Consider the following 55866-nt stretch of genomic DNA (forward strand, 5'->3'; position numbering starts at 1 on the left):
GCTCCACCCATTTGGCGGCGGTGTTGTAGCCCACGCCCATCTGGCGTTGCAGCCACGAGACCGAGACCTTCTGGTTTTCGAACACGAGGTGGCAGACCTGCCGGTACTTGCGTTCGTCAGGCGCGTCCGACGCGGTGGCGTCGAGGTCGTCGAAGCCGAAGCTGCCTTCTTCGGGTTCCTCGGTGACGGCATCGATGTAGTCGGGCTTGCCCTGGGTGCGCCAGTAGATGGCGACCTGTTCCACTTCCTCGTCTGAAACGAACGGGCCGTGGACGCGCTTGATCGGGTCGGAGCTGGGTTTGTAGAGCATGTCGCCCTTGCCCAGCAGCTGTTCGGCGCCCTGCTCGCCCAGGATTGTGCGGCTGTCGATACGGCTGGTGACGGCGAAGGAGACGCGGGTCGGCAGGTTGGCCTTGATGACGCCGGTGATGACGTCGACCGACGGGCGCTGCGTCGCCATGATAAGGTGGATGCCCGCCGCGCGGCTCTTTTGCGAGAGGCGCTGGATCAGCACTTCGATTTCCTTGCCGACGGTGACCATGAGGTCAGCCAGCTCGTCGACGATGAGGACGATCTGGGGCAGCGTTTCATAGTCGAGCTGACGGTCTTCGTAGAGTTCCTCGCCGGTATCGGGGTCGAAGCCGATCTGGATGCGGCGGCCCAGCGGCTTGCCCTTGGCGGCGGCGGTGCGCACCTTTTCGTTGAAGCTGGCGAGGTTGCGCACGGAGATTTCGCTCATCATCCGGTAGCGGCGCTCCATCTCCTCGACCGCCCATTTGAGCGCGCGGATGGCCTTGGGCGGCTCGGTGACGACGGGGGAGAGCAAGTGCGGGATATCGTCGTAGCTCTTGAGTTCCAGCACCTTGGGATCGACCAGGATCAGGCGGCACTGCGCCGGGGTGAGGCGGTAGAGCAGCGAGAGCAGGATCGCGTTGAGACCCACCGATTTACCCGAACCCGTCGTACCCGCGACCAGCAGGTGAGGCATGGTGGCAAGGTCTGCGACCACCGGTTCGCCGGCGATGTCCTTGCCCAGGATGATCGGCAGCATGCCCTTGTGGTTGGCGAAGGCCTCGGACGCGACCATCTCCTTGAACGAGACCATCTGGCGGTCCGCGTTCGGCAGTTCGATGCCCATGACGGTGCGGCCCGGGATCGAGGATACGCGGGCCGAGATCGCCGACATGTTACGGGCGATGTCGTCGGCCAGGCCGATCACGCGGCTGGCCTTGATGCCCGGTGCCGGTTCCAGTTCGTACATGGTGACGACCGGACCCGTGCGCACGGCGGTGATCTCACCCTTGACGTTGAAGTCGTCGAGCACGGTTTCTAGCAGGCGCGCGTTGCGCTCCAGACTGAGCTTGTCGATCTTGGGCTGCGAATTGGGCTGCGGGTCTTCCAGCAGATCCAGACTGGGCAGCGTGTACTTGTCGAACATGTCCTTCTGGCGGTCGCCGAAGCCGATCTGCGCGGGCGTGGCGGAAACCTTGGGATCGGCGATCTCGGGCGGTTTGCGAGGCTTGTCGGCGGCAGGCGGGGCGATGCCGGTATTGCCGGCGGCAGCTTCGGCCACGCGCGGGGCGGTCTCGGCGCGGGCCGTTTCCTTCTTTTCCTTGCCGGCCTTGAAGGGCATTTCCTCGGGCACGGACAGGCCGCGCGGCAGGCGCCCGATGCGGCCCGGAAGCGTCAGCAGGCGCACCCAGTCGAGCGCGAAGACGCGGCCCGCCAGCATCACGCCCACGCCCAGGCACACCAGCGCGAGGGCGAGCTTGATCCAGTTCTGTACGGGTTCGGGCGAAAGTCCGGCAATCGCGGTGACCGCCTTGGCGCCCAGCAGCCCCGAAATCCCGCCCATCGAGGCAGGCAGGGTGCCGCCCGGCTTGGTGAACCAGAGCGACAGCACGGTCGCGATCAGCAGCATCGCCAGCGTCAGGACGCCGAAGGGCATCCACCAGCGCTGGTCGCTATGCTCGATCTCGCCGTCGTCCTCTTCGACCAGGAGCCACAGCTTGCGGGCGAAGACGTAAAGCAGGGGGACCAGCAGCGCGGAGACCGGGCCGAACAGGAACAGCGCGCGCTCCGCCGTCCAGGCTCCGGTCGGGCCCATCCAGTTCTGCACATCGCCGCCGGCGGCGGTGGAGGTAGACGGGTCGGTCTGCTGGTAGCTTACCAGCGCCAGCGCCAGAAACACCATCGCCGCAAACAGCGCGATCGAACCGGACAGCTCTCCGGCGCGGCGCAGCGAGCGCTTGAGAACGGCGCGCCAATCCGGCTTGGCGATACGCCGACCGGGCGCGATGGGCCGAGTAGCCATGTAAAATTCCCTTGGGTTCGAGCCCGGTTTATGCGGCGGACGGGGAGTCCGCGTCAAGAATGGATGGGGAACGCGGCTGTGGGTGGTTGCGGGAAGACGTTCAGCGGCCCGAGGCGGACAGCCCGTCGATCGCAGCCCAGCGCTCCAGCTGGAAAGCCCGCGCCCGCCGCGCCGTCACGCCGCCCAGCGCAATTACCGGCACCGTCGAACGCGAAGCGAGCAGGCGAAAGCGGACCGGGCCGAGCGTCTGTCCGCCGGGATGCGAGGCCGTGGCGAACAACGGCGAGATCAGAACCGCATCGGCCCTTGCACGGTGGGCCTTCGCCAGTTCGCGCAAGTTGTGCACGGTAACCAGTCGCGGCACGCCGGGGCCTTGCGCAAGGCGGTCCGCCGCGCCGTAGACGCCGTGCGCTTTCCATGCCCGCGCCTGTCGGGCCTCTCCCGCGAGCACCATGACATGCCCGAATCGACGCGCCGTGCGGGCGAGCGCGTTGAACCGTGCGCGTCGTTCCTGCGGCGGCAGGTGATAGTGCCGGAACACCAGTCCCGACCCGCGGGGCAGACGCGCCAGCACGGCTTCGATCCGGTCATCGTTGCGGGCATCGCTGACGAGCCACAAGGCAGGAAGGGACGGCTGGCGGTTCGGCACAGGGACGCTATAGCAGCGCGCCATGGATCAGCTAGAAGACATCCGCGCCCGCATCGCCCAATCCGCGCACATTGCGGGACGCCAGCCCGGCGCCGTAGAACTCGTCGCCATTTCCAAGACCCACGCCGCCGAAGCGATCGAGCCGCTGCTCGCCGCCGGCCAGCGCGTGTTCGGCGAAAACCGCGTACAGGAAGCACAGGAAAAGTGGCTGCCCTTGCGCGAAGCCTATCCCGATGTGAAGCTGCACCTCGTCGGCCAGCTTCAGTCGAACAAGGCCGAGGATGCCGTCGCCCTGTTCGACTGCATCCACTCGGTGGACCGCCCCTCGCTGGTAACGGCGCTGGGCAAGGCGATGGAAAAGGCGGGACGGCAGGTGCCCTGCTTCCTTCAGGTCAACATCGGCGCGGAAGAACAGAAAGGCGGCTGCGCGATCGCCGACGTGCCCGCACTGCTGGCGTCCGCGCGTGAAGCCGGGCTTCCCGTCGTCGGCCTGATGTGCGTGCCGCCGTTCGATATCGAGGCCGCGCCGTTCTTTGCCCTGCTGGCGAGGATTGCCGCCGATAACGGGCTGGACCAGCTTTCCATGGGGATGAGCGAGGACTTCGAAACCGCCGTCCTGCTCGGCGCTACGCATGTGCGGGTGGGCAGCGCCCTGTTCGGGTCGCGGCAGAAGAAGTAGAGGGAAAAGAGCAGGAGCCATTGCCCCTGCATCCCGGACTTCCTCTTATCCTCTACCTGTGGCTGCCGAGCATGTTCGCATGGGTTATCGCCACTGCCAGCGCGTCGGATGCGTCTTCGCCCGCCAGCTTCACGCCGGGCAGCAGCACCTTGAGCATTGCCTGGATCTGTTTCTTGTCCGCGCCGCCGGTGCCGACCAACGCCTTCTTGATGACCTTGGTCGAGTATTCCGCCACCGGCATTCCCGCGCGGGCAAGGCTCAGCATCGCGACGCCGCGCGCCTGTCCCAGCTTGAGGGTCGACTGCGGGTTCACGTTGACGAAAACCTCCTCCACCGCGCCCGTATCGGGCCGGTGGTGGAGGATCACATCGGTCAGCCCGGCGTCGAGTTCGACCAGACGCTCGGCCATGCCGGCCTTGGCGTCCGTGCGGATCTGGCCGTTGGCGACGTGGGACAGGCGGCTGCCGCTTTTGGCGACGATGCCCCAGCCGGTGCAGGTCAGGCCGGGGTCGATGCCGATGATGATCATGCGGCGACGCTTGAGGCGGGGCTGGCGCGGGGCCTCGGGGGCTTCGACAAGCTCAGCCTGAGCGGGTTCGAGGGCCTGCGCCGCTTCCGCTCACCCTGAGCCTGTCGAAGGGTCGGGCTGAACCTGGCCCCGCCCGCCGGGATCAACCCAGCGTTTCCATCACTTCGTCGGAGATTTCGTAGTTGCCCCACACGCTCTGGACGTCGTCGTCTTCTTCCAAGGTGTCGACCAGCTTCATCAGCGTGCCCACGGTGTCGGCGTCGACGTCGACGGTGAGGGTGGGCTTCCACGCCAGCTTCACGCCTTCGGCTTCGCCAAGGACCTTTTCCAGTTCGCGGGCGACTTCGTGCAGCGAATCGACCGAGACCCAGATCTGGTGGCCGCCGGGATTCTCGTCGCCGTCGCCCATGTCGCTCTGCACGTCGTCGGCGCCGGCTTCGATCGCGGCTTCGAGGACCTTGTCCTCATCGCCCACCTTGCTGGGATATTCGATCAGGCCGAGGCGTTCGAAGCCGTGCGAGACCGCGCCGGTCGCGCCGAGGTTGCCGCCATTCTTGGCGAAAGCGGTGCGCACGTTGGTGGCGGTGCGGTTGCGGTTGTCGGTCAGGGCCTCGACGATGATGGCGATGCCGTTGGGGCCGTAGCCTTCGTAGCGCACTTCTTCGTAGTTTTCGGCGTCGCCCTTGCTCGCCTTGTCGATGGCGCGCTGGATGTTGTCCTTGGGCATAGACTGCACCTTGGCGGCGTTGACCGCTGCGCGCAGGCGCGGGTTCATGTCCGGATCGGGCAGGCCCATCTTGGCCGCGACGGTGATTTCGCGGCTCAGCTTGCTGAACTGCGCCGAGCGCTTCTTATCCTGCGCACCCTTGCGGTGCATGATGTTCTTGAATTTGGAATGGCCTGCCATGGGTCCGCTCGCTGTCTGCCCGCCGCCTGAGGGTCCGGTGAGGACGCGGCGGGTCTCGATGAATAAGGTGGCGCGGCCCTTACAACACGCCGGGGGGCAAGGGCAACCGCGCAGGCCCCCTCTCACTCGTAACGCGCTATAGCACTACGGCCGTGCCCGAACAGCTGACCATCAGCATCGAGCCTTTCGAGCCGATCACTTCGTAATCGATGTCCACGCCCACCACCGCGTTGCCGCCCAGCCTTGCGGCCTCGGCCTCCATTTCGCCCAGTGCCTCGCGGCGGGCGCGCTGGAGGACCTGCTCGTACTTGCCCGAGCGGCCGCCGACGAGATCGGTGACGGCCGCGAAAATGTCGCGAAACAGGTTGGCCCCCACGATGACTTCGCCGGTGACGATGCCAAGATAGTCGCGGACCGGGCGGCCTTCGACGGTGGGGGTGGTGGTGACGATCACGAATGCTCTCCCTCGATGAAAGGCGCGATGCTTGCACCCGCGCCCGGGTTCTCGCAAGACAACGAATTGGCCCAACGACTTGGTAAGGGAATAGGGGCTAGCAAGGCCTATGGCGACACAGATCGAGACCCGTATTCCCGCCCCGCACATCCTGCGCGAACTGGCCGGTTTTCTGAAACAGCCGGCGGTGCTGGTGCCCTGGGGGCTGCGCCGGGGCGAATCCTGGCCTGCGCTGTGCCTGTTGGCGGCAGTGCATGTGAGCGTGTTGCTGCTGGTGCTGCTGCCGCTGCTGGGCATGTGGCAAAAGGCGTTCGATCTGCCGCTGCCCGACGCCTTCGGCAAGCTGCCGGGCGGCTGGCTGCTGCCGATCACGATCCTGATCGCCCCGCTGCTGGAGGAGATTATATTTCGCGGCTGGCAGACCGGCCGGCCCCGCGCGCTGTGGCTGCTGGGGTGCTTTGCGGTGTTCGTCGTCCTGACGATGACGGCGAAGGCGATCGAGCCGCTGGTCCTGGCGGGGCTGTTGCTGGCTGCCGTGCTGGCGGCGGCAGGCGGTTGGTGGTGGCTGCGGCGCCGGGGGACTCCGGCTGTTTATGCGGCGGCCTATCCGGGTGTGTTCTGGGTGGTGGCGCTGGTGTTCGCGGGCGTTCACCTGATGAACTACCCGGCGACGTCCGCAGCATCGCTGCCGATGGTCCTGCCCCAGCTCTGGGCGGGGGTGCTGCTGGGCTTCACCCGTCAGCGTATCGGCCTTCCCGCCGCGATTCTCCAGCACGCCATCGCCAATGCCGCAAGCATGGCACTGGTGATGGCGGGGAGTTGATCGTCACCGCTTCGCTGGTCATTGCAGGCGAAGCGGGATCGCATCAGTCGATGCCGAGCGCCGACTTGTAGGTGTCGAGCAGCATGTCCTGTTCGCGGCGATCGTCGGGCTTCATCTTACGGATGCGGACGATCTGGCGCATGATCTTGACGTCGTAGCCGACCGCCTTGGCCTCGTTGTAGACGTCGCGGATGTCGTCCGAGATGCCCTTCTTTTCCTCTTCGAGGCGCTCGACGCGCTCGATCAGCAGGCGCAGGCGATCGTCGGTGGTTTCGGCCATTGGGGTACGTGCTCCGGTAAAAGCGTGAATCGGTTGGCGCGCTGATAGCGAGGCGAAGGGATTCGGGCAAAGCACCGGCCTGTGGAAATCATGTGGAGGGACAAACCATCTGGAGGAAGCGGCGCCTTCGCGATTTTCCTGCACTGCAGCGGCTTGCTAACATCGCGGCCGCCCTTTCCACCGTCGGTCCCCCTCGCTTGCACCTGACTTGCCCACGCCCGACGGCGGCGCTATTTCGGGCCTGCGCCGACCACGTTCGCGCCTCCAGCGGAGCTTCAAGACCGGGACGGCCCGGCATTCACCCTTGTTGGAAAAATGCCCGCGCCATGTCCTGGATATTTCTTTTCATCGCCGGCCTGCTCGAAGTGGTATGGGCTTCCGCGATGAAGCAGTCGGAGGGTTTTTCCCGGCCCTGGCCTACTGTGGTGACGATCGTAGCGATGATCGCCAGCTTCGCCCTGCTGGCCAGCGCGATGCGTGCACTGCCGCTGGGCACCGCCTATGCGGTGTGGACCGGGATTGGCGCACTTGGCGCCTTCGCCGTCGGCATTTTCTTCCTGGGCGAGGCGGCCAGCCCGCTGCGGCTGCTCGCCGCCGGGCTGATCCTCTCGGGCATCGTGCTCATGAAAGTCGCGACGCCCTGACCGCTATTCAGTGCGCGCTCAATGTGACGGGGCGTTCTTCTTCATGCTCTCGTCCATGCGCGCCAGCTGCTCGGGCGTAGCCTCGGTCTGGTGTTTCGCCTTCCATTCACCGGCGGGCATGCCGTGGATGACAGTGCGTGCCTCGGCCTTGTCGCCTTCGAAGCCGGCATCCACGATCCAGTCGGCCAGACAATTGCGGCAAAAACCCGCCAGCCCCATCAGGTCGATGTTCTGTGCATCGTGACGCTGCTGCAGATGGCGCACCAGCCGGCGGAAGGCCGCCGCAGCCACGGCGTCGTCCAACGCATCTATACGGTCACTATCGTTCATAATCCGCCAATCGTCCTTGGTTTGTAATGACGCCTTTGCCATATGAACCCCCGTTCCTGAAAGAGGCAGACAGAACCTTGGCTCATACTCCCCCCGTCGCTCCCTACCGCCGCTCCCCGCACCACCGGGGCATCAAGCGCCAGCGCAAGGTGAAGATCCTGGCGACACTCGGCCCCGCCAGCCGCGACAAGGAGACCATCGCCAAGCTGCTCAAGGCCGGCGCCGACGCCTTCCGCGTCAACATGAGCCACGGCGACCACGACACTCACCGCGAAACCATCGCCAACATCCGCGCGGTGGAAAAGGACCTTGAGCGCCCCGTTGCCATCCTGTGCGACCTGCAGGGCCCCAAGCTGCGCGTGGGCACGTTCGAGGGCGGCAAGGCCTTCATCCGCCACAGCGCCCACTTCACGCTCGACCGCGATCCCACGCCGGGTAACGACGAACGCGTCTGCCTGCCGCACCCCGAACTGTTCGGCATCCTCCAGAAGGGCCAGCGCCTGCTGATCGACGACGGCAAGCTGCGCCTGATGGTCATCCGCGCCGAACCCGACGCGATCCTGTGCAGCGCCGAAGTCGGCGGGCCGATCTCGGACCGCAAGGGCGTGAACATCCCCGACGCTCTGATCCCGATTCCCGCGCTGACCGAAAAGGACCGCCGCGACCTCGCTTTCGCAGTGGAGCAGAAGGCGGACTGGATCGGCCTGTCCTTTGTCCAGCGTCCCGAAGACGTCGCCGAAGCCCGCCGTCTGTCGGGCGGCTACGCGGCGATCATGTCGAAGATCGAAAAGCCGGCGGCGGTCGAAAGCCTCGATGAGATCATCGAGCTGTCGGACGGCATCATGGTGGCGCGCGGCGACCTCGGCGTCGAACTGCTGCCCGAGGAAGTGCCGCCGATCCAGAAGCACATCATCGAAAAGACCCGCGCTCAGGGCAAGCCGGTGGTCGTGGCAACGCAGATGCTGGAATCGATGATCACCAGTCCCTCGCCGACCCGCGCCGAAGTCTCCGACGTCGCCAACGCAGTCTACGACGGCGCCGACGCGGTGATGCTCTCGGCCGAGACAGCGGCAGGCCAGTGGCCGGTAGAGGCGGTCACGATCATGGACCGCATCGCCGTCCGCGTCGAAAGCGATCCGACCTACCGGGCGCGCATCCACATCGCCCAGACCCCGCCCGACGCCACCAGCGCCGATGCCCTGTCCGAATCCTGCGCCCAGATCGCCGATACCCTGACCATCGAAGGCATCATCGTCTTCACCGGCTCGGGCGGTTCGGCCCGCCGCGTGGCGCGTGAACGCCCGGCAGCGGCGATGCTGGTCCTGACCCCGGCGCAGAAGACGGCGCGGCGACTGGCGATGCTCTGGGGCACGCACTGCGTCATCACCCGCGACATCGGCAGCTTCGAAGAGATGATCGCCAAGGGCAAGCGCATGGCCCTGCGCCACGGCTTCGGCGCTGCGGGATCACGGCTGGTAACGCTGGCCGGCGTGCCGTTCGGGGTGCCGGGATCGACGAACCTGCTGCACATCGTGACCTTGACCGGGAACGAGCTGGATACGCCGAAGTAAGCTCGATGAAATGAGGGGAGGTTCTGGGGCCATCGCCGCAGGTCCTCCCCTTTCACCGTAAAAACCCCGAACCAGCGCTAAATCCTCGAGTAGCCCTTCGATGATAGCTGGGAACAGCGCTGCAATCGATTTCAAGCCGTGGGGGCTTAGGCGAGCGCAGCGCGGGGTCGAGAAAAGCCATGGGTCGTTACATGCAGGATGCATTTGTGGGGCGCGGGGAAGGCCGGTGGAGCTGGCTTACCGAGATGGAATTCGCCGAGAGGGCGCAGGTCCTCAAGATGCTGGCGCGCGAACTGGGGCAGGATACTGCCCCGGCTCTAGCTGAACTCGCGCAGCATGGGCTGGACGCCGCGTTGACGGTTCTTGCCGTGGCGGTGGGCGCCAGCGTCAGCGATGGGTACCTGCGCCAGCGCGCCTTGTGGCGCGCCGGGCAGTCGCTTTCCTGATTCGAGTTTCGGCTTAATCCAGGTTGGGGCGCAGCCAGCGTTCGGCGGTCGGCAGGTCTACGTCACGGCGGACCGCATAGTCTTCCAACTGGTCGCGGCCGATGCGGGCCACGCCGAAGTACTGGCTTTCCGGGTGGGCGAAGTAGAAGCCTGAAACCGCTGCGGTGGGCAGCATTGCCTGGCTTTCGGTCAGGACGATTCCGGCGTTGTCAGAAGCCTTGAGCAGGTCGAACAGGATCGGTTTCAGCGAGTGGTCGGGGCAGGCCGGATAGCCGGGCGCGGGGCGGATGCCGCGATATTCCTCGCGGATCAGAGCCTCGTTGGTGAACTGCTCGTCGGCGGCATAGCCCCACAGTTTCGTGCGTACATGCGCGTGGAGGCGCTCGGCGAAGGCTTCGGCGAAGCGGTCTGCGAGCGCTTTCAGCAGGATGTCCGAGTAGTCGTCGTGCGCTGCCTGGAAGCGGGCGAGGTGCGGTTCGATGCCGTGGATGCCCACCGCGAAACCGCCCAGCCAGTCACCGGCCGGGTCGATGAAGTCGGAGAGGCAGAAGTTCGCCCGCCCGCGTGACTTCTTCACCTGCTGGCGCAGCATGGGGAGGCGGGTGCCGTCATCGAGAAGCACGTCATCGCCGTCGGCGTGCACTGGCCAGAAGGCGCAGACGCCCTTGGCGGTCAGCCACTTTTCATCGATGATCTTCTTCAGCATCGCCTGCGCATCGGCGAACAGGCTGGTCGCGCTTTCACCGACCACTTCGTCGGTGAGGATCGCGGGATAGTTGCCGGCCAGTTCCCAGGCGCGGAAGAACGGGGTCCAGTCGAACGTCTCGGCGAGGTCGGCGAGATCCCATTCCTCGAAGACATGCAGGCCCGGCTCCACCGGCGCGGCGGCCTTGAGCGCGAAGTCGGCGGGGAAGGCGTTGGCGCGCGCATCTGCCAGCGAGAGCAGGTCACTCTGGCCCTTGTTGGCGCGCGCGATGCGCACCTTCTCGTAGTCGATCGAGACCGAGGAGACGAAGCCCTCCGCCTGTGTGTCGGACAGCAGCTGCGAGGCCACGCCGACCGCGCGGCTTGCATCCAGCACATGAATCACCGGACCCTTGTAGGCCGGGTCGATGCGCAGCGCGGTGTGGACCTTGGAGGTGGTGGCGCCGCCGATCAGCAGCGGGATGGTCATCTCCGAACGCTGCATTTCCTCGGCCACGGTCACCATCTCGTCGAGCGAGGGGGTGATGAGGCCCGACAGGCCGATGATGTCGGCATCATGCTCGGCCGCCTGTTCGAGGATCTTCGACCACGGCACCATGACGCCCAGATCGATCACTTCGTAGCCATTGCACTGCAGGACCACGCCGACGATGTTCTTGCCAATATCGTGGACGTCACCCTTGACGGTGGCCATGATGATCCGGCCCTTGGCCTTGGCGCCGGGTTCCTTGCTCGCTTCGATGAAGGGGATCAGGTGGGCGACCGCCTTCTTCATCACGCGCGCCGATTTCACCACCTGCGGCAGGAACATCTTGCCGCTGCCGAACAGGTCGCCGACCACGTTCATGCCGCCCATCAGCGGGCCTTCGATAACCTCGATCGGGCGGCCGCCGGCAAGATCGATCGCGGCGCGGCATTCCTCGGTATCCTCGACGACATAGGCGTCGATGCCGCGCACTAGTGCGTGCTCCAGACGCTTCACCACGTCCCAGCTGCGCCATTCCTCGGCGGCCTTTTCAGCGACGACGTCCTTGCCCTTGTAGCTTTCTGCCAGGTCGATCAGGCGCTCGGTGGCGGTCCTGCCATCCGCGCCCACGCCAGGGGTGCGCATCATGATGACGTCTTCGCAGGCCTCGCGCAGCGCTGGGTCGATCTGGTCGTAGACGTCGAGCTGGCCGGCGTTGACGATCGCCATGTCCAGTCCGGCGGGGATCGCATGGTACAGGAAGACCGAGTGCATCGCGCGGCGCACCGTCTCGTTGCCGCGGAAGCTGAACGAGAGGTTGGAAAGGCCGCCCGAGAAGTGGACATGCGGGCAAGTCGCGCGGATTTCGGCCACCGCCTCGATGAAGTCCAGACCGTAGCGGTCATGCTCCTCGATGCCGGTGGCGACGGCGAAGACGTTGGGATCGAAGATGATGTCTTCGGGCGGAAAGCCGATGCCGGTGAGCAGCTTGTAGGCGCGCTGGCAGATCTCGATCTTGCGGGCCTTGGTGTCGGCCTGTCCGGTCTCGTCGAAGGCCATGACGACCACGGCGGCGCCGTAATCCATGCACTTTCGCGCGGAATGCAGGAACGGCTCCTCGCCTTCCTTCATCGAGATCGAATTGACGATCGGTTTGCCCGAGACGCATTTCAGGCCCGCCTCGATCACGTCCCACTTCGAGCTGTCGATCATCACCGGCACGCGGGCGATGTCCGGCTCGGCGGCGATCAGGTTGAGGTAGGTGGTCATCGCCTCGATCGCGTCGAGCAGGCCCTCGTCCATGTTGATGTCGATCACCTGCGCGCCGTTTTCGACCTGCTGGCGCGCCACTTCTACGGCGGCGGGATAGTCGCCGGCCATGACCAGCTTCTTGAATTTCGCCGAGCCGGTGACGTTGGTGCGTTCGCCGATATTGACGAAGCGGGCGCCGGTGGAGGCGGGTTTGGAAGTGGTCGAAGTCATGGTTCTTCTCGTTGGATCAGAGGGCGGCTGCGGCGAGAGGCCGCGCCAGCACATAGTCGTCGTAAGTCTTGCCGCCCACGTCGAAACGGCGGCTGCCGATCGTCTCGAAGCCGTGTTTGCGGTAGAAGGCCAGCGCGCGGCTGTTGTCGTCCTTGACGCCCAGCAGCAGGCGTCTGGCGCCCGCTGCGTGGGCCATCACCGCCTGCATCAGCGCGCTGGCCATGTAGGACCCCTGAAAGCGCGAGAGCAGGTAGATGCGCTTCAGTTCAAGGTCGCCCGGCTGGGCCAGTTCCAGTTCGGGCGCGCAGGACAAGGCATAGCCTACCGGCGCGCCGCCCGGCTCGATCTCGGCCAGCCACGCCTTCGCGCCCTTGGCGAGATAGGTGTGGTAAGTTTCCGCCGAGTGCTGATCGCGGCAATGCACGACGAGTCCGCCGCCGTCGATCAGCCCCGCGAAGCTCTCGAGAAACGTTGCAGCGCCCACCAGTGCGAGGGCGTCGGCGTCGTCCGGCCCGGCGGGACGGATGCGCCAGATGGGAATGTCGGTCACGCGCGTGCCTGCCTCAGGATGCCATGACGAACGGTTCGAGGCCGGCAAGGCGCGTCACCGGCTCCAGCGTGGGGATCTGGCGCGGGGCCATGCCGCCGACCTTGCGCGCGATCGCGGCGATGTGCGCCGGGGTGGAGCCGCAGCAGCCGCCCAGCACATTGACCTGGCCCGCGACGGCCCACTCGCCCACGAAACCGGCTGTAGTGTCGGGCATCTCGTCGTACTCGCCCAGTTCGTTGGGCAGGCCGGCGTTGGGATAGATCATGATGAGCGTGTCGGCGTGTTCCGACAAAGTCTTGACGTGCGGGCGCAGCTGGGTGGCGCCGAACGAGCAGTTCAGCCCGATGGTCAGCGGCTTTGCATGGCGGATCGCGGCCCAGAACGCCTCGACCGTGTGGCCGGACAGGTTGCGGCCCGAAAGGTCGGTCAGCGTCATCGACATCATGATCGGCACTTCGCGGCCCAGTTCGGCTTCGAGCTGGCGCACCGCCATGACCCCGGCCTTGGCGTTGAGGGTGTCGAACACCGTTTCGATCAGGATGAAGTCGGCGCCGCCTTCGACGAGGGCGGCGGCCTGCTCCTTGTAGACATCGACCAGCGTGTCCCAGCTGATCTCGCGGTAGCCCGGATCGTTCACGTCGGGGCTGAGCGAGAGGGTCTTGTTGGTCGGCCCGATCGCGCCCGCCACGAAGCGCGGGCGGCCGTCCTTCGCCTGGAACTCGTCGGCCAGGCGGCGCGCCAGTCTGGCCGATTCGACGTTGATTTCGCGCACGAGATGCTCGGCGCCGTAATCGGCCTGGCTGATGCGGTTGGCCGAGAAGGTGTTGGTTTCGGCAATGTCGGCGCCGGCCTCGAAATAGGCGCGGTGGATCGCCTCGGGCACCTCGGGCTTGGTCAGCGCGAGGATGTCGTTGTTGCCCTTCTGGTCATGGGAAAGGCCCAGCGTGCCGGCATAGTCGGCTTCCGACAGCTTCCAGTTCTGGATCTCGGTCCCGAAGGCGCCATCGGTGATGAGGATGCGCTTGGCCGCCTCGGCGAGGAATGATTCGCGCGCGCTCATGCCGCGTTCTCCTTTGGACGCAGGCCCAGCAGCTGGCAGATCGCGTAAGCCTGCTCGGCCCTGTTGAGGGTGTAGAAGTGGAAATCGCGCACGCCGCCTTCATAGAGGCGCTTGCACAGGTCCGCAGCGGCGACGGCGGCGACCAGCGCGCGCGGGCCGGGGCGCGCGTCCAGTCCGTCGAACATCGTCTCCAGCCAGTCCGGGATCAGGGTATTGCCGGACATGCGACGGATGGCCGCGAAGCTGGTCACCGGCATGATGCCCGGCAGGATCGGCGCGGTGATGCCTGCCGCCAGCGCCTTGTCCATGAAGCGGAAGTAGGCATCGGTGGAGAAGAAGAACTGAGTGATCGCGCGGGTGGCCCCGGCGTCCAGCTTGCGCTTCAGGTTGTCGAGATCGTCCTGGGCGCTGACCGCCTCGGGATGGACTTCGGGATATGCGGCAACCGAAATCTCGAAATCGTGGCGCTTCTTCAGGCCTGCGACCAGCTCGGCAGCACTGGCATAGCCGTCCGGGTGGGGCACGAAGCGGCCGCCATCGGCCGGCGGCGGATCGCCGCGCAGGGCGACGATGTGGCGCACGCCCGCTTCCCAGTACTGGTCGACCACTTCGTCGATCTCGGCTTTGCTGGCGGCCACGCAAGTGAGGTGCGCGGCGGGCACCAGCGAGGTTTCGCGCACGATGCGCGACACGGTTGAATGGGTGCGCTCCCGCGTGGAACCGCCTGCGCCATAGGTCACCGAGACGAAGCTGGGATCGAGAGGCGCCAGCTGGGTGATCGCATCCCAAAGCTGCTCTTCCATCTTCTCCGACTTGGGCGGGAAGAATTCGAAGGAAACGGAAATGTCGCCCGGCAGCCCTGCGAATAGAGGGGTTTCTGCGGCGCGCGGGTGTGCGGTCATGTGAGGCTCGTCTCTCGATTTGCGGCGCTGTCACGGGTGTCCGTGCAAGTTTGGGCCGTCCAGATTTTGACTGTGAGTGGATCGCCCGGCAGCGCGACCGGCGCCGCCGGCATCAGCCCGGCAGAGGTCAGCAGAGCCGCCATGTGCTCATCGGAAAAGCCGAGGCGTGCGTGGGCGTGGACTTCGCGCAGTTCTTCGCGCTCGTGTGCGGCAAGGTCGACGATGGCGATGCGCCCGCCGCGCCGCAGTACGCGCGCGGCTTCGGCCAGAACCACGCCGGGGTCCTGAGCATAGTGCAGCACCTGATGGAACAGCACCGTGTCAAACGCATCGTCGGTGAAGGGCAGGCCGGTGAAGTCGCCCTGCACCAGATCGACTTTGTCGGCGGGCAGGGACTGCAGGCGGGCCCGCGCGATGCGCAGCATTTCCGGGCTCTTGTCTAGCGCCGTCACGCGTCCGGCGCGCGTGGCGAGAAGCTCGGCCATGCGGCCCGTGCCGGTGCCGACATCGAGCAATGCGCCCAGCGGCTGCGCCTCAAGCGAGGCCAGCAAAGCCGCCTCGACCGGCTCGTCGGCGCCGTGCAGGCGGCGCAGGGTATCCCATTCCACCGCGTGGCGTGCAAAGTACGCCTGCGCGCTGGCCTCGCGCCCGGCCCGGATCGCGGCAAGCTGGCGGCGATCCTCGGCACAGCGCGCGGAAAACAATGCATCGTCGCGCTCCGCAACGGACAGAAGCTGCGCGGCCGCACTTCCCAGGGAGAGCGTCTCATACTCGCTCACCGCGCTGCGCAGGAAGACCCAGCTGCCTTCCTTGCGGCGTTCGGCCAGCCCGGCGTCGCACAGGATGCGAATGTGGCGCGATACGCGCGGCTGGCTTTGGTCCAGCACTTGTGCCAGTTCGCCGACCGCCAGCTCCATATGCGCGAGCAAGCGCATGATGCGCAGGCGCGTTGGCTCTGAAAGAGCTCTCAGGAGAGGGTCGATCTGCATGCAGGGTCATATAAAGATATCTTTATATGTGTGCAAGCCCTAGGAAATCAGCGGATTTCGGTCCCGATCATTCCTATTTGCGTTGCACCATGGTCTCGTCTAAAGATTGGTACTGCAGGCTTGCCTGCAAGCGTTGGCCTGTGGGTCAAACAATGCAAGGGGATTCGCATGAAGAAGATTGCTTTCGCGGCGTTCGCGTCGGTTGCCGCTCTGTCGCTCGCCGCCTGCGGTGGTAGCCCGGCTCCTGAAGCCACTGAGTCGGTTGAGACCACTCCTGAAGAGATGATGACCGGTGACGCCACCGACGTACCGACCGAGGCTCCGTCCGAGGCGATGTAATCGGCGCAGGGGGTCTGGCGCCTGCCCTAGCGGTACGCCGGCTCCCGCCGCTTTTCGATCCGGAACCCTTCGGGGAACCGGCGAAAAGTCCGTTTTATGACGGACAGAAGCCCTCCTTAGCGGGAGGGTTTTTTGTATCCGGCGCAGACGCAAACCGCTTCTGCCGACGGGTTTTTCATTTGCACTGCGCGGGTCTGGCAGGCACCTAACCGCACATGCCCGATACGCTGAAGATCACCCTCGCCCAGCTCAACCAGTCGGTGGGGGATATTTCCGGCAATGCGGGGGGCGTGCTCGCCGCGCGGGAAGCGGCGAAGGGCAGCGACCTTATCGTCTTTCCCGAACTTCACCTTATCGGTTATCCGCCCGAGGACCTGATCCTCAAGCCCTCGTTGATCGAGCGGGCGGCGGCGCAGTTGCAGATCCTCGCCGAAGCCAGCGCTGGAGACGGTCCGGCGATGCTGGTCGGTTCCGCCTTCGTCCTCGACGGCGCGCTGCACAATGGCGTGGCCCTGCTCGATCAGGGCAAGGTCCAGGCCGTGCGCCTCAAGCATGAACTGCCCAATTACGGCACTTTCGACGAGATGCGCCTGTTCCAGCCCGGCCCGCTGCCCGAGCCGGTGATCCTGCGGGGCACCATGATCGGTGTGCCCATCTGCGAGGATATCTGGCGCTCCGAAGTATGCCGCCACCTTGCCGATTTCGGCGCCGAGATGCTCGTGTGCATCAACGGCAGCCCTTACGAAATCAACAAGGACGCCTTGCGAATCGAAGGCGTTGCCAAGCGCCGCGCGGTCGATACCGGGCTGCCGCTGGCCTACCTCAACCGCGTGGGCGGGCAGGACGAACTGGTGTTCGACGGCGCCAGCTTCGTGGTCAACGGCGATGGCGGCCTTGCAGTGCAACTGCGCGACTGGGAGGAGCAGGTCGTCCAGACCAACTGGACCCGCACCGCCACTGGCTGGCGCTGCGACCGGGGCATGGTGGCGGACCTGGCCGTCCATCCGGAGGACATCTATTGCGCCATGGTCCTGGCCCTGCGCGACTATGTGAATCGCAATGGCTTTCCCGGTGTCGTTCTGGGCCTTTCCGGCGGGATCGATTCGGCCACCTGCGCCGCCATCGCGGTTGACGCGCTGGGCGCGGACCGGGTGTGGGGCGTTATGATGCCCTCGCGCTTCACCGCCGCGCAAAGCCGCGAGGATGCTGCCGCCTGCGCCAAGGCTCTGGGCATCCGCTATACCGAAATGCCGATCGGCACCGCCGTCGATGGCTTCGATTTCATGCTGGGCGAGGCGTTCGAGGGCACACAGCGCGATCTCGCCGAGGAAAACCTCCAGTCCCGCATTCGCGGCGCCGCGCTTATGGCCTTGTCGAACAAGTTCGGACCGATGCTGGTGACCACCGGCAACAAGAGCGAGATGAGCGTAGGCTACGCCACCATCTACGGCGACATGGCAGGCGGCTACAACCCGCTGAAGGACGCCTACAAGATGACCGTCTTCGCGCTGGCCCGCTGGCGCAACGGGCACGTGCCGCGCATCGGTCTGGGCCCTGCGCGTCCGGTTATCCCGGAGAGCACCCTGACCCGTGCGCCCACCGCCGAACTGCGCGACGAACAGCGTGACGACGATAGCCTGCCGCCTTACGAGACGCTGGACCCGATCCTCATCGGCCTCGTCGAACACGACAAGAGCGTCGAGCAACTCGTGAAGGAAGGCTTCGACCGCAGTGTCGTCCAGGATGTGGAGCGCCTGCTCCATCTGGCCGAATACAAGCGCCGTCAGGCGGCGCCGGGCGTGAAGCTGACCGCGCGCAATTTCGGGCGCGACCGGCGCTATCCGATCACTCACGCGTTTCGCAGTGGGTGAGGGGTGGCTGGCGGGAACGCTGCGCGAATGGCGCTATGCGGTCAGCAGGCTCTTTTTGAACAATGCCCTCAGCCGCCTGTCTTCGAGAATTCGTCCGATGACATAGAGTGCGGCGAAGATCGCGGCAAAGACATAGGCGGAAGTGGGCGAGTGCTTCTTGTCTCGCTCCTTGGCTTTGTCTGCGCCGTCCTTTTTAGGCTTTTCGGGCGCGGGCGCACCCAATGCCTTGTCGATCGGGTTCATCGGCACTTCCGCCTGTTTTTTGGCGGCCTTCGAATCCTTCCCGGCCTTGTCTTCCGCTTCGGTCGACGGTTTTTCGAGCTTGCCCATGGCGATCGTTAGCTGAGCGAAGCCCAGAAACAGCAGCGGCGCCAGAAAGCAGAACAGCAATGCCCGGCTGGTCAGGCGATAGTGCAGCACGGACCCGGCCGTGCCTTTTTCGATCTGCAGGACACCGCCATCGAAAACGGACATCTTGTCCTGCGCGGCCTGGTCTTTCTTGCGGAATGTCAGGGTGTCGCTTGTCCGCTCATGGCTGGTGCCGGTCTCGCGGAACAGGGGGCGGAGCCTGTCGAAGGCATCATCGCTCGATTGCTCGGGAGCGAGCGCCAGGCTGCCCCTGACGTGCCAGATCCAGTCGATGAAACGCGCGTTCATGTGATCTCCATCCGGGGGAGCTTTCGATACCGCCCTGGGCGGCAAGGCTCACGCCGGGCCGGTCATGGCCGCCTCGGCATGAGCATGACAGATGGGGCAGCCCGGTTATGCGGGCGCAGCAGTTCCCGTTACTCGGCAGGCACGCCCGCCGGCTCGGCAAATCGATTTTCGCCGAATTTGTCCTTGCCGAACTTTTCCTTGAGCGTTTTCCAACCCTCGGTGAAGGGGAAGGTCATCTGCTCGCGGATCGACATACGGCGGCCGCCTTCCATCCCGAGCAGCTCGGCCTCGCCATCGACGCAGGTGCCGAAAATGCGGTCGATGAAGATATAGGTATTGCTGAAATTGCTGCGGCTGGCCTCAAAGTCCTGCGAATGGTGGACGCTATGATGCTCGGTGGTGTTGAACAGGAACCGCCACCACCGCGGCGAATTGAACCGGACATTGATGTGCTGGTAGGTCCCGATTGCCATGCCGAAGGCGCCGGCAAGCAGGGCGGCGCGCGGCAGGAAGTCGAAGAAACCGCCGATGCCCAGCCCGATCAGGAACAGCTCTACCGGGTTGCCCACGGCGCCCTTGTTGATGTTCAGCTGGGTGATGTAATGGTGGACGGAATGGGGGAGCCACAGCGGATACCAGTTATGCATCCCGCGATGCATCCAATACTGCCCGAAATCGAAGATGAACGAGATCAGGAATGCCTGCGCCAGCAGCGGCAGGCCGGTGAACCAGGTGAACTTGTCCGACTGGAAGTAGTGCTGGATGACTTCGATCATGGGGCCATCGCCGATGTAGCCATCGATCATGCGAAGGATTGTGTAGCCGAGCCCGACATAGAACAGGTCGGTGACCAGTTCCTTCCAGGTCAGGCGCCAGCTCTCATGCCGTGGGAAAAACCATTCCATCGTCAGCAGCAGCACCTTGAAACCGATGCCGATGCCAATTGCAGTCGATGCCTTGGCGATGGAATTGGGCGCATAGTACCAAAAGGCGATCAGCGCGAACAGCACCGTGGGCTGAAACCAGGTAAAGATGAACTGCTTAACTGGGCCGCCTTCAACGCGGGGTACATTTTCCCAACCCACGGTGACAGGTGACTGGGTACCTATCAGTCTTTTACCTACGCGAACTCCGTCCATACGCTTGCCCTCGTATTATTTGGCTACCCGGTCCAGTAATACTAACTTAAGGTATGGTAATACGGACTGATCGCTCCGTCCAGATCATATTATAAAAGTTGCTCTCAGCCCCGCGCGCTTCGCTTCATCGGCTGTTTTGCGAGGGTTGCGGTGGCACTTTCGACCTGGAGGGCGAGGGCAATCGCCCTCCAGGTCCTCGCTTCCTAGCTTACCAACCCACTACGGACTTCACTTCCAGATATTCATGGAAGCCCAGTTCACCCCATTCGCGCCCGTTGCCGGAGCGTTTGTAGCCGCCGAAGGGGGCGTTGAAATCGAAGCCGCCGTTCACCCAGATCGCCCCTGTGCGCATCCGCCTAGAGACGGCGCGGCAGGTGTCGACATCCTCGCCCGAGACGTAGCCGCCCAGGCCGAAGTTCGAGTCGTTGGCGATGGCCACCGCATCGTCGAGGTCATCGTAACCGATGATGACGAGAACCGGGCCGAAGATCTCTTCGCGGGCGATGACCATGTCATTGGTCCCCACGAACACCGTGGGCCTCACGTACCAGCCCTTGTCCAGCCCTTCTGGGCGGCCGAGGCCGCCAGCGATCAATTCGGCGCCTTCGGAGGTGCCTTTTTCGATGTACTGCTGGATGATGTTGTACTGGCTTTTGGAGACGACCGGGCCCATCGCGAAGTTGCCCGTGGGATCACCCACAGTCACCCCGTTCGCGGCATCGGCGGCGATCTTCTTCACTTCGTCCATGCGCGAGGCCGGCACCAGCAGGCGTGAACCGGCGGAGCAGGTCTGGCCCGAGTTGCCCATCATGCCTGCCGTTGCGCCGGCTACATTGGCAGCCAGCGAGGCGTCGTCGAGGACGACCCAGGCCGATTTGCCGCCCAGTTCCAGGCCCACGCGCTTCACGGTATCGGCGGCGTCCTTGGTGATCTGCACGCCGACCGGCTCGGAGCCGGTGAACGAGATCATGTCGACGTCTTCGTGCCTGGAAAGCGCGGCGCCGATCACCGATCCCTGGCCCTGGATCATGTTGAACACGCCTGCGGGCACGCCGGCGGCATGGATCATCTCGGCAAGGATCTGGGCCGAGTAGGGGGCAAGCTGCGGCGGCTTCAGGATCATCGTGCAGCCAGCGGCGAGCGCGGGGAAGATCTTCACGCAGGTCTGGTTCATCGGCCAGTTCCACGGCGTGATGAGGCCGCAGACGCCGATCGGTTCCTTGCGGATCATCGTTGGCCCGCGCTGTTCCTCGAACTTGAATTCGCGCAGCACTTCGATCGCGGTGCCGAGGTGGCCCTTGCCGAGCAGGGTGTGGAAGCCGTTGGCAAGCGCGGTGGGCGCGCCCATCTCGACCATGATAGCCTCGCCCAGTTCGGCTTCGCGGCGGATATATTCGGCCTGGATGGCTTCGAGCAGGTCGAGGCGGTCCTTGACGCTGGTTTCGCTATAGCTGGTGAACGCGCGGCGGGCGGCGGCAACGGCTTTGTCGACGTCGGCGGCGGAGCCGAGCGAGATTTCGCCGGAGACTTCCTCGGTGGCCGGGTTGATGACCTCGGTGGTCTTGGGGGTTACGGGCGCGGTCCATTGGCCGTCGATGTAGAACTGCGTGTAGCTGCGCATTGTGCTCTCTCCCAGTTCCTCCCCGCAGGCCAGGAGGGGGACCACCCGCAGGGTGGTGGAGGGGGCACCTTCGCATTACGAGATGTCACGTAAACCGAGGGTGCCCCTCCACCATGCTTTGCATGGTTCCCCTCCCCCCGAAGGGGGAGGATCTTGTTTTTACTGCGTGCCTTCGGCGTACCAGGTGCGGAACTCGTTGTAGTTCGGCATTTCTTCCGAGTTCGCGGCGGGGTCGATCGGTACGTGGATCACGGTGCAGCCGCCGCGGGCGTAAGCGCGCGCGATGGCCGGGCCGATGTCTTCCGCCGTCTCGACATATTCGCCTGCGGCGCCGAAGCCTTCCGCGATCTTGTCGAAGCGGACCTTGTCGGACCAGTGTACGCCGGTTTCCTTGGTGCCGTGGCCGAAGGTGCGCTTGTAGACGCCCACTTCGAGGCCCCACTGGAAGTCGACGCCGACCACGCAGACCAGCGGCAGGTTGCGGCGTACCGCGACTTCAAGTTCGCCCACATGGAACAGGAACGAGGAGTCCGAGGTCAGCAGCATGCCCGGACGGACCTTGCCGGTCGCGGCCTGGTCGGCGAGCATGGCACCCGTCGCATAGGGCAGGCCGGTGCCGATGTGGCCGTAGTTCTGGTTCCAGATGACGTCGAGCGGCTTGGCCTGCGAATAGGTCCACTGGAAGATCACCGTGGCGCCGCCGTCGCGGATCAGGATGCCGTCCTTGGGGAAGGCCTTGGTCGCTTCGGTGACGAACTGGCTGGTGTGCATCTTCGAGGTGGAGCCGTCGGGCTTGGAAGCGGCGTCCTCGGCCAGTTCCTCAAGCTGCTGGGCATCGCGCTGGATATACTCCGACAGCGAGGCCGAGGCCTTGCGCGGGGTGTCCTTGAGCGCCCGGACGAGCTGCGGCACGACCGCGCGCACGTCGCCTACCAGTGGCACGTCGATGGGGCGGTTGACGCCGATCGCGGTCGGGTCCTGCTGGACGTAGATCCACTTGCGATTGGCTTCGTTGTCCACCCAGTGGCGCCAGCGGCCGTAGTGGCTGGGTTCGCCCAGTTCGGTGGCGAGCGCCACGCAGCAGTCGCTTTCGACCACGGCGTCGATCGAGGCTTCGGAGAAACCGTAAGGGAAGGTGCGGTCCTCAAGCCCTTCGATGAACGAAGTGCCGCCCGAAGTCTGGACGACGGGGCACTGCATCAGCTCGGCCAGTTCCTTCACCGCCGCGCCTGCCTTGGCAGTGTAGACGCCGTGGCCGACCAGCAGCACCGGGTTCTTGGCATTGCGGATGATCTCGGCGGCTTCGGCGATGCGGTCACCGTCGGCGCCCTGGTTGGTCAGGCGGTAGCGGTGCGGCGGCAGTACCGGCGGCAGGTCGAGTTCTTCGAGAATGATGTGCGAAGGGAACTCGATATAAGCCGGTCCCGGCGTGCCCGACATGGCGATGCGGATCGCCTCGCGGACGATCTCGTCGGTCTGGTCGGCATATTCGATGGAGCTGGAGAACTTCACCGAATCCTCGATCATCGGCTCCTGGCGGACGAACTGGATGCGGCCCCGGCGCACGCGGCGCTCGGTGATGCGGGCGCGCTGGCCGCCGATGAAGATGACCGGGTCGTTCTCGACCTTGGCGCACTGGATGGCGGGCATCATGTTCGCCATGCCCGGGCCAAGCGTACCGATGCACACGGCGGGCTTGCCGGTGATGCGCGCAGCGGCGGCGGCCATGTGGCCGGCGGACGCTTCATGGTGCGGCGAAACGACGGTCCAGCCGCGCGTCTCAGCTTCGAGGAAGAGGTGGACGAAGTTGGGGTCGGGGATGCCGAACAGCGTCTTGATGCCTTCGGCCTCGAACAGGTCGAGCATACGCTTGAACACGGGTGTGCCCTTCGACGCCTTTGCTGGCGCCTCCGCTTGGGGCTGGTCGTCGTACATCGTGGTTGCCTTTCTTCCGATCCGTTATCGTTGCCGTGCATTCTTGCGGGAGGTCGGGTGCGTAGATCACTCTCCCCCCGATCGCTCCCGCAGCGTCCGGCTTGAGCAGGTGGTTAGCCCAAGCCTTTCGATGCTGTCAGTTGAAATCAACACTCCTGTTCACTTCGACTCGCTGACTATCGCCGGGGCGACGCTTTCGAGTTCAGACAGCACTGCTTCGTTGTCCTGACCCAGCATCGGTGCCGGGCCGCGCACCCGTCCGGGGGTGGCGGAGAACCATGTCGGCACGCCGGGAAAGCGTACCGGGCCTTGCGCCGTTTCGATTTCCTCGAAGAAGCCGATGGCGTTCAGGTGTTCGTTGTCGAACAGCTCGTCGGTGGAGCGCAGCGGCGCGCAGGGGATGTGCAGCGCCTGCAGCGTGTCCAGCCAGTCCTGCGTGGTGCGGGTGAGAAACGTCTCGCCCAAAAGCCCGTAGACGCGGCCGATTTGCTTCGCGCGCTGCGCCAGCGTGGCGAATTCCGGGCTGGCCCAGGGCGGGTTCACGGCGGCCATGAAGGCGTCCCAGTGCTTGTCGTTATAGACCAGCGCGGCGACGTATCCGTCCTGCGTCTTATAAGGGCGGCGGTTGGGTTCGACCGCGCGGTGATAGTGGGCGGGCGTCGTCGGCGGCGAGAACATCGCGCCATTGGCGTGTTCGACCAGCATGAAGGAGGACATCGCCTCGAACATGGTGACTTCCACTTCCTGGCCCTCTCCCCGTTCCCGGCCGCCGGTGCGCTCGCGGTGGAAAAGCGCCATCATCGTCGCGTAAAGCGCGTGGAGGCCGGCCACCTTGTCGGCCATGATCGTGGCGACGTAGCCGGGTTCGCCGTTCATCAGGCCCTGGACGTGCGGGATGCCGCATTCGGCCTGGATGGTGTCGTCGTATGCGGGCTTGTCACCCTCCGGCCCGCGCCGGGAATAGCCATAGCAGTTGGTGTAGATGATCCGGGGGTTGATCGCCTTCACCGCCTCGTAGTCGAAACCGAGCTTGGCGATGGCGCTGCCCCGCATCGAATGGATGAAGACATCGGCGGTGGCGATCAGGCGGCGCAGCGTCTCGCGGTCACCCTCCTGCCGCAGGTCCAGCATCAGCCCGCGTTTGCCCCGGTTCACGTTGACGTAGATGCCGCCCATGCCCGCGACCGGGCCGGTAGTGATCCACCGGGTATTGTCGCCTGCGGGCGGCTCCACCTTGATGACCTCGGCGCCCATGTCGGCCATGATCTGGGTGGCATATGGCCCGAAGACCACGCTGGTGAGGTCGATCACGCGGACCCCCGCAAGGGGGCCGGCGGTCGCTTCTGGCGCCTTTTCCAGTGCCTCGTGGGACATGCCGCTCTCCGTTGTTCCTGGAACGCGACTTAGCGGAAGGCCATTTGCAAATCCATGCGTATTTTCGTTCAGTGGACCAATATCGGAACAATGTCGTTGTCTCGGGGCTTCCTCGCTGCTACTTGCAAGGGACTGCCCGACAGGGGCAAAAATCGGGAAGAAGGGCGGAAAAGCGGTGGATTTTGCACTTACCCAGGACCAGCAGGATATCCGCGAAGCGGTCCTCAAGCACTGTTCTCAGTTCCCTGACGAGTACTGGCTGGAAAAGGATCGCAGTGGCGAATTCCCGGTCGAGTTCCATATGTCGATGGCGCAGGCCGGCTGGCTGGGCGTGGCCATGCCCGAATCGGTGGGCGGCGCCGGGCTGGGCATCACCGAAGCTGCGGTGATGATGCAGGCGGTGGCGGAAAGCGGCGGCGGCATGACGGCAGCCTCGGCAATCCACGGCCCGGTCTTCGGGCTGGAGCCTGTCACCCTGTTCGGCACCGAGGAACAGCAGCAGCGCATGATCCCGCCGATCCTGTCGGGGAGTGAGAAGATGTGCTTTGCGGTGACCGAGCCGAATACCGGCCTGGACACCACCAGCCTCAAGACCCGCGCCGAAAAGGTGCCCGGCGGCTACCGCGTCAATGGCGAGAAGATCTGGATCACCAACGCCCACGTCGCCGACCGGATGCTGCTGATAGCCCGCACCACCCCGCTGGAGGAAGTTAAGAAAAAGACCGAGGGGCTGACGCTGTTCTACACGAAGCTCGATCGTGCCCATATCGAGCATCAGTTGATCCCCAAGATGGGCCGGCACGCGGTGGGATCGAACATGCTGTTCATTACCGACCTGTTCATTCCCGAGGAAGACCGCATCGGCGCCGAGGGGCAGGGCTTCAAGATCCTGCTCCAGGGCCTTAACCCCGAGCGTGTCCTGCTTGGGGCCGAGGCGACCGGGCTGGGCCGCGTGGCGATCAAGAAGGCCTCGAAGTACGCGCAGGAGCGCGTCGTCTTCGGGCGGCCGATCGGACAGAACCAGGGCATCCAGCACCCGCTCGCCAAGGCGTGGATGCAAGTGGAGGCGGCCAGCCTCATGGTGTTCAAGGCTGCCACCATGTTCGACAAGGGGCTCGATTGCGGGACCGAGGCGAACACCGCCAAATACCTCGCCGCCGAGGCCGGGTTCGAGGCTTGCCAGACCGCCATGATGTCGATGGGCGGCATGGGCTACGCCCAGGAATACCACGTTGAGCGCTACCTGCGCGAAGTGATGATCCCGCGCATCGCGCCGGTGAGCCCGCATCAGATCATGAACTACATCGCCGAGAGGGTTTTGGAGCTTCCGAGGTCGTATTGAGGCGGCAGGCCGCTGGCTCGGACTTGATCCGGGGCGGCGGCCTGTCTTTAGATACGCCTGTCGGCAAGGCGCCCTCCATCAGACGGGGCGTTCATGGCCGGCGTTCCCGGATGAGGTCCGGGACGACGAATTTGGAGAGATCATGCCTGTCACCCCCGCCTTTGCCCACGCGCCCGCCACTGCCCGCTCCTGGCTGTTTGCTCCCGGCGACAGCGAGAAGAAGATGACCAAGGCGATGGAAGGCGAGGCCGACATCGTCCTCATCGACCTGGAGGACGCGGTCGCGCCGGACGCCAAGGCTGCGGCGCGCCCGATGGTACATGATTTCATCAAGGCCAATCCCGAACAGCGCCGCCGCCTCTGGGTGCGCATCAACCCCTTCGACGGGCCGCACACCCTGATGGATCTGGCGGCCGTGATGCCGGCGCGCCCCGGCGGCATCATGCTGCCCAAGGTGTACGGCCGCGCCGATGTGGAGAAGCTGGACCACTGCCTTTCCGCGCTGGAAGTCGCCAACGGCATCGAGGAAGGCTCCACCCCGGTCATTGTGCTCATCACCGAGACTGCCGAGGCCATGTTTCACACCGGCAGCTACAAGGGCGCGCCCCGCGTCGTGGCGCTCACCTGGGGGGCGGAAGACCTTGCCGATTCGATCGGGGCCGCGTCGAACCGGAACGCGGACGGTTCCTATTCCTTCACGTATGAGCTGGCCCGCAGCCTTACCGTGCTGGGCGCAGCGACTGCGGGTGTCACCGCGATCGAGACGATCAGCGCCGATTTCAAGGACCTCGAAGCTTTGCGCACGCGCGCTGAAAAGGTCCGCCGCGATGGCTACCGCGGGATGATGGCGATTCACCCGGCGCAGGTGCCGGTGATAAACGCGGCGTTCACTCCCACCGAAGCGGAAGTGGCCGAGGCGCAGGAGATCGTCGACGTCTTTGCCGCCAACCCCGGCGTCGGCGCCATCGGCTGGAAGGGCGGCATGCTGGACCGCCCCTATCTGGCGCGGGCCGAACGCCTGCTGCGGCAGGCGGGAAAGCTGTGAGGGCATGATCGACCTTACCCGCTACCTCAAGACCGGCGACCACATCGTCTTCGGTCAGGCCTGCGGTGAACCCACCGCGCTGGTCGAGGCGCTGATTGCGCAAGGGGAGGGCATCGGCGACCTTCACGCCTTCATCGCCACCAGCTTTTCCGGCCTGTTCACGCCCGAGAGCGCCGGCGCGTTCCGGCTTTCCTCGATGGGGGCGATCGGGGCGCTGCGGGTCATGACCAGGGCCAACCTGCTCGACGTGATCCCGGTCCACGTCAGCCAGGTCGCGCCGCTGATAACGGCGGGCGTGATGCGCTGCGACGTGGCGATGATCCAGGTCAGCCCGGCGGACGCGCAAGGTAACCACTCCTGCGGCCTGATCTCCGACTATGTGCGCGCCGCCGTGGACAAGGCCCGTGTGGTGATCGCCGAGATCAACGACCAGGTTCCCTACGTGCCGGGCGAACTGATCCCGGCCAGCGCCATCGACGTGGCGGTCGAGGTCAGCCACGCGCCGGTCGAAGTCGCACCGGCGAAGATCGGCTCTACCGACGAGGCCATCGCCCGGTTCTGCGCCGAATTCATCGGCGACGGCTGCGTCCTGCAGACCGGCGTGGGCGCGGTGCCCGATGCGATTCTGCGCCTGCTGCACGACCGCCGCGACCTTGGCGTCCATTCCGGAATGCTGGGCGACGGGCTGGTCGACTTGGCGGAAGCGGGCGTGCTGACCAATGCCCGCAAGGAGATCGATGCGGGCGTATCCATCAACGGTGCGCTCATCGGCACGCGGCGGCTCTACAACTGGGCGCACCGCAACCCCGCGATCCGCATGACGCCCACCAGCTATACCCACGATGCGGGCGTGCTGGGACAGCTTTCGCGGCTGGTCACGATCAATTCCGCGCTGGAAGTGGACCTCACCGGGCAGGTCAATGCCGAGCAATCCGGCGCCGCGTACATGGGCGGCACCGGTGGGCAGGTGGACTTCGTGCGGGCCGGTGCGCGCTCGCCCGGCGGGGCCTCGCTGATGGTGCTGGCCTCTACCGCAAAGGGCGGGACGATCAGCAAGATCGTGCCCACACTTTCCGGCCCCGTCACCAGCGCGCGCAGCGAAGTGGACGTGGTGGTCACTGAATTCGGCGCTGCACAGTTGAAGGGGCAGACGCTATCCGAGCGTGCTCGCCGTCTCGTCGCCGTCGCCCATCCGGATTTTCGTGAGGGTCTGGAGCGCGCCGCGTTCGAGATCGCCAGAAGAGGTTTTTGACTATGACCCAGGCCGTCCTGTTCGATGCCCGCGAGGACGGCATCGCTGTCATCACCCTCAACCGGCCCGACCAGCGCAATGCCCTGACCGCTGAAGTGCGCGAGGGCCTGCGCGCCGCATGGGACCGTTTCGAGCGCGACGACGCCTTGCGCATCGCCATCCTCACCGGCAGCGGCGACAAGGCTTTCTGCGCGGGCGGCGATCTCAAGGAGATGGTCGAGACCGGCATGGCGGTGCCTCCGCGCGATATGTACGCGCTGCCTTACGACACCATCGAACTGTCCAAGCCCACCATCGCGGCGGTGAACGGCGTGGCTTTCGCAGGCGGCTGGATGATCGCGCAGGCCTGCGACCTGTGCGTGGCTTCCACGGCGGCGAAATTCGCGATCACCGAGGTCAAGGTCGGGCGCGGCAGCCCCTGGGCGGCGCCGCTGATTCACATGATCGGGCAACGCATCTTCATGGAGATCGTCCTGACTGGCAAACCGATCGACGCGGCCCGCGCTTACGAGATCGGCCTCGTCAATCGCCTCGCCGAGCCGGGAACGGTGCTGGACGCCGCGATTGAACTCGCGCGCGAGGTGCTGGAAGGCGCGCCGCTATCGGTGAAGGCCGCGCGCGAGACGGTGATGCTTTCCACCGAGATGGGCCGCAGCGCCGCACTGGCCGCTGCGCGCAGCGCACATGAGCACACCTATAATTCCCAGGACGCGCAGGAAGGCCCGCGCGCTTTCGCCGAGAAGCGTCGGCCGGTGTGGACGGGTCGATAAAGAAGCCCGCTGCATTCGCGGTCGGTGATACCTTGCCCGGGATGGTTTGACGCGGAGGCTCTGTTGGCGCCAATGCGCATCGGCCCGAAGCGTTTTGCTTCGCCAAGCCGGACCTTCGACAGAAAGCCCCTGACACGATGCCGCAAGATCCGATGGTCCAGCTCGCCCTCTTCACCCAGGCCGTCGAGGCTTTGGGTGGTCAACGGGTGACGGCCCGCACGCTCGGCGTCGATGAGCGGAATCTGCGCGCCCGGCTCTCCGGCGAGGAGGATCTGGACACCAGCATCCTGCGCGACATCGCCAAGGCCCTGATCGACCACGCCGACCGCTGCCGCAAGATCGAGCGCAAGCTGTCGCCAGCGTTCTCCGAAAACCTCACCACCATTCAGGCCGAGCGTTTCGGGAATTCATAGGCCGGGAAGCGTCTACTGAAGGGGAGGATTAGCCTCTAAAACAGCAAGGGCGGCAGGTTTGACCCTGCCGCCCCGCCTCCTCCAGGCCTTTGAACCTTAGCTGACGGTCTCTATTTCCTCGAACGCGACGCCGGGCAAATCCTGCGATTTGCGCCAGTCGCCGAGCATGTCGCGCCAGGCGTCCCAGCCGGGGACGTAGCCCTTGAACAGGGCCCACTTCAGTTCCTTGTCGCCTTCGTTGTTGAAGTAGCTGGGCGTGCAGCCCTGCTGGAATTCCGACAGGTCCACCTCGTTATCGCGGCAGTGCTGGACGTAGCCGGCGACGCCTTCGGGCGTGGCGGTGAACTTGGTCGCGCCGCGCCGCACGGTCTCGCCGATCATGAAGGCGATGTGCTCTGCCTGACGGCCAAACTGCTCGGTCGTGCTCGAATTGGTCGCGCCCTGGATGTAGCCCATGTAGAACATGCCGGGGAACTGGTCGGTCGTTACGCCGTGCAGGGTGCTGGGGCCGCCGGCCCAGTGATCGTAGATCGACAGGCCGCCTTCGCCTTCCACCGTATCGATGCCCCAGCGGCGCTTGAGATCCGAGGTGACCTCGAAGCCGGAGGCGAAGATCATCAGGTCGACTTCGTATTCCACGCCGTCCGCGATGAAGCCCTTTTCGGTCATGCGCTCCACGCCCTGCGTTGGCGACACGTCGATCACCTTCACGTTGGGGCGGTTGAAGGTGGGGTAGTAATCGTTGTTCGACAGCGGCCGCTTGCACATGAAGCGGAACCAGGGTTTCAGCACTTCGGCCGTGGCCCCGTCCTCGACGAGATCGTCGACGCGGCGACGCAGGCGTTCCATGACCTGGAAGTCCACCACTTCGCGGCGGGCCATGAAATCGGCCATGTCCATTTCGGGCCATGACTTGAAGAAGTCGTCCGCCTCAAGCTCGACGTTGAGGTTGCGGCTGATCTCGGTCCAGATATCGCAGATGAGATCGGGCTCGCCGGGCAGGAAGAACTGCTGCGCGCCGCGGTGGAAGTTCGCCATGCGCTCCTGCTGCCAGCCGGGCTTCAGCGAGGCGGCCCAGTCTGGGTCGGTGGGCGGGTTGGGCCGCTCGTCGATGTTCGACGGGGTGCGCTGCAGCACGTAGAGCTGCTTGGCGTACTTGCCCAGATAAGGGACCGCCTGAACCGAAGTGGCGCCGGTGCCGACGATGGCAACGCGCTTGTCCTTCAGCTTGTCGAGTTCCGGCGCGGTCCATGAACCGCCGGTGTAGTCGTGCTCCCAGCGGCTGGTGTGGAACATCTTGCCCTTGAAGTCGTGGATGCCGGGAATGCCGGGCAGCTTGGGCATGTTCATCACACCGCCGGCCATGACCACGAAACGGGCGCGCAGATCGTCGCCGCGGCTGGTCTTAACGTGCCAGCGCTTGATGCTTTCATCCCAGGTGATGCTTTCCACCAGGGTATGGAACAGGGCCTTGTCGGTAAGCTCGAAGTCTTCGGCCATCTTCTGGCAATAGGCTTGGATTTCCCAGCCATCGGAGAACTTCTTGGAAGGGAGGTAGCCGGTTTCCTCCAGCAACGGCAGGTAGCAGTAGGCGTCGTTGTCGCACTGCACGCCGGGGTAGCGGTTCCAGTACCACACGCCGCCGAAGCCGCCCGCGTGGTCGATGTTGCGCACATTGGTGACGCCCTGCTTGCGCAGATGATAGCCCGCCAGAATGCCCGAGAAACCCGCGCCCAGGATCGCCACGTCGAGGTCCTCGACCAGGGCTTCGCGCTCCGCCACCGGGGTGAAGGGATCGTGGGCATAGTTGTCCGAGAAATCGCCGGTCGGGCGCACGTACTGCTCGCCGCCTTCGCGGCGCAGACGCTTGTCGCGTTCGGCAAGATACCTGGCCTTCAGTGCCGGGATATCGAGTTCCTCGGGGGGCGGCACATTGGTTTTATGGCAGATCATTCCGGTCCCACTTCATTAACGTGCGGGCAGGCCTTTCGCGGAGGCACCCTATGTCCGCGATTTGGCTCTGCGTCTTTTAGTTGTCAACAGTGTTGTCTATTAAAGCCTCGGAACGCGCCATGGCGAAGCTGTAGCCGATGTGACCGACATGGCCGTGGAGGCCGAAGTCGAGGACCTGCGGGTTGTCCGGGCCCTTGTCGTGGAAGGCTGCGCTGGCGGCGGCGACGTCCTCGATGGTCCATTCCGGGCGGTAGACCCCGCGCGTTTCCGCCACGAAGGCGCGCGAGATGCGGCCGGCCATCGAGCTGATGATCTCGCCGGTGACCGGGCAGGTTTCATGCGCCAGCCAGCCAACCACGGGGGCGACGAGTTCCGGCCCCATCGGCGGATATTGCGAGATGTCGAGACCCTCTGCCATGCGGGTGACAGCGCCGGGAACGATGGTGTTGCACTTGACGCCGAAGGCCTCGCCTTCCAGCGCGGCGATGTTGTTCAGGCCCAGCATCCCGGCCTTCGACATGCCGTAATTCACGCAGTTTTCGTTGCCGTAGATACCGCCAACCGAACTGGTGAGGACGATGCGGCCATAGCCCGCGTCGCACATCGGTCCGAACGCGGCCTGGACGACGTGGAAGGCCCCCATCAGGTGCACATCGACGACGCTGCGGAAGTCGTCGTAGGAGACATCGCGAATCGAGCCGTAACGCACGTTGCCCGCGTTGTGGATTAGCACGTCGATGCGGCCCCAAGTGTCCAGCGCGGCCTGGATTATGGCGCGCCCGCCCTCGGGCGTGGCGACGGTATCGGCATTGGCAATCGCCTCTCCGCCCGCCGCGACGATCTCGTCGACCAGTGCCTGCGCCACGCTTGTATCCGGTCCATCGCCCCGGATCGCACCGCCAAGGTCATTGACGACCACCTTGCAGCCGCGCTCTGCAAGCAGGAGCGCATAGGCCCTGCCGAGGCCCCGGCCGCCGCCGGTGACCACCGCAACACGGCCGTCGAAACGCAGGTCGGCGCCCTGGGAAGGATTGGCCATGGAAAGGTGTCCTCTCGTACGGCGCGGTTCTGCGGGGCGGGAACGGCTGCGTCCTGCGCTCGGCGTTCCCGGCACATGGCCGGCCGAATTGGTTATCGGTCTGCTGCACGAATATCCGCACGCATTCCCGCTTGGCAACGGCGGGCCCGTCGCCGGGGCGATGCTGCAGGCGCAGCCGGCGCCAGTGGCGGCACCTGCGTTGCGCGGCCTTCTGCCGGGCTATACCAAACGGCCAAAGACTCGGCTCACTGCCGGTGGAGAGGGATGTATACATGCTTGAGGCAGCCGGCCGTAACCGCAATGCTCTAGCCGCGACTCCGGGTGAGGGCTGGGCACTGCACCGCATGACCCCCGCCAGTCGCCTCAACGGCGCCAACGGCATCCGCACCGGCGCGGACGGGCGCATCTATGTGGCGCAGGTCGCGGGCAGCAAGGTCAGCGCAGTGGACGTCGATACCGGCCTGATCGAGACGATCAGCCCGAATGGCGGAGGCATCGTCGGCCCTGACGATCTCGCCTTCGACGAGGCGGGCAACCTCTACTGCACCGAGATCACCGAAGGCCGCGTATCGATGATGACGCCGGGGGGCGAGTACCGCGTCATCCACGGCGAGATGCCCGTGGCCAACCCGATCACCTACCACCAGGGCAGGCTGATCGCAGGTGAACTGCGCCTTGGCGGACGAATCATGGAACTGGACCGCGACGGCGGCGCACCGCGCGTCATTTACGAGGGCGTGCCGATGGCCAATGCCTTCGAGGTCGGCCCCGATGGCAAGCTCTACTTTCCCGCGCAGGGGGCCAACGAAATCTGGCGCATCGGCCTCGACGGCGGCGAGCCGGAAGTGGTGGCGAAGGATCTGGGCGTGCCGGACTCGGTCAAGTTCCATCCGGACGGCTATATCGTCTCGACCCAGGTCTATTCCGGGCAGGTCCTGAAAATCGACCCGCGCACGGGAGCGAAGTCGGTGCTGGCGGATATCGGACCAGGGCTGGACAACGTCGCCTTCGTGAACGGGCGCACGTTCGTCAGCCACATCAACGGTTCGATCACCGAAATTACTGCACCGGGACAGACGAAGCCGCTCGTCGAGAAGGGCCTGCAATGGCCGCTTGGCCTTGCGGTGGATGCGGCAGGCCATGTCCTCGTGGCGGATGGCGGATTCTCGTATCTGCTGCGACCGGGTGAGGCGCTGCAACTGGCGGGGATGCTGTTCTCGCCCGGTTTCCCCGGCTGGATTCGTGACGTGGCATGCAGCGGGCTGGATGAATGGATCGTCACCACCGCCAATGGCGATGTCGCGCGGTGGAAGCCCGCCTCGGCCGAGTGCGAGGTGCTCGCGAGCGGCTATGCGCGGCTCATGGGCGTGACCGTCGGGCCGAACGGCAATGCGGTCTTCGCCGAGTTCGATACGGGCAAGATCTTCGCCACTGAAGTTGCAGGCGGGAGCCGCAACGTGGTGGAACTGGCCTCCGGGCTGGACCGGCCGATGGGCGTGGCGGTGGCCGGGGACGGCACTGTCTTCGTCGCCGAAAGCGGCGCGGGGCGCGTCGTGAAGCTGGTCGGCGGGCGCAAGGAGATCGTCCTCGACGGCCTTGCCCGGCCGGAAGGTATCGCGGTGGCCGGGGGCACGCTCTTCGTCGCCGATCCCGGCGCCAATGCCGTCGTCGCCAGCGATTTGGCAGGCGGCGCGCGCGAGACCGTCGCCAGCGGCCTGCCGATCGGCGGCGCAGCGGGCGCACAGCCGATGCAGCTGGGCGGCGTGGGCGACATGTGCGGGCCGATGAACACCTTCAACGGGATCGCCGCCGCGCCGGACGGCACCCTCTACCTTTCCGCCGACGCCGAGGGCAGCGTGCTCGCCCTGCGCCGGCTCTGACAGGGGGCCTGACCACCATGCTCAAGCAGATCTGCTTCTTCAGGAAGCGCCCCGACATGACCATGGACCAGTTCATGGACTACTACGAAAACCAGCACTCGCAGCTGGCGAAGAAGATGGGCGCGGCCCCGGCGATACCGGGCGCGGTACGCTATGTCCGGCGCTATCTCGTGCCGGAGAAAAACCCCATCACCGGGCAGATCCATGATCCCGGTTTCGACTGCATCATGGAAATCTGGTGGAACAGCCGCGAGGATTTCGAGCGTTCGCAGGCGATCATCTCCTCGCCGGAACGCCTGCCGATGACGAAGGCGGACGAGGAGAAACTCTTCGCCAGCCATGAAAATCCGGTGGTCACCTGCATCGAATATGATTCGCCTATGGGCCCCGGCGGCGAGGCGACCCACCTCGACCTGCGCTACGGCGACTGAGATGCACGCGCCCACGCCGTCGCCGATTTCGGCGCCCATGCCGCCTAGCGCCCGCGAGGAATGGCACCGAAATCCTCTGCTGCCGGTGGCGGCGGGGCTGGGCTATGCCACCAGCGTCATCCACATCTACGGCATCGGCCCTTTCTACGGCCCCGTCGCGGCGCAGTTCGGGTGGAGCCGCACCGAAGTCACCTTCGGCCTAACCATCGCGACTCTGGTGCAGGCGGTGGGCGGCGTGTTCATCGGCCTTGCCGTCGACCGCTTCGGCCCGCGCCGGTTCGGCGTAGTGGGGCTGGTGCTGTTGGGGCTTGCCTTCGCGGCGCTGGGCAGCACGGATGGGTCGCTGCTCAACTGGTATCTGCTCTGGGGTCTGATCGCACTGGCGGCGCTGCCGGTACAGGCTTCGGTCTGGACTAGCGCGGTCGCCTCGCGTTTCACCGCTTCGCGGGGGATGGCCTTTGCGGTGACGCTGTGCGGTGCCTCCATCGCGGCGGGCGTGTTCCCGCCCTTGGCGACCGGGCTGATCGGTGCGCTGGGCTGGCGCGCCGCTTTCCCGGTGCAGGCGGCGATCTGGCTGGTCGTGGCCTTCCCGGTGATTTTCATGTTCTTCCACGGCCGCTACGACGCGGGAGGGCGCGGGCAGCGGCGGCAAAAGAGCGAGGATGTGGGCGCGAAACCCGCCGACCTGCCCGGCGCGACCTTGCGCGAAGGGCTGACCTCAAGCGTCTATCACCGCCTGTTCATCGCCAGCCTGCTGTTCACCTTCACGATCATCGCGCTGGTGGTTCACTTCACCGCCATCCTTGGCGACAGCGGCGCCAGCCCGATGGCCGCGGCGGGGATCGCCTCGTTCATCGGCTGGTTTTCGCTCGCCGGGCGGCTGGGGACGGGGATGCTGCTCGACCGCCTGCCCGCCTCGCTGGTGGGCGCAGCGGTGTTCCTGCTGCCGGTGCTGGGCTGCTTGCTGCTGCTGATGGGGGACGGATCGTTCGCTGCGATGGCGGGGGCATCGGCGCTAATCGGACTGACCCTCGGGGCGGAGATCGACGTCGTGGTCTACCTCCTCACCCGCCATTTCGGCCTGCGCAACTTCGGCGGGCTATATGGCGGACTGCTCGCGGCGCTTTCGATCGGCACCGCGATCGGGCCGCTCGCCGCCGCGCAGTTCTTCGACCGCACCGGCAGCTATTCCGGGTTCCTGTGGTTGGCGCTCGGCTTCATGGCCGCCAGCAGCATCGCCATCGGCAGCCTTCCGAGAGGGCGCGCCGTCTATGCCACCCATTGACGGAACCGCTCGAGCGATTTGCTCCCGCGTGCCGATAATGAGATAACTGCCGTAAATCGGTATAAAGATGTGAGGATAATCATGGGCGAAATTGGCAAGATCGTGCAGGCCCCGGAAGAGCTGGTCGTCCCGGTCAACGTGCCCCCCGAAGCCTACACCTCCCCCGAATACGCCAGGGCCGAGCGTGACAGGCTGTGGCGCAAGGTCTGGCTCCAGGCCGGACGCATGGAGGATATCGAGCAGGTCGGCGCCTACATCACGTTCGACATCCTCGACGATTCGGTGATCGTGGTGCGCGCTGCGGCGGATGAGATCCGCGCCTTCCACAATGTCTGCCCGCACCGGGGCCGCAAGCTGGTCGACACTCCGCCCGGACAGCGCAACGCCCATGCCAGCCGCCCGAACTTCATCTGCGGCTATCACGGCTGGACCTTCGACCTTGAAGGCACCAACACGTATGTCGAACATCAGGACGACTGGCAGGGCCACTTGTGCGACGGGCTTGCCGATCTCGGCAAGGTCAGGGTGGAAAGCTGGGGCGGCTGGATCTGGATCACCCTCGATCCCGAAGCGATGCCTCTGGCCGAATACCTGCACCCGGCCGCCGGGATGCTGGACCCCTACGGCCTTGAGAACATGCGCCCCCGCTGGCGCAAGTGGGTGGTGTTCGACTGCAACTGGAAGGTCGCGATGGAGGCTTTCTGCGAGACCTACCACGTTTCCACCACTCACCCGGAGTTCATGGAGTTCGGCCAGTTCCGGGGCTGGGCGAGGAACCAAGGCCTGCACTCCAACATCGGTTACGATGCACCCAAGGGGCAGGAGGAGGACACCGGCAAGCTGCGTCTCGGCGCCGGCGAAGATCCGCGCCTGACCACGGCGGACATGCAGAACTTCACCTGGGAAAACGCCAATACCAATACGACCACGACGCTGGTGTCGGTTGCGAACCGGCTGAAGGACGAACTGCCCGAAGGCACTCCGCCCGCCGAAGTCTCCGCCTACTGGATCAGCACGGCGCGCAAGGAAGATGCCGAGCGCGGCGTGGAATGGGCGCAGGTCGACCCGCAGCACACGGCGAAGGCCGGGACGGCGTGGCAGATATTCCCTAATTTCCAGATCGGTCACGCGGTCAACAACATGCTCTGCTACCAGGCGCGGCCCTACAAGGGCGACCCGGACAAATGCATTTTCGAGGCGGCTGTCTACGAACTCTATCCCGAGGGTCAGGCGCCGCAGACCGAGTGGGAATATACCGAGCCTGCCGACTGGCCGCCGGTTCTGCAGCAGGATTTCACCAACATGGCTGCCGTCCAGCAGGGCATGAAGAACGTCGGTTTCCGGGGCGCGCAGCCCAATCCCTACATGGAGCGTTCGGTCGCCTCGCTGCACATGAACCTGGCGAAGTTCATGGGGACCGGCGGGCCGAAGACCTATTGATAAGCGTCGCCCCGGACGTGATCCGGGGCGCCAATAGCGGAGAGGTTGGCGGTCCATGCAATTCCCCCTCGTCCACATAAGCTGGGCGCTGGCCGACAATGCTGCGCGGCCCGATTGCGATGCTTTCCTCGAGGAGGTGTTCGGGGCGCAGCGGGCCTCCGAAATCCTCGTCACGCCCGAAACGGCGGCCATGGGCCTCGACCGGGAGGAATCGCTGATGATGGTGGGCGACACGATGCTCATCCCCATCGCCCCGGCCGGGCGGGGCGCGGAAAACGGCAATCCGCTTGGTGACATGCTGCGCCGCTCGGCCGTGCCGATGCGCTGGATCGGGCTGGCGCTCAAGACGGCGGATCTCGCCGCCGCCGATGCATGGTTCGCGGCGCGCGGGTTCAAGCGGCACTACGATCCCGGCATGGAGGCGCATTATTTCCTCGTGCCGCGCGGACAGGCAATGGGGATGCGGCTGGAAATCGTGGCGCAGGACATGCCCGGCGATCCGCGCCGCGATCCGAACTGGACGCCGGCCTGGTGGCGCGACGCCCATCCGCTGGGGATCGAGGGGTTGCAGGCGGTCGGCGTCGGCGCACCGTCACTGGCGCAGGCGCGCACGCTGTTCGCAGATACGCTGGAATGGCCGGAGATTCCCGCTCGCACCCGGCCCGATGCTCAGGTTGCTGCCTTTGCGATGGGCGATACCGTGCTGGAGGCGGTGGAAGGCGAGGAAGGCTCTGCCGCCGCCGACCATGCGCGCGATATACAAGGCATCTGCCACCTCGTTTTCAAGGTGCGCGATGCCGCCCGCGCCGCGACCCATCTTCGGAGCAAGGGCCTGCCGTTGATCGGCGACACCGAAGACCGCTTCGCCATCCACCCCGAGGAGGCGCATGGCCGCCTGATCTGGTTCACCGGATTGACCCCGCCGGGCTATCCGGCGGTGGGCTCGAAGCTGGGACGCTTCAGGAAGGCTTGACCTTCAGGAGCGCCAGCCCGAACCCGATGAAGATCGCGCCGGTCATGCGGTTGAACGCCTGCTTGATCGCCGGACGGCTGAGGTAGCGCGAAAGCGAACGCCCGCCAGAGGCATAGACTCCGTACCAGAACGTCTCGACCACCGCGAACGAGCCGACGAGGATCGCGAACTGCGGCGCCTTGGGCAGGGCCGGGTCGATGAACTGCGGGAAAAAGGCGGCGGCGAACAGGATCAGCTTGGGATTGCTGATGCCGATCGCGAAACCGCCGCGAAACAGCGCGGGCCCCGATACGGCCACCGGCAGCGGCGCGTCGCCCACATCCAGGGGCGTCACCTTGCTGCGCCACGCCTTGATGCCCAGGAACACCAGATAGGCGACGCCTGCATAGCGCAGCACCTCGAACGCGCCGGGCAGGGCCAGCAGCAGCGTGGTCAGCCCCGCCGCCGAAGCTGACAGCACCAGCACGATCGCCGACAGGCAGCCGGCCATCGCGACGACGCTGCGCTTCATTCCCATCTCGACGCTTCGTGACAGGATGTGGAGCATGTTGGGTCCGGGCGTACCCGAAAGCAGGAACACGGCGGCGACGAACAGCCACCAGGTATGAAGGGTCATCTTGTTTCCAGAACTGAAGCCCCCTCCTCCCGGAAAGGAGAGGGTTTTCCTACATCTCCGGCGCCTGTTACCTTCGCGCCGGCTCTTTGCATCGTCGATCCATCCACCGCACGGTCCCTTGCATGAAGGGCGCCGCGCGCATGTACTTCATCAACAAAGCCGCTTCATCGACCGAACTACTTCGCTTCGGCGATCAGCTTGAGCGCGGCCGGGCTGGTCCAGTCGTTGCCGCCGGTATAGCGCCACACTTCCTTGCCCTTGGCGTCGAACAGCACCGTGACCGGCAGGTTTCCGCCATACTGGAAGCCGAGGTCGCCCTGCTCATCGACCCAGGGCTGAATCTGTTCCAGTTCGCGGCGGCGCAGGATTTCGACCACCTTGTCGGTCTGGCCCATGTCCTGCGAGATCGGCAGGACGGTGACGCCCAGTTCCGGCTCGCGGGCGATCAGCTTGGCCAGCGTGGGCATTTCCGCGATGCACGGCGCGCACCACGTCGCCCACAGGTTGATCAGCAGCGGCTTGCCCTTGAACGAGGCGAGGTCGAGGCTTTCGCCGGTATTGTCGACCAGCGACACCGTCGGCATCGCCTCGCCCTTGTGCGAACGGTCAAGCTTGTCGGACTTTTCGGGAGCCTGGCCGGGGCCAGCCGCTTGCACACCTTCCGAAGCCTGCGGTTGCGCCTGCTTGTCGCTTTGCCTATCGCATCCAGCGATCATGAGGGCCGATGCCCCGGCAAGCGAACACAGGACGAGCGACTTGAGCGATTTGGATGAGGGCAAGGCTGGCTCCAATGCCCAGTCGGGCAACAAGATGTGGGGCGGACGGTTCGCGGAAGGACCGTCGGCGATCATGCGCGAGATAAACGCCTCGATTCCCTTCGACAAGGCATTGTGGCGTCAGGACATCGCGGCAAGCAAGGCGCACGTCGCTATGCTGGGCGCCTGCGGGGTGGTTTCGGGCGAGGACGCGGTGACCATCCGCGACGGCCTGGACGCGGTCGCCGCCGAATACGAAGCCAATGGCGTGCCCGAGGACTGGGACCTCGAAGACATCCACATGACCACCGAATCGCGCCTTGCGCAGTTGATCGGCCCGGTCGCAGGACGCCTGCACACCGCCCGTTCGCGCAACGACCAGGTGGCGACCGATTTCCGCCTCTGGGTGCGCGATGCGATGGACCAGGCGCAGTCGGGGCTGGAAGCGCTGCAGGTCGCGCTGGTGACCCGCGCGGGGGAACATGCCGGGTCGATCATGCCCGGCTTCACCCACCTCCAGACCGCGCAGCCGGTCACGCTGGGTCACCACCTGATGGCCTATTACGAAATGATCGGCCGCGACCGTTCGCGCTTTTCCGATGCGCGCAAGCGGATGAACCGCAGCCCGCTGGGCGCGGCGGCGCTGGCCGGCACCGGCTTCCCGATCGACCGGACGATGACCGCGCAGGCGCTGGGTTTCGACGGGCCGACCGACAACAGCCTCGATTCGGTATCCGACCGCGATTTCGCCCTCGATTACCTGATGGCGGCCACCCAGTGCGCGCTGCACCTTTCGCGCCTTGCCGAAGAGTTCATCATCTGGGCTAGCCAACCCTTCGGCTTTGTCACGCTGCCCGATGCGCTGTCTACCGGCAGTTCGATAATGCCGCAGAAGAAGAACCCCGACGCGGCCGAACTGGTGCGCGGACATTCGGGACGCATCTCGGGCTGCCTGATGGCGCTGATGATGACGATGAAGGGCCTGCCGCTCGCCTATTCCAAGGACATGCAGGACGACAAGCCGCCGGTCTTCGAAGCCGCCGGCCTGCTCGCCCTGTCGATCGCGGCGATGACCGGCATGGTCGCGGAGACCAAGTTCCGCACCGAACGGATGCTCGCCGCCGCCGAACTGGGCTTTGCCACCGCCACCGACCTGGCCGACTGGCTGGTGCGTCAGGCCGACATACCCTTCCGCGAGGCGCACCACATCACCGGCGCCGCGGTCAAGCTGGCAGAGAGCCGGGGCACCGCGCTGGACAAGTTGCCGCTGGAAGACCTCAAGGCCATCGACAGCCGCATCGACGAACGCGTATTCAAGGCGCTCTCGGTCGAGGCTTCGGTCGCTGCGCGCAAATCGCACGGGGGCACCGCGCCCGAGCAGGTGCGCCTGCGCGTGGCGGATGCCCGCGCCGTGCTGGGACTTGGCCTCGGTCTGGAGTAGGTTTTGATGCGTAAGGTCGCAGTTATCCTGATGCTGGTAGGGCTCGCCGCCTGCGGGCAGCGTTCGGCGCTGGCGCTCAAACCGGGTCAGCAGTTGCCGCCCGCGCCTTATGGCCGTGCGGACAGGCCGGCTGCGGCCGAACTGCTGAAACCGCCCACGCTGGCCATTCCCGAACGCAGTGTCGAGCTGCGCACCCGTTCCGAGCAGCGCGAAGACGATCCCTTCGATCTTCCGCCCCCGGAATCGCCACAACCCGAAGCTGCCAAGCCCTAATCAGCCAAGCCTCAATAAGGCCAGAAAACTTCCATGGATCATTTTGCAAATACCGGCGGCGAACTTCACGCCGAACAGGTTCCGCTCGCCGCCATCGCGCGTGAGGTCGGTACGCCGGTTTACGTCTATTCGCGCGCCACTCTGTCGCGCCACGCCAAGGTTTTCCGTGAGGCGCTTTCGGCGCTGCCCAAGGTGCACATCGCCTTTGCCGTGAAGTCCAACCCCAACCTTGCGGTGCTGCGCCTGCTGGCCAAGGAAGGCTACGGTGCCGATGTCGTCTCCGAAGGCGAGATGAACCGCGCGCTGGCCGCCGGGATGAAGCCGGAGGACGTGGTATTTTCGGGCGTCGGCAAGACCCGTGCCGAACTGATCGCGGCTGTGCGCGCCGGTATCGGCCAGTTCAACCTCGAAAGCGAGGAGGAGGGCGCCGAACTCTCGGAGATCGCCGTGGACCTTGGCGCCAGGGCGACCTGTACCCTGCGCGTGAACCCGGACGTCGATGCGCGCACCCACGCCAAGATCTCGACCGGCAAGGCTGAGAACAAGTTCGGCGTCGCCTACGACCGGGCCGCGGACATTTATGGACGGCTCGCTGCGCTGCCGGGCCTCGATATGCGCGGCCTTGCCGTTCACATCGGCAGCCAGATCAGCGATCTGGAGCCTTCGCGCCAGGCCTTCATCAAGATGGGTGCGCTGATGGAAACCCTTCGTGAAAAGGGGCAGTCCGTTACGCACATGGACCTCGGCGGCGGCCTTGGCGTGCCGTATAAGGCGGACGATGTGCTCCCCTCGCCTGCCGACTATGGCCGCATGGTCAGCGAAGTGGCGCAGAACTGGGGCGTGACCCTGATGTTCGAGCCGGGCCGTGTCATCACCGGCAACTCGGGCGTGCTCGTTACCCAAGTGGTCCGCGTCAAGCGGGGCGGGGGTAAGCCCTGGGTCGTGGTGGACGCTGCCATGAACGATCTCGCCCGTCCGGCGATGTACGATGCCTGGCACGATTTTGCCGCCGTGAAGCCCACGGGCGAAATGGAAGTGGCTAACATCGTCGGTCCGATCTGCGAAAGCTCTGACACTTTCGCGATGGGCCGCGAGATCGACGCAGTGAAGGCGGGTGACCTCGCAATCTTCCGTACTGCCGGCGCTTACGGCGCAACGATGGCCAATACCTACAACAGCCGCCCGCTGGTGCCCGAGGTCATGGTCGACGGTGACAAGTGGGCGATCGTCGCCAACCGCATCGAACCCGCCGCGATCCTCGCTGCAGAGCAGGTGCCGGACTGGTTGGACTGAATAGCGGGGGAAGCGCCCACCCCGGCCCCTCCAGCAAATGGGAGGGGAGCGAGATCCGGCTCTGTCCGCAGGGCGGGGCCTAGTCGCAGCGGGGTGGGCTTGGTAGCGTGACCGGATGATCGAAACGCTCCCCCTCTTCCACCGTATTTCGGGCCGCCCGGTCGTCGTGCTGGGCGAGGGTGAGCCTGCCGAGGCCAAGCGCCGCCTGGTCGAGCGGGCCGGGGCCATCATCGTGACCGACCTGCGGGACGGCATCGCGAGCGGCGCCCGCCTAGCCTTCATCGCCCTTGAAAACGATGCGGCCGCCGAAGCCGCCGTGGCCGAGGCCCGTGCCGCCGGAATGCTGGTCAACGCGACCGACCGCCCGGCATTATGCGATTTCACCGTACCCTCGATCCTCGACCGTTCGCCGGTGCTGTTGGCGATTGGCACCGGAGGCGCTTCGGCCGGTCTCGCCAAGCAATTGCGGCTGCGGCTTGAGGCGTTGCTGCCGCAGTCGCTCGGCGCGCTGGCCTCCGGCCTTGGCGCGGCGCGCGTGGCTTTGCGGCAACGTTTTCCCGAGGCAGGGGAGCGTCGCCGTGCGCTCGATGCGGCGCTGGCGGCGGGCGGTGTGCTCGATCCGCTGACGGAGGGCAGCGCGGCCCACATCGCGGCATGGCTGGACGGCGCGACTGCGGGTGAGGCGGGTGTCGCCGAGATTGCCCTGCGCAGCGATGACCCCGAGGACCTGACCCTGCGCGAGGCGCGCTTGCTGGGCACCGCAGATGTCATCGTGCACGAGCCGCGAGTCGCGCCGGCCGTGCTCGACAGGGCCCGGGCCGATGCCGTGCGGCTGGGAAGCGATGTTTTGCCACTGAGTGAGCGGAGAGCCGGATTGACGGTCGTTTTGCGCTCGCCGCGCTGAGCCGTTAACCTTCGAACGGTGCAGCGATGCGGCCGTGTCGCCGCATCGACCTAGGCGTGCACTGGCCGCTTCCGCCGCAGCGCAAGGCGATTTTTCTTTAAAACCTGCCGCCGACGAGCGCGTCGATGGCGCCTTGGAGGATTACCGCAGCCGCTGCCGAATCGATGCGGGTGGCACGCTTGGCGCGGCTCATGTCCTGTTCGATCAGGCCGCGTTCTGCGGAGGACGTCGACCAGCGCTCGTCCCAAAGCAGGATGGGCAGACCCAGCACGGAAAGGTTGCGGGCATAGGCCCGGCTCGACTGCGAGCGGGGGCCTTCCGAACCGTCCATGTTGAGCGGCAGGCCGATGACGACGCCCTTGACCGAACGTTCGCGGATCAGCGCTTCCATCAACGCCTTGTCGGCCCCAAACTTGCCGCGTTTGATGGTCTTGCCGGGCGATGCGAAGCGCCAGCCGGGATCGCAGAAGGCGGTGCCGATGGTCTGGGTGCCAAGGTCGAGCGCGAGCAGGGCGCCGGCCTGGGGCAGCTCGGCCCGGAAATCCAGCGCGCTGGTGGTGACCGCGGCGGTCACTTTTGCGCCTGTGTCTTCTGCCATGCTGCGACGCGCCTTTCGAAATCGGCCCTCAGATTGGCCCAGAACAGGGTCACGTCATAGAGGTGGTAGTTGTTTCCGGGAAGCACGTAAGGCCCAAGGTCGAGCTTGGGCGGTGGGCCGATGTGGAGGAAATGGTCTGGGCCGCAGGCTGCCGGGACTACCTGAGGGGCAAGTGTGCCGCCGTTTGTCGCGAAATCGGGCACAAGCGTGCCCAAATTCGCTCCCGCATCCGAACTAGCGCCCGGCGTGCCGGTGAGGGGATTGGTGCAAAGGAACGCGCTGCCAGCGACGGACTGGCCGTCCAGCCCGGTGCGGCGACCGTAAGCCTGTACCAGCATTTCGGTATCGGCGGGATCGGCGACCGAGAGCCAGCTTACCACGCAGCCTGCCTGATCGGCCCGCTCGCAGGCGGACACGCCCATTTTCGGCAGGTCGTGGTCTATCGAGACCGGCCAACCGATCACCCATGCACCGACCAGGCGCTTTGCAAGCGGCGTGCCGGCGATGCGGTCACGCAGCAGACGGCGCAGCAGGAATGCGCCCTGACTGTGCCCGGCGAGCGCGATGGGCTGGCCTTCGGGCAGGTGCCGGGTGAATATCTCGAACGCGGCAAGGACGTCGCCATATGCGAGGTCCAGCGCCTGCGCGGCCTCGGGCCTGGCGGTGAGGAACGCGCCGATCGCCGCCTGGCGATAGCGCGGGGCCCAGAGCGCCTCGGCCTCGTTGAAGGGGCTGGCCATGCCTTTCACGAACAGCGCCGTGCGCTCGCGGCTGGTGGCATCGTCGAGCGAACCGTTCCAGGCATCGCGCGCGACGTAGCTGGTGGGGTGGATGAAGAACACTGCGACCGGCAGCTTCCTTTCCGGCGCGGCGACGCCGGGCGGAAGCCACGACGAAGGATCGTCCCTGAGGCCGGGGCGGGCCACCCACATCGCCGGGTTTTCCCACGATTCGGGCGGCAGGGCCTGCTGGTTGGCGAAGGAGACGCCGGGCACGAAGGCCATCTCGGTCAGGTCTTCGGACCACAGTCGCAGTGCGAGCAGCAGCGCTAGCAGCAGGACGGTGACGCCCGCTATCACATACAGGAATTTGCGCGCCATGGCGTCAGGAATGCTCCAGGTTTGCCAGTGTCTCGGCCGGCTCACCGCCGTTGCGGGCAGCCTCGCGCTCAAGCCAGATCTTGATCATCGCCACCAGCGGATCGGCAAGGGCAAGACCCAGCAGGCCGAACAGTACGCCCATGATGAGCTGCGCGGCCAGCACCAGCGCGGGCGGCAGGTCCACCGTCTTGCGGGCGATGTAGGGTACGATCAGGTAGCCGTCGATCAGGTGGATCAGAACGTAGACGAAAATCGTGTAGGTCCCCATCTCGGCACTGACCGAGAAGCCGACCATGACCATGATCGCGCCCGAGATCGGTGCGCCGATGTTGGGCAGGAACGCCAGCAGGGCGGTGATGAGGCCCAGCAATGCGGCCATCGGCACGCCGTAAAACTGCAGCATGCACCAAGTGAAGGCGCCCTCAACGGTCATGCCGATGACGCGGCCCAGCAGCAGGCGACGCAGGGCGCGGCCCATGACCTGCGCGGTCGCCTCGAAGTGGACGCGCCGGTCTACCGGCAGCATCCAGCCCACGCCCCGGCGATAAAGGCGCGGTTCCATCGCCATGTAGATACCCAGCACGAGGATCAGGAACAGCGTGGTGAGGGCGCCGAACAGGCCGCCCAGCACGGCGGTGACCTGGCTGATGCCGCCCATGGCCTCCTGCGCGATCGAGCGCACGTCGCGCACCCGCACTTCCATGCCGTGCTTTTGCAGCCACGCGAGGGCGCGGTGGAACTGGCTTTCGATGGTGTCGGGAAGTTCTGCCGCCTGCTGCGTGATCTGGCTGCCGGCGAAGCGGCCGAGCCAGAACAGGAACAGCAGCGATGCCACCAGCACCATCGCGACGCGCCAGCCCCGGCCGATCGGCAGAACCCGGCCGATCATCCGTGCGCCGCCATCGATCAGCGCGGCGAAAACCACACCGCCGAAGATCACCAGCAGCGATTGCGAGAGGAACACGCCCAGAGCGAACAGCGCGACCATGCCGATCCACACGAAAGCCTTGCGGGCCTCGTGCCGGATCAGCGGATCGGCGATGTCGGTCGGCCCGGCGCGGCGGGGCGAAAGGTCTTCGGCTTCGGTTTCGGCCGCCGTCACTTGGCCGCGTCGATGCGGGGGCGAAGGCTGGTGAAGGCGCGGCCATCGCGCATGGCGCTCCACCACGTCAACGGGTTCCAGCTCTGGGTGCCGTCGAGCGAGAAGGTGATGAATTCGGCCCGGCCGCCGATGTTCGACAGCGGCACCGCACCGCCCAGGCCGCCGTCAGGCTCGCCCCGGCTGTTCACGTAGAACGGCGCGCGGCTGTCGGCCGAACGGTCACGGTCGTCGCCCATCAGGAAGACATGGTCTTCGGGCACAGTGATCTCCGCATAGTTATCGAGGTCCTGGTCGATATAATCGATCACCTGATAACTCGCGCCATTGGGCAGGGTTTCACGGTAGGTCGGCAGTTCGTAGACCTCGCGCCCGCTGGGCAGACGGGTGCGGTACTGGCCGAAACCGTCGTAGCAGTGGCCGGGCTCCTGGCCTTCGCAGGTGAGCTGGTCGTCAGCGGCGATCTGCACCGGGGGTTCGATTTCGCGCGGGATGAACTTGCCGTTGAGGCGGATGCGCCCGTCGATCACGGCGATCCGGTCTCCCGGCAGAGCGACCACGCGCTTGATGAGGTCCGCCTTGCGGTTGCCGGGCACGACGATGACGACATCGCCGTACTGCGGCGTCTGGCCCAGAATCCGCCATGACGCGCGCGGCAGCAGGTGGAAGCTCAGCGACGACCAGTTCCAGCCATAGGGATATTTCGATACGACCAGCCGGTCACCCACCAGCAGTCCCGGCATCATCGAGATCGACGGGATGTAGAACGGCTTGGCGATGAACGAATGGAACGCCAGAACCCCCAGCAGCATGAAGGCCAGGCCGCGCAGTTCCTGCACCCAGTTGGTAGTAGACACTTTCGGCTTCTTTTCTTCGGCCGGCGGGATCAGGGGTTCGCTGCCGGGAAGGGCGGTCTGGTTGGTCATGGTGGCGGGAGAACTCGGCTTCAGGCGCTGATCGGGGTAACCGGACGGGCTTCGATGATGACGAAGGCCTGTGCCCATGGGTGATCGTCGGTGAGCGTCAGGTGAACCACGGCTTCGTGACCCTCGGGAATTAGCGAATCGAGCCGTGTTTTCGCGCCGCCGGTGAGCGCCAGGGTAGGCGCACCGGACTTTGCGTTGACGACGCCGATGTCCTTCATGAACACGCCGGCCTTGAAGCCGGTTCCCACCGCCTTGGAGAAGGCCTCCTTGGCGGCGAAACGCTTGGCCAGCGTGCCGGCGATGGTGTGCGGGCGGCGGGCTGCCTTGGCACGCTCGACCTCGGTGAAGACGCGATTGAGGAACCGGTCGCCGAAGCGGTCGAGCGAATTCTGGATTCGCTCGATGTTGCACAGGTCCGAGCCGAGCCCGATGATCATGCCGCGCCGCCCGTGCCCGGAGCTTCCATCACCGTCTTTTCCATCACCGCACCTCGTCCATCAACGCGCGCATCTTCTTCACGCTGGCGTCGAGCCCGCAGAAGATCGCCTCGCCGATGAGGTAGTGTCCGATGTTGAGTTCCGCCAGTTGCGGAATCGCCGCGATGGGCTGGACATTGTCGTATGTCAGGCCGTGGCCGGCATGCGGTTCGATGCCGTTCTTGGCGGCGAGGGCGGCCATGTCGACGATTCGGCGCAGCTCATGCTGGACCTGCTCGCCTTCGGCATGGGCATATTCGCCGGTGTGGAACTCCACCACGGGCGCGCCCAGTTTCATCGCCGCTTCGATCTGGCGCGGCTCGGGGGCGATGAACAGGCTGACGCGGATGCCCGCGTCGGTCAGCCGCGCAACGATCGGCGCGAGGCGGTTGTGCTGGCCGGCAGCGTCGAGACCGCCCTCGGTCGTCCGTTCCTCGCGCCGTTCGGGCACGATGCAGGCGGCGTGCGGCGCGTGACGCAGCGCGATCTCCAGCATCTCGTCGGTGGCGGCCATTTCCAGGTTGATCGGCAGGCCGGTCGCCTCAAACACCCGGAAAAGGTCCTCGTCGCGGATGTGGCGGCGATCCTCGCGCAAGTGTACGGTGATGCCGTCCCCGCCCGCCTGCGCCACGATCTGCGCGGCGCGCGCGGGGTCGGGATGCATCCCGCCACGCGCGTTGCGGATCGTCGCGACGTGGTCGATGTTGACGCCGAGGCGCAGGCGCGAGGGGTTGTGCACGTTCATCCGTTCATCCTGAGCTTGGGGAGCCGCTCATCCTGAGCTTGTCTGAGGAAGGGTCAGGCCTGCGCCCGGCTGCCGGGCTTGATCGCGGGGCGCGCGGCCAGTTCGCGCGGCAGTTCGTCCGGCGCATAGGTCGGGAAGTTGAGCGCCACGAGCGGGAAGAACGGCACGCCCAGATCCACCGAACCGGCCGAACGGTCGACGAGCGAGGCAGCGGCGATGACCACGCCGCCGGCTTCCTCGATGGCCTTGATGGCTTCCCGGCTGGAAAGGCCCGTGGTCACCACATCCTCGACCATCAGCACCTTGTCGCCCGGCTCCAGCGAGAATCCGCGGCGCAGCTCGAACGTGCCGGTGGGGCGCTCTACGAACATCGCGTCGACCTGCAGCGCGCGGCCCATTTCCTGGCCGATGATGACGCCGCCCATTGCCGGGGAGACGACCTTTGCGATCTGCTTGCGGATGTCGTGCGGGAGCTTGGCGGCAATTGCCACGGCAAGCCTGGCAGCGCGATCGGGATTCATCAGTACTCGTGCGCATTGCAGATAGTGTGCGCTATGACGGCCGGAGGACAGCAGGAAGTGACCTTCCAGCAAAGCCTTGCTGGCACGGAACTCGGCGAGGACCTCTTCTTCGAGCATTACGAACGTTACCTCTGGTGCGATGTTCATTGATCTGGCGCAGTTACACTGAGCCTTGCGTCAAAATTTCCCCTAGAGGCGCTTGAGAGACGCGGCAAGCGCGCGTATAGCCCGGCCCAAAGGGGGCGAACGCCTCCATAACAGGGGTGCGCGCAGGACGGGGCAAGCCGGATCGCGCGTTCGAAGGAAGTGGAAGCGCAAAAAACCATGACATTCGGCAAAATTTCTCATGGCCTGGGGCAGACGATCGGAGCCTTCGGGTTATCCGCCGCAGCTGCCCTGACCGCCGTTGTTCCCGCTTTTGCGCAGGAAGCGCCCGCTTCCACACCGGTCGCTGCGGCTACGGCTGCCGCCGGCAGCTACACCCCGATGAAGCCTGTCGAAGGCATCGGCATGCCGATCGACGGTGCCTACGGCCTGCAGACCCAGTTCTCCAAGACCGGCGAATATGGTGAGTGGATCCACAACATCATCCTGATGCCGATCATCACTGCCATCTGCGTGCTGGTGCTGATTCTGCTGGTGATCATCGCCGTGCGCTTCAACCGCCGCGCCAACCCGGTTGCCTCGAAGACCAGCCACAATACGATTCTCGAAGTCGTGTGGACGCTGGTTCCGGTGCTGATCCTCATCGGCATCGCGGTCCCCTCGATCGACCTGATCGCCAAGCAGTACAAGCCCGCCCCCGAAGGCGCGCTGACCATCAAGGTTACCGGCAACCAGTGGTTCTGGACCTACGGCTACCCGGACAACGGTGACTTCGAGGTGATCTCGAACATGCTGAACGTCCCCGGCGCGCCGACCATCAACAACGGCGTGCGCGAAGTCGGCTCCAAGCCCTGGGATGGCCCCTCGCACCTCGAAGTCGACAACCGCATGGTCGTGCCGGTGGGTGAGCCCATCCGCCTGCAGATCACCGCGGCCGACGTGATCCACTCGTTCGCCGTGCCCTCGCTGTGGTTCAAGCTGGACGCCGTACCGGGCCGCATCAACGAGAAGGTGCTCGTGGTCGAAAAGCCGGGCGTCTATTACGGCCAGTGCTCGGAACTGTGCGGCGCGAAGCATGGCTACATGCCTATCGCGGTCGAGGCCCTGCCGCGCGATAAGTACAACGCCTGGGTCCTGACCCACGCCGGTGCCCAGATCGACACCGGCAAGAAGAAGCCGGCAGCCGCTGCTGCGGTGCCCGCCCCGGCAGCGGATGCGTCCGAAGCGGCTCCCGCCGCCGACGCTACCGCCGAAGCCGAATAATAGAAAATTCAGGACAGGGTCCAGACCATGGCAACCACCGCTGACCACTTCCAGGCTCATTCGGAAGAACACGGGCATCACGATCATGAACACAAGCCGGCGTTCTTCGCCCGCTGGTTCATGTCCACCAACCACAAGGACATCGGTACGATGTACCTGATCTTCGCGATCATCGCGGGGATCGTGGGCGGCGCCTTCTCAGGCATGATGCGCGTCGAGTTGGCCCATCCGGGCATCCAGTATCTCGATACCTTCGCCCGCTGGTTCGGTGCGGTGAACCCTGACTTCAACACCACGCTGCATACCTGGAACGTCCTGATCACCGCCCACGGCCTGATCATGGTGTTCTTCATGGTCATGCCGGCGATGATCGGGGGCTTCGGCAACTGGTTCGTGCCGCTCATGATCGGAGCGCCGGACATGGCGTTCCCGCGCATGAACAATATCTCGTTCTGGATGACCGTGGCGGGCTTCTTCTCGCTGCTGTGCTCGGCCTTCGTGCCGGGCGGCACGGGCAACGGCGCGGGCACGGGCTGGACCGTCTATGCCCCGCTGTCGACCAGCGGTTCGCCTGGACCCGCAGTCGATTTCGGCATCTTCGCCCTGCACCTTGCAGGCGCCGGCTCGATCATGGGCGCAATCAACTTCATCACGACTATCCTCAACATGCGCGCGCCGGGCATGACCCTGCACAAGATGCCGCTGTTCGTGTGGTCGATGCTCGTCACCGCATTCCTGCTGCTACTCTCGCTTCCGGTTCTGGCCGCCGCAGTCACCATGCTGCTGACCGATCGCAATTTCGGCACCACCTTCTTCGACGCCTCGGGCGGCGGTGACCCGATCCTGTACCAGCACCTGTTCTGGTTCTTCGGCCACCCTGAAGTCTACATCATGATCCTGCCCGGCTTCGGCATGATCTCGCAGATCGTCTCGACCTTCTCGAAGAAGCCGGTCTTCGGCTACCTCGGCATGGCCTACGCCATGGTCGCCATTGGCGTCGTCGGCTTCATCGTGTGGGCCCACCACATGTATGCAACCGGCCTGTCGGTGAACACCAAGATGTACTTCACCGCCGCCACCATGGTCATCGCTGTGCCGACCGGCATCAAGATTTTCTCGTGGGTCGCAACGATGTGGGGCGGATCGGTCGAGTTCAAATCGCCGATGGTATGGGCGCTCGGCTTCATCTTCCTGTTCACTGTGGGCGGCGTTACCGGCGTCGTGCTGGCGAACGGCGGCGTCGACGACGTGATGCACGACACCTACTATGTCGTCGCACACTTCCACTACGTGCTGTCGCTGGGTGCGGTGACCGCGCTCTTCGCAGGGTTCTACTACTGGTTCCCGAAGATGAGCGGCAAGATGCACTCGGAATTCCTGGCGCATGTCCACTTCGTGATCTTCTTCATCGGCGTGAACATGATCTTCTTCCCGATGCACTTCCTGGGCCTCCAGGGCATGCCGCGCCGCTACCCGGACTACGCCGAGGCCTACGAATACTGGAACCACATCGCCACGATTGGGTACATGGTGATGGCGACCAGCCTCGTGGTGTGGTTCATCAACATCATCTACGCTTACGCCGCCGGCAAGAAGGCGGAAGACAACTACTGGGGTGAAGGCGCGACCACGCTTGAGTGGACGCTCTCCAGCCCGCCGCCGTTCCACCAGTTCGAGACGCTTCCCGTGATCGGCGAAACGGCTCACCACTGATCCCGCCCGGCTCCCCGTGGGCCGAGCTGCGAAACAATGATCCAGGGCCTCGACGCGAGTTGCCCTGGATTGTTTGCATTCAGGCCCCTCGCTTTTAGAGCGCCGGCAGGTGTATGATCGAATGACAATGACGAGTCCCACCCCAGCGGCCGCAGCCGCCAGCCCGCCGCTCCCGGCCGATTGGCGAGACCTCATCGCACTGACCAAGCCGCGCGTGATGAGCCTGGTCATCTTCACCGGCCTGTGCGGCCTGCTCGCCGCGCCGGTGGGGATCCATCCGGTCCTCGGGTTCACCGCCATCCTGTGCATCGCCATGGGCGCAGGAGGCGCCGCCGCGCTTAACCAGTGGTGGGAAGTCGACATCGACGCAGGCATGAAGCGGACCTCGCAGCGTCCGCTGCCCCAAGGCCGCCTTGATCGCACTACCGCGCGCGATTTCGCGGGCGTGCTCTGCGCCGCCTCGGTGTTCCTGATGGGCGTCGCGATCAGTTGGCTGGCCGCCGCGATCCTGGCGATCTCGATTGTCTACTACGCAGTCGTCTATACGATCTGGCTGAAGCCGCGCACCCCGCAGAACATCGTCATAGGCGGCGGCGCCGGGGCCTTCCCGCCGTTGATCGGCTGGGTTGCGGCCACCGGCCACATCACGGCCATGCCTGTCGTGCTGTTCGCCATCATCTTCATCTGGACCCCACCGCATTTCTGGGCGCTCGCGCTTTTCGTTAAGACCGAATACGCAAAGGTCGGCATCCCGATGATGCCGGTGGTCGCGGGCGAACGTTCGACCCGCCGGCAGATTCTCGCCTATGCCGTCCTGCTGCTGCCGCTCAGTGCGCTGCCCTGGTGGCTCCCGGGCAACGAACATGCCGGTGCGATATACGGTGTTTCGGCGCTGGTCCTCTCTTCGGTGTTCCTCGCGTTTGCAATGCGGGTTGGCCTTCGCGAACGCTCCGGCCCTGACGACACGATGAAGCCCGAAAAGCAGCTCTTTGCCTATTCGGTGCTATACCTTTTCGCATTGTTCGCGGCGCTCGTCGTCGACCGCTTCATCGCCCTCTGATCGGAACGCATGATGACCGAGACTCCCGACCGCAAGACGATCGATCAGATTCGCCGCAGCCGCAACCGCGTGCTGGCGCTGAGCCTGGCCGCCTTCGTGATCCTCATCTTCTTCGTCTCGATAGCAAAGATGAGCTGAAATGGTGGCAAGCGATTCCCCGACGCCGCGCCGGCGCAACCGCAAGACCGCGCTAACGGCGCTGTCGGCCGCGCTCGTCATGCTGGGGCTGGGCTATGCCTCGGTACCGCTCTATCGCATGTTCTGCCAGGCGACCGGCTACGGCGGTACTACCCAGCGTGTAGACGAGGCGCAGGCCGCCACCGTCAAGGACAGCGGGCGCACCATCTCGATCCGCTTCGATGCCAATGTCGAACGGAATATGCCGTGGCAGTTCAAGCCGCTGCAGCGCACCGACACCGTCTCGATCGGCGCGCGCGATATGGCGCTTTTCTGGGCTAAGAACACCTCCGGCAAGACGGTGACTGGCACCGCCAGCTTCAATGTCGAGCCCGAACAGGCGGCGCGCTACTTCAACAAGATCCAGTGCTTCTGCTTCACCGAACAGACGCTGAAGCCCGGTGAGGAAGTGCGCATGCCGGTACTCTATTACATCGATCCGGCAATCCTCGACGATCCAGACAACAAGGACGTCCAGCAGATCACCCTTAGCTACACTTTCCATGTCACTTCGACCCAGGACAACTCTGGGGGCGATGCAAAGACACTGGACCGAACCCAAGCGGGCGGTTAAGGCCGGCACGGGAACCGTTTGCGTCATAATTCGCTCAAAGCGCTACGCAAACGGCTGACAGATTGGATGAACGGGGACGAAGGCACCATGGCAGGGACGAAGAACCACGATTACCATATCCTTCCGCCGGACATCGCGCCGCTAGCCACCACCGTGGGCGCTTTCACGTTCACCACCGGCATGGTTCTGTTCATGCACGACATGGCCGGCGGCAAGTTTGTGCCGTGGCTGGGCATGGCGATTCTGCTCGCCTCAATGTTCATGTGGTTCTCAAAGATCGTCCACGAAGCCCATGCAGGCGATCACACGCCGGTGGTGCAGCTGCATCAGCGTTACGGCATGATCCTGTTCATCGCTTCGGAAGTGATGTTCTTCGTCGGCTGGTTCTGGGCTTTCTTCGACTTCTCGCTGTTCCCTTCGGAACTGGCGGAGACGGTCGGCGGACAATGGCCGCCCAAGGCGATCGAGGCGGTCATGGACCCCTTCGCGCTGCCGCTGCTCAACACCCTTATCCTGTTGTGCTCGGGCACTACCGTCACCTGGGCGCACCATTCGCTGATCCACGGTGACCGCGATGGCCTGAAGAAGGGCCTCTGGGCCACCATCCTGCTGGGCGTGTGCTTCTCGTTCATCCAGGCTTACGAGTACGTTCATGCGCCGTTCGGCTTCGGTGGCAATACTTATGGTTCGGCCTTCTACATGGCCACCGGCTTCCACGGCTTCCATGTGATCGTCGGTACGATCATGCTGATCGTCTGCCTTAAGCGCACCTACAACGGTGATTTCACGCCGCGCCAGCATTTCGGATTCGAAGCCGCCGCATGGTACTGGCACTTCGTCGACGTAGTGTGGCTGTTCCTCTTCGTGGCCGTCTACATCTGGGGCGGCTGGGGTTACCCGACGCACTGATGCATCGATCTCGAACGTAACGAAAAGGGCAGCCGAAGAACGCTTCGGCTGCCCTTTTCGCGTCTCCAGAGCAGGAACTTCGAATGCGCCGCATTCCGATTATCGCTACTATCGTCGTTCTTGTTGCCGTGGGGCTCATGGTGGCGCTCGGCTTTTGGCAACTGCGCCGCCTGCACCAGAAGGAAGCGCTGCTGACGCACTACACCGCAGCGAAGGGTAATCCCTCGCAGGTCGAATGGACCAGCGCCGGGGTGAGTGAAGACCTGCTCTACCGCCGCGCCCGCCTCGAATGCGTGGGCACAGGTGCGCGTAGCAGCATCGCCGGGCGCAATATGGCAGGCCAGTCGGGCGTGTCGCAGACGGTTCGCTGCACGATTGCGGGCGGCGGACAGGCGCTGGTCGTGCTGGGCTGGTCGCTGCGGCCGCTGGTTACACCAAGCTGGAAGGGCGGGACGGTAACCGGCATCATCGCACCGGGCCCGCGTCTCGTCGCCGATCCGCCGCTCGAAGGGCTTGAGGCCAACGCGGTGCCCGATCCGGCTGAACTGCCGAACAACCATCTGTCCTATGCGTATCAGTGGTTCCTTTTTGCGGGGACGGCTTTGGTGATCTACTTTCTGGCTTTGAAGAAGCGGAAGTAGGAAGACCTGGGACCATTGCCCCAGACCCCGGGAATGTCGAGGTCACGCGTGCCGCCTCGTTTGCGCGCCCACGGTGAGCCGGGAGACATTTACAGCCTCCGGCGGCAAGAAGCGCGTGACACCCCTGCACACACAACG

The 55866-nt window shown here is 65.2% G+C and carries 56 protein-coding genes (1 of these 56 cut by a window edge); 28 read left to right on the top strand and 28 right to left on the bottom strand.

Going from position 1 to position 55866, the window contains the following annotated elements; translation table 11 throughout:
• Both GVL61_RS02710 and GVL61_RS02715 read right to left on the bottom strand, forming a co-directional pair.
• A protein-coding gene (locus GVL61_RS02710) for a DNA translocase FtsK (RefSeq protein WP_159976761.1) crosses the window boundary here: on the bottom strand, positions 1–2314 show its 5' portion. It extends 86 nt beyond the left edge of the window; the window shows 2314 of its 2400 coding nt (coding positions 1–2314); the start codon lies at positions 2312–2314; the stop codon falls past the left edge of the window.
• Between the two features lie 100 nt (positions 2315–2414).
• Positions 2415–2987 (bottom strand): thiamine phosphate synthase, encoded by a 573-nt coding sequence (locus GVL61_RS02715; protein ID WP_159976763.1) that lies wholly within the window; start codon positions 2985–2987, stop codon positions 2415–2417.
• On the opposite strand from GVL61_RS02715, the gene GVL61_RS02720 reads away from it, so the two are divergent.
• The gene (locus GVL61_RS02720; RefSeq protein ID WP_159976765.1) at positions 2986–3642 is read left to right on the top strand and encodes a YggS family pyridoxal phosphate-dependent enzyme; all 657 of its coding nucleotides are present in this window, start codon (positions 2986–2988) and stop codon (positions 3640–3642) included. The two genes, GVL61_RS02715 and GVL61_RS02720, sit on opposite strands and share 2 nt — an antisense overlap.
• Before the next feature lie 52 nt (positions 3643–3694).
• On the opposite strand, the gene ruvC is transcribed toward GVL61_RS02720, so the two are convergent.
• From ruvC to GVL61_RS02735, 3 genes are all read right to left on the bottom strand, one after another.
• Entirely contained in the window at positions 3695–4171 is a 477-nt protein-coding gene (gene ruvC / locus GVL61_RS02725) for a crossover junction endodeoxyribonuclease RuvC (protein ID WP_043977109.1), read from the bottom strand.
• Between the two features lie 142 nt (positions 4172–4313).
• Complete coding sequence (locus GVL61_RS02730) at positions 4314–5078, bottom strand: YebC/PmpR family DNA-binding transcriptional regulator (RefSeq protein WP_159976767.1); 765 nt, start codon at positions 5076–5078, stop codon at positions 4314–4316.
• Positions 5079–5214: 136 nt separating this feature from the next.
• Complete coding sequence (locus GVL61_RS02735) at positions 5215–5532, bottom strand: heavy metal-binding domain-containing protein (protein ID WP_159976769.1); 318 nt, start codon at positions 5530–5532, stop codon at positions 5215–5217.
• A 109-nt stretch (positions 5533–5641) separates the two neighbouring features.
• On the opposite strand from GVL61_RS02735, the gene GVL61_RS02740 reads away from it, so the two are divergent.
• A complete protein-coding gene (locus tag GVL61_RS02740; RefSeq protein WP_159976771.1) occupies positions 5642–6355 on the top strand; it encodes a CPBP family glutamic-type intramembrane protease in 714 nt (237 codons plus the stop codon).
• Between the two features lie 43 nt (positions 6356–6398).
• Here the strand turns inward: GVL61_RS02740 and GVL61_RS02745 are convergent, their stop codons facing one another.
• Entirely contained in the window at positions 6399–6635 is a 237-nt protein-coding gene (locus GVL61_RS02745) for a DUF2312 domain-containing protein (protein ID WP_043977104.1), read from the bottom strand.
• Between the two features lie 326 nt (positions 6636–6961).
• On the opposite strand from GVL61_RS02745, the gene sugE reads away from it, so the two are divergent.
• Positions 6962–7279 carry a quaternary ammonium compound efflux SMR transporter SugE gene (gene sugE, locus GVL61_RS02750; RefSeq protein ID WP_159976773.1) on the top strand — a complete coding sequence of 106 codons (318 nt, stop codon included), beginning with the start codon at positions 6962–6964 and terminating at the stop codon, positions 7277–7279.
• Positions 7280–7297: 18 nt separating this feature from the next.
• Here sugE and GVL61_RS02755 read toward each other — a convergent pair whose 3' ends face one another.
• On the bottom strand, positions 7298–7609 hold the full coding sequence (locus GVL61_RS02755; RefSeq protein WP_159977297.1) for a DUF1244 domain-containing protein: 312 nt from the start codon (positions 7607–7609) through the stop codon (positions 7298–7300).
• A gap of 77 nt (positions 7610–7686) precedes the next feature.
• Here GVL61_RS02755 and pyk point away from each other — a divergent pair, with 77 nt between their 5' ends.
• Complete coding sequence (gene pyk, locus GVL61_RS02760) at positions 7687–9180, top strand: pyruvate kinase (protein ID WP_159976775.1); 1494 nt, start codon at positions 7687–7689, stop codon at positions 9178–9180.
• Between the two features lie 191 nt (positions 9181–9371).
• Positions 9372–9626, top strand: a complete 255-nt coding sequence (locus GVL61_RS02765) for a hypothetical protein (protein ID WP_235037509.1) — start codon at positions 9372–9374, stop codon at positions 9624–9626.
• 13 nt (positions 9627–9639) lie between these two features.
• Here the strand turns inward: GVL61_RS02765 and metH are convergent, their stop codons facing one another.
• From metH to GVL61_RS02790, 5 genes are read right to left on the bottom strand one after another with little or no spacing between them, the layout of a single operon-like run.
• Positions 9640–12279, bottom strand: a complete 2640-nt coding sequence (gene metH / locus GVL61_RS02770) for a methionine synthase (RefSeq protein ID WP_159976779.1) — start codon at positions 12277–12279, stop codon at positions 9640–9642.
• 16 nt (positions 12280–12295) lie between these two features.
• Positions 12296–12829, bottom strand: coding sequence for a GNAT family N-acetyltransferase (locus tag GVL61_RS02775; protein ID WP_159976781.1), 534 nt, complete (start codon positions 12827–12829; stop codon positions 12296–12298).
• 13 nt (positions 12830–12842) lie between these two features.
• Positions 12843–13889, bottom strand: coding sequence for a homocysteine S-methyltransferase family protein (locus tag GVL61_RS02780; protein ID WP_159976783.1), 1047 nt, complete (start codon positions 13887–13889; stop codon positions 12843–12845).
• On the bottom strand, positions 13886–14791 hold the full coding sequence (gene metF, locus GVL61_RS02785; protein ID WP_159976785.1) for a methylenetetrahydrofolate reductase [NAD(P)H]: 906 nt from the start codon (positions 14789–14791) through the stop codon (positions 13886–13888). The genes GVL61_RS02780 and metF overlap by 4 nt, the downstream gene beginning before the upstream one ends.
• A complete protein-coding gene (locus GVL61_RS02790; protein ID WP_159976787.1) occupies positions 14788–15780 on the bottom strand; it encodes a metalloregulator ArsR/SmtB family transcription factor in 993 nt (330 codons plus the stop codon). The genes metF and GVL61_RS02790 overlap by 4 nt, the downstream gene beginning before the upstream one ends.
• A gap of 168 nt (positions 15781–15948) precedes the next feature.
• On the opposite strand from GVL61_RS02790, the gene GVL61_RS24725 reads away from it, so the two are divergent.
• Positions 15949–16119: a hypothetical protein gene (locus GVL61_RS24725; protein WP_169795067.1), complete on the top strand. Its 171-nt coding sequence runs from the start codon at positions 15949–15951 to the stop codon at positions 16117–16119.
• A gap of 215 nt (positions 16120–16334) precedes the next feature.
• Positions 16335–17990, top strand: coding sequence for an NAD+ synthase (locus GVL61_RS02795; protein WP_159976789.1), 1656 nt, complete (start codon positions 16335–16337; stop codon positions 17988–17990).
• A 33-nt stretch (positions 17991–18023) separates the two neighbouring features.
• Here the strand turns inward: GVL61_RS02795 and GVL61_RS02800 are convergent, their stop codons facing one another.
• From GVL61_RS02800 to GVL61_RS02820, 5 genes are all read right to left on the bottom strand, one after another.
• Positions 18024–18647, bottom strand: coding sequence for a hypothetical protein (locus GVL61_RS02800; RefSeq protein ID WP_159976791.1), 624 nt, complete (start codon positions 18645–18647; stop codon positions 18024–18026).
• A 128-nt stretch (positions 18648–18775) separates the two neighbouring features.
• Entirely contained in the window at positions 18776–19786 is a 1011-nt protein-coding gene (locus GVL61_RS02805; RefSeq protein ID WP_159976793.1) for a sterol desaturase family protein, read from the bottom strand.
• A 208-nt stretch (positions 19787–19994) separates the two neighbouring features.
• Positions 19995–21407: an aldehyde dehydrogenase family protein gene (locus GVL61_RS02810; RefSeq protein WP_159976795.1), complete on the bottom strand. Its 1413-nt coding sequence runs from the start codon at positions 21405–21407 to the stop codon at positions 19995–19997.
• Between the two features lie 159 nt (positions 21408–21566).
• Positions 21567–23342, bottom strand: coding sequence for a thiamine pyrophosphate-binding protein (locus GVL61_RS02815; protein ID WP_159976797.1), 1776 nt, complete (start codon positions 23340–23342; stop codon positions 21567–21569).
• 159 nt (positions 23343–23501) lie between these two features.
• Positions 23502–24716 (bottom strand): CaiB/BaiF CoA-transferase family protein, encoded by a 1215-nt coding sequence (locus tag GVL61_RS02820; RefSeq protein ID WP_159976799.1) that lies wholly within the window; start codon positions 24714–24716, stop codon positions 23502–23504.
• 175 nt (positions 24717–24891) lie between these two features.
• On the opposite strand from GVL61_RS02820, the gene GVL61_RS02825 reads away from it, so the two are divergent.
• The 5 genes from GVL61_RS02825 (at position 24892) to GVL61_RS02845 (ending at position 29538) form a co-directional block, all read left to right on the top strand.
• On the top strand, positions 24892–26058 hold the full coding sequence (locus GVL61_RS02825; RefSeq protein WP_159976801.1) for an acyl-CoA dehydrogenase family protein: 1167 nt from the start codon (positions 24892–24894) through the stop codon (positions 26056–26058).
• A 142-nt stretch (positions 26059–26200) separates the two neighbouring features.
• Entirely contained in the window at positions 26201–27103 is a 903-nt protein-coding gene (locus GVL61_RS02830; RefSeq protein WP_159976803.1) for a CoA ester lyase, read from the top strand.
• 4 nt (positions 27104–27107) lie between these two features.
• Positions 27108–28355 carry an acetyl-CoA hydrolase/transferase family protein gene (locus GVL61_RS02835; protein ID WP_159976805.1) on the top strand — a complete coding sequence of 416 codons (1248 nt, stop codon included), beginning with the start codon at positions 27108–27110 and terminating at the stop codon, positions 28353–28355.
• Between the two features lie 2 nt (positions 28356–28357).
• Positions 28358–29125, top strand: a complete 768-nt coding sequence (locus tag GVL61_RS02840; protein WP_159976807.1) for an enoyl-CoA hydratase/isomerase family protein — start codon at positions 28358–28360, stop codon at positions 29123–29125.
• Between the two features lie 152 nt (positions 29126–29277).
• Positions 29278–29538 carry a hypothetical protein gene (locus GVL61_RS02845; protein WP_159976809.1) on the top strand — a complete coding sequence of 87 codons (261 nt, stop codon included), beginning with the start codon at positions 29278–29280 and terminating at the stop codon, positions 29536–29538.
• A gap of 96 nt (positions 29539–29634) precedes the next feature.
• Here the strand turns inward: GVL61_RS02845 and GVL61_RS02850 are convergent, their stop codons facing one another.
• Both GVL61_RS02850 and GVL61_RS02855 read right to left on the bottom strand, forming a co-directional pair.
• A complete protein-coding gene (locus GVL61_RS02850) occupies positions 29635–31491 on the bottom strand; it encodes an NAD(P)/FAD-dependent oxidoreductase (RefSeq protein ID WP_159976811.1) in 1857 nt (618 codons plus the stop codon).
• 76 nt (positions 31492–31567) lie between these two features.
• Positions 31568–32530, bottom strand: a complete 963-nt coding sequence (locus GVL61_RS02855) for an SDR family NAD(P)-dependent oxidoreductase (RefSeq protein WP_159976813.1) — start codon at positions 32528–32530, stop codon at positions 31568–31570.
• A 272-nt stretch (positions 32531–32802) separates the two neighbouring features.
• On the opposite strand from GVL61_RS02855, the gene GVL61_RS02860 reads away from it, so the two are divergent.
• The 5 genes from GVL61_RS02860 (at position 32803) to GVL61_RS02880 (ending at position 38539) form a co-directional block, all read left to right on the top strand.
• Positions 32803–34410, top strand: a complete 1608-nt coding sequence (locus tag GVL61_RS02860; protein ID WP_159976815.1) for an SMP-30/gluconolactonase/LRE family protein — start codon at positions 32803–32805, stop codon at positions 34408–34410.
• 17 nt (positions 34411–34427) lie between these two features.
• Positions 34428–34841 (top strand): EthD domain-containing protein, encoded by a 414-nt coding sequence (locus GVL61_RS02865; RefSeq protein ID WP_159976817.1) that lies wholly within the window; start codon positions 34428–34430, stop codon positions 34839–34841.
• Position 34842: 1 nt separating this feature from the next.
• Positions 34843–36126, top strand: coding sequence for an MFS transporter (locus tag GVL61_RS02870; protein WP_235037510.1), 1284 nt, complete (start codon positions 34843–34845; stop codon positions 36124–36126).
• A gap of 81 nt (positions 36127–36207) precedes the next feature.
• Positions 36208–37566 carry an SRPBCC family protein gene (locus GVL61_RS02875; RefSeq protein ID WP_159976819.1) on the top strand — a complete coding sequence of 453 codons (1359 nt, stop codon included), beginning with the start codon at positions 36208–36210 and terminating at the stop codon, positions 37564–37566.
• A gap of 55 nt (positions 37567–37621) precedes the next feature.
• Positions 37622–38539, top strand: a complete 918-nt coding sequence (locus GVL61_RS02880; RefSeq protein ID WP_159976821.1) for a VOC family protein — start codon at positions 37622–37624, stop codon at positions 38537–38539.
• Here GVL61_RS02880 and GVL61_RS02885 read toward each other — a convergent pair.
• Positions 38526–39155 carry a LysE family translocator gene (locus GVL61_RS02885; RefSeq protein ID WP_159976823.1) on the bottom strand — a complete coding sequence of 210 codons (630 nt, stop codon included), beginning with the start codon at positions 39153–39155 and terminating at the stop codon, positions 38526–38528. The genes GVL61_RS02880 and GVL61_RS02885 overlap by 14 nt on opposite strands.
• 176 nt (positions 39156–39331) lie before the next feature.
• Positions 39332–39934 (bottom strand): TlpA disulfide reductase family protein, encoded by a 603-nt coding sequence (locus GVL61_RS02890; protein ID WP_159976825.1) that lies wholly within the window; start codon positions 39932–39934, stop codon positions 39332–39334.
• 31 nt (positions 39935–39965) lie between these two features.
• On the opposite strand from GVL61_RS02890, the gene argH reads away from it, so the two are divergent.
• The 4 genes from argH (at position 39966) to GVL61_RS02910 (ending at position 43821) form a co-directional block, all read left to right on the top strand.
• Positions 39966–41351 (top strand): argininosuccinate lyase, encoded by a 1386-nt coding sequence (gene argH, locus GVL61_RS02895; RefSeq protein ID WP_159977301.1) that lies wholly within the window; start codon positions 39966–39968, stop codon positions 41349–41351.
• A 6-nt stretch (positions 41352–41357) separates the two neighbouring features.
• Positions 41358–41624: a hypothetical protein gene (locus tag GVL61_RS02900; protein ID WP_159976827.1), complete on the top strand. Its 267-nt coding sequence runs from the start codon at positions 41358–41360 to the stop codon at positions 41622–41624.
• Positions 41625–41657: 33 nt separating this feature from the next.
• The gene (gene lysA / locus GVL61_RS02905) at positions 41658–42917 is read left to right on the top strand and encodes a diaminopimelate decarboxylase (protein WP_159976829.1); all 1260 of its coding nucleotides are present in this window, start codon (positions 41658–41660) and stop codon (positions 42915–42917) included.
• A gap of 115 nt (positions 42918–43032) precedes the next feature.
• Complete coding sequence (locus GVL61_RS02910) at positions 43033–43821, top strand: bifunctional precorrin-2 dehydrogenase/sirohydrochlorin ferrochelatase (protein ID WP_159976831.1); 789 nt, start codon at positions 43033–43035, stop codon at positions 43819–43821.
• 97 nt (positions 43822–43918) lie between these two features.
• Here GVL61_RS02910 and ruvX read toward each other — a convergent pair whose 3' ends face one another.
• Genes ruvX through pyrE form a run of 7 tightly spaced genes read right to left on the bottom strand, consistent with a single transcriptional unit; the run spans position 43919 to position 49403 of the window.
• Positions 43919–44419, bottom strand: coding sequence for a Holliday junction resolvase RuvX (ruvX, locus tag GVL61_RS02915; RefSeq protein WP_043971659.1), 501 nt, complete (start codon positions 44417–44419; stop codon positions 43919–43921).
• Positions 44392–45519 carry a DUF3089 domain-containing protein gene (locus GVL61_RS02920; protein WP_159976833.1) on the bottom strand — a complete coding sequence of 376 codons (1128 nt, stop codon included), beginning with the start codon at positions 45517–45519 and terminating at the stop codon, positions 44392–44394. Before GVL61_RS02920 ends, ruvX begins: the two co-directional genes overlap by 28 nt.
• Positions 45520–45523: 4 nt before the next feature.
• Positions 45524–46621, bottom strand: a complete 1098-nt coding sequence (locus GVL61_RS02925) for an AI-2E family transporter (RefSeq protein WP_159976835.1) — start codon at positions 46619–46621, stop codon at positions 45524–45526.
• Positions 46618–47544: a signal peptidase I gene (lepB, locus tag GVL61_RS02930; protein ID WP_159976837.1), complete on the bottom strand. Its 927-nt coding sequence runs from the start codon at positions 47542–47544 to the stop codon at positions 46618–46620. The genes GVL61_RS02925 and lepB overlap by 4 nt, the downstream gene beginning before the upstream one ends.
• Before the next feature lie 20 nt (positions 47545–47564).
• A complete protein-coding gene (gene acpS / locus GVL61_RS02935; protein ID WP_159976839.1) occupies positions 47565–47981 on the bottom strand; it encodes a holo-ACP synthase in 417 nt (138 codons plus the stop codon).
• Positions 47982–48024: 43 nt separating this feature from the next.
• Entirely contained in the window at positions 48025–48765 is a 741-nt protein-coding gene (locus GVL61_RS02940) for a pyridoxine 5'-phosphate synthase (protein WP_159976841.1), read from the bottom strand.
• Positions 48766–48818: 53 nt separating this feature from the next.
• Positions 48819–49403, bottom strand: a complete 585-nt coding sequence (pyrE, locus tag GVL61_RS02945) for an orotate phosphoribosyltransferase (RefSeq protein ID WP_159976843.1) — start codon at positions 49401–49403, stop codon at positions 48819–48821.
• Positions 49404–49610: 207 nt separating this feature from the next.
• On the opposite strand from pyrE, the gene coxB reads away from it, so the two are divergent.
• The 7 genes from coxB (at position 49611) to GVL61_RS02975 (ending at position 55728) form a co-directional block, all read left to right on the top strand.
• Positions 49611–50654, top strand: coding sequence for a cytochrome c oxidase subunit II (gene coxB / locus GVL61_RS02950; protein WP_159976844.1), 1044 nt, complete (start codon positions 49611–49613; stop codon positions 50652–50654).
• A gap of 27 nt (positions 50655–50681) precedes the next feature.
• The gene (gene ctaD / locus GVL61_RS02955; RefSeq protein WP_159976846.1) at positions 50682–52367 is read left to right on the top strand and encodes a cytochrome c oxidase subunit I; all 1686 of its coding nucleotides are present in this window, start codon (positions 50682–50684) and stop codon (positions 52365–52367) included.
• 121 nt (positions 52368–52488) lie between these two features.
• A complete protein-coding gene (locus GVL61_RS02960) occupies positions 52489–53427 on the top strand; it encodes a heme o synthase (RefSeq protein ID WP_159976848.1) in 939 nt (312 codons plus the stop codon).
• A gap of 12 nt (positions 53428–53439) precedes the next feature.
• Positions 53440–53565, top strand: coding sequence for a hypothetical protein (locus GVL61_RS25240; RefSeq protein ID WP_255456488.1), 126 nt, complete (start codon positions 53440–53442; stop codon positions 53563–53565).
• A 1-nt stretch (position 53566) separates the two neighbouring features.
• On the top strand, positions 53567–54178 hold the full coding sequence (locus GVL61_RS02965; RefSeq protein ID WP_159976850.1) for a cytochrome c oxidase assembly protein: 612 nt from the start codon (positions 53567–53569) through the stop codon (positions 54176–54178).
• Positions 54179–54265: 87 nt separating this feature from the next.
• Positions 54266–55087, top strand: a complete 822-nt coding sequence (locus GVL61_RS02970) for a cytochrome c oxidase subunit 3 (protein ID WP_159977303.1) — start codon at positions 54266–54268, stop codon at positions 55085–55087.
• 83 nt (positions 55088–55170) lie between these two features.
• Complete coding sequence (locus GVL61_RS02975) at positions 55171–55728, top strand: SURF1 family protein (RefSeq protein ID WP_159976852.1); 558 nt, start codon at positions 55171–55173, stop codon at positions 55726–55728.
• Positions 55729–55866: the final 138 nt, after the last annotated feature.

The organism is Novosphingobium sp. 18050, assembly GCF_902706195.1.
Lineage (GTDB): Bacteria > Pseudomonadota > Alphaproteobacteria > Sphingomonadales > Sphingomonadaceae > Novosphingobium.

Excerpts from the sequence above, each read along its gene's own strand:
- GVL61_RS02720 (WP_159976765.1), top strand. The coding sequence starts at position 2,986 with ATGGATCAGCTAGAAGACATCCGCGCCCGCATCGCCCAATCCGCGCAC.
- GVL61_RS02715 (WP_159976763.1), bottom strand. The coding sequence starts at position 2,987 with ATGGCGCGCTGCTATAGCGTCCCTGTGCCGAACCGCCAGCCGTCCCTT.
- ruvC (WP_043977109.1), bottom strand. The coding sequence starts at position 4,171 with ATGATCATCATCGGCATCGACCCCGGCCTGACCTGCACCGGCTGGGGC.
- GVL61_RS02730 (WP_159976767.1), bottom strand. The coding sequence starts at position 5,078 with ATGGCAGGCCATTCCAAATTCAAGAACATCATGCACCGCAAGGGTGCG.
- GVL61_RS02740 (WP_159976771.1), top strand. The coding sequence starts at position 5,642 with ATGGCGACACAGATCGAGACCCGTATTCCCGCCCCGCACATCCTGCGC.
- GVL61_RS02745 (WP_043977104.1), bottom strand. The coding sequence starts at position 6,635 with ATGGCCGAAACCACCGACGATCGCCTGCGCCTGCTGATCGAGCGCGTC.
- sugE (WP_159976773.1), top strand. The coding sequence starts at position 6,962 with ATGTCCTGGATATTTCTTTTCATCGCCGGCCTGCTCGAAGTGGTATGG.
- GVL61_RS02755 (WP_159977297.1), bottom strand. The coding sequence starts at position 7,609 with ATGAACGATAGTGACCGTATAGATGCGTTGGACGACGCCGTGGCTGCG.
- GVL61_RS02765 (WP_235037509.1), top strand. The coding sequence starts at position 9,372 with ATGCAGGATGCATTTGTGGGGCGCGGGGAAGGCCGGTGGAGCTGGCTT.
- metH (WP_159976779.1), bottom strand. The coding sequence starts at position 12,279 with ATGACTTCGACCACTTCCAAACCCGCCTCCACCGGCGCCCGCTTCGTC.
- GVL61_RS02780 (WP_159976783.1), bottom strand. The coding sequence starts at position 13,889 with ATGAGCGCGCGCGAATCATTCCTCGCCGAGGCGGCCAAGCGCATCCTC.
- metF (WP_159976785.1), bottom strand. The coding sequence starts at position 14,791 with ATGACCGCACACCCGCGCGCCGCAGAAACCCCTCTATTCGCAGGGCTG.
- GVL61_RS02790 (WP_159976787.1), bottom strand. The coding sequence starts at position 15,780 with ATGCAGATCGACCCTCTCCTGAGAGCTCTTTCAGAGCCAACGCGCCTG.
- GVL61_RS24725 (WP_169795067.1), top strand. The coding sequence starts at position 15,949 with ATGAAGAAGATTGCTTTCGCGGCGTTCGCGTCGGTTGCCGCTCTGTCG.
- GVL61_RS02795 (WP_159976789.1), top strand. The coding sequence starts at position 16,335 with ATGCCCGATACGCTGAAGATCACCCTCGCCCAGCTCAACCAGTCGGTG.
- GVL61_RS02800 (WP_159976791.1), bottom strand. The coding sequence starts at position 18,647 with ATGAACGCGCGTTTCATCGACTGGATCTGGCACGTCAGGGGCAGCCTG.
- GVL61_RS02805 (WP_159976793.1), bottom strand. The coding sequence starts at position 19,786 with ATGGACGGAGTTCGCGTAGGTAAAAGACTGATAGGTACCCAGTCACCT.
- GVL61_RS02810 (WP_159976795.1), bottom strand. The coding sequence starts at position 21,407 with ATGCGCAGCTACACGCAGTTCTACATCGACGGCCAATGGACCGCGCCC.
- GVL61_RS02815 (WP_159976797.1), bottom strand. The coding sequence starts at position 23,342 with ATGTACGACGACCAGCCCCAAGCGGAGGCGCCAGCAAAGGCGTCGAAG.
- GVL61_RS02820 (WP_159976799.1), bottom strand. The coding sequence starts at position 24,716 with ATGTCCCACGAGGCACTGGAAAAGGCGCCAGAAGCGACCGCCGGCCCC.
- GVL61_RS02830 (WP_159976803.1), top strand. The coding sequence starts at position 26,201 with ATGCCTGTCACCCCCGCCTTTGCCCACGCGCCCGCCACTGCCCGCTCC.
- GVL61_RS02835 (WP_159976805.1), top strand. The coding sequence starts at position 27,108 with ATGATCGACCTTACCCGCTACCTCAAGACCGGCGACCACATCGTCTTC.
- GVL61_RS02840 (WP_159976807.1), top strand. The coding sequence starts at position 28,358 with ATGACCCAGGCCGTCCTGTTCGATGCCCGCGAGGACGGCATCGCTGTC.
- GVL61_RS02845 (WP_159976809.1), top strand. The coding sequence starts at position 29,278 with ATGGTCCAGCTCGCCCTCTTCACCCAGGCCGTCGAGGCTTTGGGTGGT.
- GVL61_RS02850 (WP_159976811.1), bottom strand. The coding sequence starts at position 31,491 with ATGATCTGCCATAAAACCAATGTGCCGCCCCCCGAGGAACTCGATATC.
- GVL61_RS02855 (WP_159976813.1), bottom strand. The coding sequence starts at position 32,530 with ATGGCCAATCCTTCCCAGGGCGCCGACCTGCGTTTCGACGGCCGTGTT.
- GVL61_RS02860 (WP_159976815.1), top strand. The coding sequence starts at position 32,803 with ATGCTTGAGGCAGCCGGCCGTAACCGCAATGCTCTAGCCGCGACTCCG.
- GVL61_RS02865 (WP_159976817.1), top strand. The coding sequence starts at position 34,428 with ATGCTCAAGCAGATCTGCTTCTTCAGGAAGCGCCCCGACATGACCATG.
- GVL61_RS02870 (WP_235037510.1), top strand. The coding sequence starts at position 34,843 with ATGCACGCGCCCACGCCGTCGCCGATTTCGGCGCCCATGCCGCCTAGC.
- GVL61_RS02875 (WP_159976819.1), top strand. The coding sequence starts at position 36,208 with ATGGGCGAAATTGGCAAGATCGTGCAGGCCCCGGAAGAGCTGGTCGTC.
- GVL61_RS02880 (WP_159976821.1), top strand. The coding sequence starts at position 37,622 with ATGCAATTCCCCCTCGTCCACATAAGCTGGGCGCTGGCCGACAATGCT.
- GVL61_RS02885 (WP_159976823.1), bottom strand. The coding sequence starts at position 39,155 with ATGACCCTTCATACCTGGTGGCTGTTCGTCGCCGCCGTGTTCCTGCTT.
- argH (WP_159977301.1), top strand. The coding sequence starts at position 39,966 with ATGTGGGGCGGACGGTTCGCGGAAGGACCGTCGGCGATCATGCGCGAG.
- GVL61_RS02900 (WP_159976827.1), top strand. The coding sequence starts at position 41,358 with ATGCGTAAGGTCGCAGTTATCCTGATGCTGGTAGGGCTCGCCGCCTGC.
- lysA (WP_159976829.1), top strand. The coding sequence starts at position 41,658 with ATGGATCATTTTGCAAATACCGGCGGCGAACTTCACGCCGAACAGGTT.
- GVL61_RS02910 (WP_159976831.1), top strand. The coding sequence starts at position 43,033 with ATGATCGAAACGCTCCCCCTCTTCCACCGTATTTCGGGCCGCCCGGTC.
- ruvX (WP_043971659.1), bottom strand. The coding sequence starts at position 44,419 with ATGGCAGAAGACACAGGCGCAAAAGTGACCGCCGCGGTCACCACCAGC.
- GVL61_RS02920 (WP_159976833.1), bottom strand. The coding sequence starts at position 45,519 with ATGGCGCGCAAATTCCTGTATGTGATAGCGGGCGTCACCGTCCTGCTG.
- lepB (WP_159976837.1), bottom strand. The coding sequence starts at position 47,544 with ATGACCAACCAGACCGCCCTTCCCGGCAGCGAACCCCTGATCCCGCCG.
- acpS (WP_159976839.1), bottom strand. The coding sequence starts at position 47,981 with ATGATCATCGGGCTCGGCTCGGACCTGTGCAACATCGAGCGAATCCAG.
- GVL61_RS02940 (WP_159976841.1), bottom strand. The coding sequence starts at position 48,765 with ATGAACGTGCACAACCCCTCGCGCCTGCGCCTCGGCGTCAACATCGAC.
- pyrE (WP_159976843.1), bottom strand. The coding sequence starts at position 49,403 with ATGCTCGAAGAAGAGGTCCTCGCCGAGTTCCGTGCCAGCAAGGCTTTG.
- coxB (WP_159976844.1), top strand. The coding sequence starts at position 49,611 with ATGACATTCGGCAAAATTTCTCATGGCCTGGGGCAGACGATCGGAGCC.
- ctaD (WP_159976846.1), top strand. The coding sequence starts at position 50,682 with ATGGCAACCACCGCTGACCACTTCCAGGCTCATTCGGAAGAACACGGG.
- GVL61_RS02960 (WP_159976848.1), top strand. The coding sequence starts at position 52,489 with ATGACAATGACGAGTCCCACCCCAGCGGCCGCAGCCGCCAGCCCGCCG.
- GVL61_RS25240 (WP_255456488.1), top strand. The coding sequence starts at position 53,440 with ATGACCGAGACTCCCGACCGCAAGACGATCGATCAGATTCGCCGCAGC.
- GVL61_RS02965 (WP_159976850.1), top strand. The coding sequence starts at position 53,567 with ATGGTGGCAAGCGATTCCCCGACGCCGCGCCGGCGCAACCGCAAGACC.
- GVL61_RS02970 (WP_159977303.1), top strand. The coding sequence starts at position 54,266 with ATGGCAGGGACGAAGAACCACGATTACCATATCCTTCCGCCGGACATC.
- GVL61_RS02975 (WP_159976852.1), top strand. The coding sequence starts at position 55,171 with ATGCGCCGCATTCCGATTATCGCTACTATCGTCGTTCTTGTTGCCGTG.